Source organism: Bacillus sp. MHSD_36, assembly GCF_030757775.1.
GTDB lineage: Bacteria > Bacillota > Bacilli > Bacillales > Bacillaceae_G > Bacillus_A.
Window position 1 is genome coordinate 115,343 of record NZ_JAVBIS010000004.1, and the last position, 57,671, is coordinate 173,013.

46 protein-coding genes and 1 pseudogene (2 of these 47 running past the window's edge) are annotated in these 57,671 nt (G+C 36.6%); 28 read left to right on the plus strand and 19 right to left on the minus strand.

Going from position 1 to position 57,671, the window contains the following annotated elements; genetic code table 11:
- The 4 genes from gerQ to hemQ form a co-directional block, all read right to left on the minus strand.
- Positions 1-347, minus strand: partial view of a spore coat protein GerQ gene (gene gerQ / locus Q9B79_RS17780; RefSeq protein WP_306186311.1) — the 5' portion only. Its footprint begins 85 nt before the window's first position; the window shows 347 of its 432 coding nt (coding positions 1-347); its start codon is at positions 345-347; the stop codon falls past the left edge of the window.
- Positions 348-374: 27 nt separating this feature from the next.
- Positions 375-797: a cell wall hydrolase CwlJ gene (gene cwlJ / locus Q9B79_RS17785; protein ID WP_306186312.1), complete on the minus strand. Its 423-nt coding sequence runs from the start codon at positions 795-797 to the stop codon at positions 375-377.
- Between the two features lie 175 nt (positions 798-972).
- Entirely contained in the window at positions 973-2,244 is a 1,272-nt protein-coding gene (locus Q9B79_RS17790; RefSeq protein ID WP_306186314.1) for a serine hydrolase, read from the minus strand.
- Between the two features lie 203 nt (positions 2,245-2,447).
- On the minus strand, positions 2,448-3,191 hold the full coding sequence (hemQ, locus tag Q9B79_RS17795; protein ID WP_001287590.1) for a hydrogen peroxide-dependent heme synthase: 744 nt from the start codon (positions 3,189-3,191) through the stop codon (positions 2,448-2,450).
- Positions 3,192-3,471: 280 nt separating this feature from the next.
- On the opposite strand from hemQ, the gene pta reads away from it, so the two are divergent.
- Entirely contained in the window at positions 3,472-4,443 is a 972-nt protein-coding gene (gene pta / locus Q9B79_RS17800) for a phosphate acetyltransferase (protein WP_000067214.1), read from the plus strand.
- 48 nt (positions 4,444-4,491) lie between these two features.
- On the opposite strand, the gene lipL is transcribed toward pta, so the two are convergent.
- A complete protein-coding gene (gene lipL / locus Q9B79_RS17805; RefSeq protein ID WP_306186315.1) occupies positions 4,492-5,337 on the minus strand; it encodes an octanoyl-[GcvH]:protein N-octanoyltransferase in 846 nt (281 codons plus the stop codon).
- A gap of 130 nt (positions 5,338-5,467) precedes the next feature.
- Entirely contained in the window at positions 5,468-6,160 is a 693-nt protein-coding gene (locus tag Q9B79_RS17810) for an RsfA family transcriptional regulator (RefSeq protein WP_306186316.1), read from the minus strand.
- A gap of 284 nt (positions 6,161-6,444) precedes the next feature.
- Between Q9B79_RS17810 and Q9B79_RS17815 the strand changes: the two genes are divergently transcribed.
- The 6 genes from Q9B79_RS17815 to Q9B79_RS17840 all read left to right on the plus strand — a co-directional run bounded on the left by Q9B79_RS17815 (position 6,445) and on the right by Q9B79_RS17840 (position 12,471).
- A complete protein-coding gene (locus Q9B79_RS17815) occupies positions 6,445-6,669 on the plus strand; it encodes a YuzB family protein (protein ID WP_306186317.1) in 225 nt (74 codons plus the stop codon).
- A gap of 318 nt (positions 6,670-6,987) precedes the next feature.
- Positions 6,988-8,043: a FecCD family ABC transporter permease gene (locus Q9B79_RS17820; protein WP_073517725.1), complete on the plus strand. Its 1,056-nt coding sequence runs from the start codon at positions 6,988-6,990 to the stop codon at positions 8,041-8,043.
- Positions 8,040-9,056: a FecCD family ABC transporter permease gene (locus Q9B79_RS17825; protein ID WP_306186319.1), complete on the plus strand. Its 1,017-nt coding sequence runs from the start codon at positions 8,040-8,042 to the stop codon at positions 9,054-9,056. Before Q9B79_RS17820 ends, Q9B79_RS17825 begins: the two co-directional genes overlap by 4 nt.
- Before the next feature lie 15 nt (positions 9,057-9,071).
- A complete protein-coding gene (locus Q9B79_RS17830) occupies positions 9,072-9,884 on the plus strand; it encodes an ABC transporter ATP-binding protein (protein ID WP_000212064.1) in 813 nt (270 codons plus the stop codon).
- Positions 9,885-10,074: 190 nt separating this feature from the next.
- A complete protein-coding gene (locus Q9B79_RS17835; protein WP_306186320.1) occupies positions 10,075-11,019 on the plus strand; it encodes an ABC transporter substrate-binding protein in 945 nt (314 codons plus the stop codon).
- Positions 11,020-11,166: 147 nt separating this feature from the next.
- A complete protein-coding gene (locus Q9B79_RS17840; protein WP_000262739.1) occupies positions 11,167-12,471 on the plus strand; it encodes an HD domain-containing protein in 1,305 nt (434 codons plus the stop codon).
- Positions 12,472-12,510: 39 nt separating this feature from the next.
- On the opposite strand, the gene Q9B79_RS17845 is transcribed toward Q9B79_RS17840, so the two are convergent.
- Positions 12,511-12,696 (minus strand): 2-hydroxymuconate tautomerase, encoded by a 186-nt coding sequence (locus tag Q9B79_RS17845; protein WP_001147171.1) that lies wholly within the window; start codon positions 12,694-12,696, stop codon positions 12,511-12,513.
- A 111-nt stretch (positions 12,697-12,807) separates the two neighbouring features.
- Here Q9B79_RS17845 and Q9B79_RS17850 point away from each other — a divergent pair, with 111 nt between their 5' ends.
- Both Q9B79_RS17850 and Q9B79_RS17855 read left to right on the plus strand, forming a co-directional pair.
- Entirely contained in the window at positions 12,808-13,482 is a 675-nt protein-coding gene (locus tag Q9B79_RS17850) for a site-2 protease family protein (RefSeq protein ID WP_306186321.1), read from the plus strand.
- Between the two features lie 25 nt (positions 13,483-13,507).
- Entirely contained in the window at positions 13,508-14,017 is a 510-nt protein-coding gene (locus tag Q9B79_RS17855) for a YwhD family protein (RefSeq protein ID WP_000136678.1), read from the plus strand.
- A gap of 35 nt (positions 14,018-14,052) precedes the next feature.
- Here the strand turns inward: Q9B79_RS17855 and Q9B79_RS17860 are convergent, their stop codons facing one another.
- Both Q9B79_RS17860 and Q9B79_RS17865 read right to left on the minus strand, forming a co-directional pair.
- On the minus strand, positions 14,053-16,104 hold the full coding sequence (locus Q9B79_RS17860; RefSeq protein ID WP_306186323.1) for a transglycosylase domain-containing protein: 2,052 nt from the start codon (positions 16,102-16,104) through the stop codon (positions 14,053-14,055).
- A 98-nt stretch (positions 16,105-16,202) separates the two neighbouring features.
- Positions 16,203-16,928, minus strand: a complete 726-nt coding sequence (locus Q9B79_RS17865; RefSeq protein WP_306186324.1) for a glycerophosphodiester phosphodiesterase — start codon at positions 16,926-16,928, stop codon at positions 16,203-16,205.
- Positions 16,929-17,080: 152 nt separating this feature from the next.
- Here Q9B79_RS17865 and Q9B79_RS17870 point away from each other — a divergent pair, with 152 nt between their 5' ends.
- The 4 genes from Q9B79_RS17870 (at position 17,081) to speB (ending at position 20,738) form a co-directional block, all read left to right on the plus strand.
- Positions 17,081-17,488: a MerR family transcriptional regulator gene (locus Q9B79_RS17870; protein ID WP_306186325.1), complete on the plus strand. Its 408-nt coding sequence runs from the start codon at positions 17,081-17,083 to the stop codon at positions 17,486-17,488.
- Positions 17,489-17,493: 5 nt separating this feature from the next.
- Positions 17,494-18,657: an MFS transporter gene (locus tag Q9B79_RS17875; RefSeq protein WP_306186326.1), complete on the plus strand. Its 1,164-nt coding sequence runs from the start codon at positions 17,494-17,496 to the stop codon at positions 18,655-18,657.
- Between the two features lie 163 nt (positions 18,658-18,820).
- Entirely contained in the window at positions 18,821-19,648 is an 828-nt protein-coding gene (gene speE / locus Q9B79_RS17880; protein ID WP_060632991.1) for a polyamine aminopropyltransferase, read from the plus strand.
- Positions 19,649-19,865: 217 nt separating this feature from the next.
- Positions 19,866-20,738, plus strand: coding sequence for an agmatinase (speB, locus tag Q9B79_RS17885; RefSeq protein WP_001209831.1), 873 nt, complete (start codon positions 19,866-19,868; stop codon positions 20,736-20,738).
- 266 nt (positions 20,739-21,004) lie between these two features.
- Here speB and Q9B79_RS17890 read toward each other — a convergent pair whose 3' ends face one another.
- Positions 21,005-22,042, minus strand: coding sequence for a PTS sugar transporter subunit IIC (locus Q9B79_RS17890; protein ID WP_000996323.1), 1,038 nt, complete (start codon positions 22,040-22,042; stop codon positions 21,005-21,007).
- Positions 22,043-22,276: 234 nt separating this feature from the next.
- On the opposite strand from Q9B79_RS17890, the gene Q9B79_RS17895 reads away from it, so the two are divergent.
- Positions 22,277-22,639 carry a YxeA family protein gene (locus Q9B79_RS17895; RefSeq protein WP_306186328.1) on the plus strand — a complete coding sequence of 121 codons (363 nt, stop codon included), beginning with the start codon at positions 22,277-22,279 and terminating at the stop codon, positions 22,637-22,639.
- A gap of 25 nt (positions 22,640-22,664) precedes the next feature.
- On the opposite strand, the gene Q9B79_RS17900 is transcribed toward Q9B79_RS17895, so the two are convergent.
- Entirely contained in the window at positions 22,665-23,651 is a 987-nt protein-coding gene (locus Q9B79_RS17900) for a S66 family peptidase (RefSeq protein ID WP_306186329.1), read from the minus strand.
- Positions 23,652-23,853: 202 nt separating this feature from the next.
- On the opposite strand from Q9B79_RS17900, the gene Q9B79_RS17905 reads away from it, so the two are divergent.
- The 3 genes from Q9B79_RS17905 (at position 23,854) to Q9B79_RS17915 (ending at position 26,627) form a co-directional block, all read left to right on the plus strand.
- The gene (locus Q9B79_RS17905; RefSeq protein ID WP_000414867.1) at positions 23,854-24,291 is read left to right on the plus strand and encodes a YwiB family protein; all 438 of its coding nucleotides are present in this window, start codon (positions 23,854-23,856) and stop codon (positions 24,289-24,291) included.
- Positions 24,291-25,961, plus strand: coding sequence for an arginine--tRNA ligase (argS, locus tag Q9B79_RS17910; RefSeq protein ID WP_306186330.1), 1,671 nt, complete (start codon positions 24,291-24,293; stop codon positions 25,959-25,961). The genes Q9B79_RS17905 and argS overlap by 1 nt, the downstream gene beginning before the upstream one ends.
- A gap of 150 nt (positions 25,962-26,111) precedes the next feature.
- Positions 26,112-26,627 carry an anti-sigma factor gene (locus tag Q9B79_RS17915; RefSeq protein WP_306186332.1) on the plus strand — a complete coding sequence of 172 codons (516 nt, stop codon included), beginning with the start codon at positions 26,112-26,114 and terminating at the stop codon, positions 26,625-26,627.
- Positions 26,628-26,654: 27 nt separating this feature from the next.
- Here the strand turns inward: Q9B79_RS17915 and Q9B79_RS17920 are convergent, their stop codons facing one another.
- The 4 genes from Q9B79_RS17920 to map all read right to left on the minus strand — a co-directional run bounded on the left by Q9B79_RS17920 (position 26,655) and on the right by map (position 40,633).
- Positions 26,655-27,029, minus strand: coding sequence for a hypothetical protein (locus Q9B79_RS17920; protein WP_306186333.1), 375 nt, complete (start codon positions 27,027-27,029; stop codon positions 26,655-26,657).
- Between the two features lie 147 nt (positions 27,030-27,176).
- A complete protein-coding gene (locus Q9B79_RS17925; protein ID WP_306186334.1) occupies positions 27,177-28,577 on the minus strand; it encodes a M28 family metallopeptidase in 1,401 nt (466 codons plus the stop codon).
- 490 nt (positions 28,578-29,067) lie between these two features.
- Positions 29,068-39,012 (minus strand): SpaA isopeptide-forming pilin-related protein, encoded by a 9,945-nt coding sequence (locus Q9B79_RS17930; RefSeq protein ID WP_306186335.1) that lies wholly within the window; start codon positions 39,010-39,012, stop codon positions 29,068-29,070.
- A gap of 826 nt (positions 39,013-39,838) precedes the next feature.
- Positions 39,839-40,633 carry a type I methionyl aminopeptidase gene (gene map / locus Q9B79_RS17935; protein WP_002096176.1) on the minus strand — a complete coding sequence of 265 codons (795 nt, stop codon included), beginning with the start codon at positions 40,631-40,633 and terminating at the stop codon, positions 39,839-39,841.
- Positions 40,634-40,790: 157 nt separating this feature from the next.
- On the opposite strand from map, the gene Q9B79_RS17940 reads away from it, so the two are divergent.
- The 4 genes from Q9B79_RS17940 to Q9B79_RS17955 are packed head-to-tail and all read left to right on the plus strand — an operon-like array spanning position 40,791 to position 44,154.
- The gene (locus Q9B79_RS17940; protein ID WP_306186336.1) at positions 40,791-41,693 is read left to right on the plus strand and encodes an ABC transporter ATP-binding protein; all 903 of its coding nucleotides are present in this window, start codon (positions 40,791-40,793) and stop codon (positions 41,691-41,693) included.
- Entirely contained in the window at positions 41,690-42,424 is a 735-nt protein-coding gene (locus tag Q9B79_RS17945; RefSeq protein WP_074608073.1) for an ABC transporter permease, read from the plus strand. Before Q9B79_RS17940 ends, Q9B79_RS17945 begins: the two co-directional genes overlap by 4 nt.
- Positions 42,425-43,555, plus strand: a complete 1,131-nt coding sequence (locus tag Q9B79_RS17950) for a sensor histidine kinase (protein ID WP_306186338.1) — start codon at positions 42,425-42,427, stop codon at positions 43,553-43,555.
- Positions 43,552-44,154, plus strand: a complete 603-nt coding sequence (locus tag Q9B79_RS17955) for a response regulator transcription factor (protein ID WP_306186339.1) — start codon at positions 43,552-43,554, stop codon at positions 44,152-44,154. The genes Q9B79_RS17950 and Q9B79_RS17955 overlap by 4 nt, the downstream gene beginning before the upstream one ends.
- A gap of 15 nt (positions 44,155-44,169) precedes the next feature.
- Here Q9B79_RS17955 and Q9B79_RS17960 read toward each other — a convergent pair.
- Positions 44,170-44,701 (minus strand): annotated as a pseudogene (locus Q9B79_RS17960) (M4 family metallopeptidase); the annotation flags it as partial.
- Positions 44,702-44,897: 196 nt separating this feature from the next.
- Between Q9B79_RS17960 and plcR the strand changes: the two are divergent.
- A complete protein-coding gene (plcR, locus tag Q9B79_RS17965) occupies positions 44,898-45,755 on the plus strand; it encodes a transcriptional regulator PlcR (protein WP_306186340.1) in 858 nt (285 codons plus the stop codon).
- An 88-nt stretch (positions 45,756-45,843) separates the two neighbouring features.
- On the plus strand, positions 45,844-45,990 hold the full coding sequence (gene papR / locus Q9B79_RS17970; RefSeq protein ID WP_000734741.1) for a quorum-sensing peptide PapR: 147 nt from the start codon (positions 45,844-45,846) through the stop codon (positions 45,988-45,990).
- A gap of 16 nt (positions 45,991-46,006) precedes the next feature.
- Here papR and Q9B79_RS17975 read toward each other — a convergent pair whose 3' ends face one another.
- The 3 genes from Q9B79_RS17975 to cls all read right to left on the minus strand — a co-directional run bounded on the left by Q9B79_RS17975 (position 46,007) and on the right by cls (position 50,990).
- Positions 46,007-48,685 carry a DUF4084 domain-containing protein gene (locus tag Q9B79_RS17975; protein WP_306186341.1) on the minus strand — a complete coding sequence of 893 codons (2,679 nt, stop codon included), beginning with the start codon at positions 48,683-48,685 and terminating at the stop codon, positions 46,007-46,009.
- Positions 48,686-48,810: 125 nt separating this feature from the next.
- Complete coding sequence (gene uvsE / locus Q9B79_RS17980; protein WP_306186343.1) at positions 48,811-49,764, minus strand: UV DNA damage repair endonuclease UvsE; 954 nt, start codon at positions 49,762-49,764, stop codon at positions 48,811-48,813.
- Positions 49,765-49,796: 32 nt separating this feature from the next.
- Positions 49,797-50,990: a cardiolipin synthase gene (cls, locus tag Q9B79_RS17985; protein WP_306186344.1), complete on the minus strand. Its 1,194-nt coding sequence runs from the start codon at positions 50,988-50,990 to the stop codon at positions 49,797-49,799.
- A gap of 238 nt (positions 50,991-51,228) precedes the next feature.
- On the opposite strand from cls, the gene Q9B79_RS17990 reads away from it, so the two are divergent.
- From Q9B79_RS17990 to acdA, 5 genes are all read left to right on the plus strand, one after another.
- Positions 51,229-53,340, plus strand: a complete 2,112-nt coding sequence (locus Q9B79_RS17990) for a (Fe-S)-binding protein (protein ID WP_306186345.1) — start codon at positions 51,229-51,231, stop codon at positions 53,338-53,340.
- 110 nt (positions 53,341-53,450) lie between these two features.
- The gene (locus Q9B79_RS17995) at positions 53,451-54,632 is read left to right on the plus strand and encodes an acetyl-CoA C-acetyltransferase (protein ID WP_306186346.1); all 1,182 of its coding nucleotides are present in this window, start codon (positions 53,451-53,453) and stop codon (positions 54,630-54,632) included.
- 56 nt (positions 54,633-54,688) lie between these two features.
- Positions 54,689-55,540, plus strand: coding sequence for a 3-hydroxybutyryl-CoA dehydrogenase (locus Q9B79_RS18000; RefSeq protein ID WP_071757850.1), 852 nt, complete (start codon positions 54,689-54,691; stop codon positions 55,538-55,540).
- A gap of 72 nt (positions 55,541-55,612) precedes the next feature.
- On the plus strand, positions 55,613-56,743 hold the full coding sequence (locus Q9B79_RS18005; RefSeq protein WP_001011186.1) for an acyl-CoA dehydrogenase: 1,131 nt from the start codon (positions 55,613-55,615) through the stop codon (positions 56,741-56,743).
- A 21-nt stretch (positions 56,744-56,764) separates the two neighbouring features.
- A protein-coding gene (gene acdA, locus Q9B79_RS18010) for an acyl-CoA dehydrogenase AcdA (protein ID WP_306186348.1) crosses the window boundary here: on the plus strand, positions 56,765-57,671 show its 5' portion. It continues 233 nt past the right edge of the window; only the first 907 of its 1,140 coding nucleotides appear in the window; it begins with the start codon at positions 56,765-56,767; the stop codon falls past the right edge of the window.

Sequence of the window (57,671 nt, forward strand, 5' to 3'; positions counted from 1 at the left end):
AGTAGTAAATAACGTTTCCCTGATTCTGGTTCACTAATTACAATATGATCTCTCCCTGCAGCTTCAATAATTCCCGTATAAGATTGTGTGCCAAGTGAGCTTCCTCGTTCATAGGTCATAACAATTGTTGCCTGTTTACCTTTGTTTAAGCGTAGAATATTTTCGATATAGGATTGTTCTAATGGGAGCATACCCTGAGAAATTGCATATTGTGCCTGGGCAGCTTGTTGCTGCATTGCCTGTTGTTGCTGTTGCTGTTGTCCAGCAGTCATTTGTTGCGGTTGTACATAAGTCCCAGATGGTTGATAAAAACCTGTTCCATAATACGGGTTTTGTTGCTGTGCCATTCAAAAATCCCTCCTTGTTTTCATCCCTTAATATATGCTAGGGCAATCCCCGGCAGATGGCTGGAAGAAGCAGTGCTTTTTGAAGCGACCAGAGTTTTGCTGGTTATACCAAGTTGGTGGACATGCACCTTCAGGCCTAAAAAACCATAAGGCGAAGTTGGCAGGCCAGAAACGTTGTCCTTGAATCGTTCGCCTTGCTAAGGCGATATCTTGTTCTCTCGCACGCTGATAAAAATAACCTTTTTGCGTTGCTTCAAAACCGCCAGGGTTTTGATAAACCATTTGACGTAAATTACGAATACTTTTAAAATCTAAACAATTTCCGCGGACACGATTTACCCCAACGTTTCCGACCATCAACATCCCCTGTTGTCCTTCTCCTTCAGCTTCAGCACGCATCAGTCTAGCTAATAACTTTACATCTTCTTCGTTATAAGCAATAACGCCCATTATGTGTCACCTCTCTTTTTGGAATACCCTGTGGAAAGAGGTTTATCTCTAGATGAAGTGTGTAACAATTACTAGTTCATACGTATGAGGAAAAGGACTCAGATATGACAACCAAACGAAGTTTTACATTGAGAGTGGAAAATAAAAAAAGCTAGCGTGAGCTAGCTTTTTATCATTAAAATACTTTAGACCATAAATTTGAGAAGAAATCTCCAATAGAGCGCATTGATAACACAAACCAGTTTGCTTTTTCAACTTCTTCTGTCGTTTTTGCGGTAACTTTCATACTTTTACTACCGTCTAAGAAACCATATTTATCAGTTGATTCTAAAGTAATCGATCCTACTTTGGCATCTTTCTTAACAGGGGCGACCAAATGTCCATCTTCAGTGAGGGATTTATCTACTTCAGTCCCGATTTTATAAGGGTTTTTACTACCTTTCTTCGCAATTACTGTTATTTCTTTTTCTGGTGTAACAGTGACTTGGTCTTCCTTCCCTTTTACTACAGAGATTGTATTGTTTTTATCCACTTTTAGTTTTTGTTTTTCGAAATTATTAAATCCATATTCAATTAACTCACGAGATTCGGTGAAACGCTCATCCATTGATTTTGTTTTTATAATTACTGAAATAAGGCGTAAATCACCGCGTTTTGCTGTAATAGTGAATCCGTATCCAGCAGTATCAGAACTACCAGTTTTTAAACCATCTGTTCCTTCATAAGAGAAAGCGGCACCTGGCAACATCCAGTTCCAATTTTCCATACGTATTGGTTTTGGATGATTATCCGGGAAGTTTCTAAATCTTTGTTTTGTATCCTCTAGCATTTCTGGATACTTTGTAATCATTGCTTTTGAAAGCATACCCATATCGCGAGCTGACATGGAATTTTCTCCATTCGGATCAGTTCCTTCAGGATATTTTCCTTTTAAGTCAGCGTTATTTAACCCAGTAGCGTTTACAAATTTATATTTCTTTAACCCTAGTTTTTTTGCATGATCATTTGCAAGATTTAAGAAGTTTTTCTCACTGCCTGCAAGAAGCTCTGCTAAGGCAATACTAGATCCGTTTGCAGAGAAGATAACGATAGAATGATATAGTTCTCTTACAGTATATTGACGTCCCTTTTCGAATGGAACGTTAGAGAATTCATTATTACGTGAAACTTCATAAGCGTAATCGGAAATGTTTACCTTTGTATCCCAAGTTATTTTTCCTTCTTTAATTGCTTCTAACACGGCATAAACAACAATTAATTTTGACATACTAGCGATAGCTAGTAATTCATCTGGATTTTGTTCATGCAGTATTTTTCCTGTATCTGCATCAAATAGAAGTGCAGCAGCAGCCTCAATGTGTATTTTTTCTTCGGCATGGGATGTTGTTACTCCTAAGGAAGAAATTGACAATAGAAGCATTAGTAAAATAGATAAGATTTTCTTCATATAGATTATCACCTTCGCATCGTTATTAGCATGTAGCTCGTACCATTTTAGCATAAATTTGGATATAGAAAGGTTACAATTTTGTAAGGAATTTGAAAGGTATTTGTCGATTTTTGTTCAAATTTGCGGAGAAAAGAAGTTTTTTGGAGAGAAATATAGAAGGTAATAAAAAAAGGAACGAATTTCGTTCCTTTTTTACGATTTTATATGTGTAAAAATTTCTCTACTTTTTCGTCTGGTAAAATGTTTCCAACGAAAAATGTTCCAAATTCACCATAACGAGCACTTACTTCATCGAAGCGCATTTCATATATAAGTTTTTTAAATTGAAGAACATCGTCAGCGAATAATGTTACGCCCCACTCAAAATCGTCAAATCCAACAGATCCTGAAATAACTTGGCGCACCTTACCTGCGTACTGGCGACCAATTTTACTATGACTGTACATCATTTTTTTACGTTCTTCCATAGGAAGCATGTACCAGTTGTCATCACCTTGGCGACGCTTGTCCATTGGATAGAAGCAAATGTGATTTGCTTTTGGTAACTCAGGATATAAGCGAGCTAAGATTTGTGGATTTTGGTATGGATCTTCATCAGCTGGAAGGTAGTTGCTTAGTTCAACAACAGATACGTAAGAGTATGCAGGAACCATATATTCAGCTAATGTTGTTTTATTCAATTCTGTCTCAATTTCATTTAATTCTTCCATTGTTGGACGTAAAATCATAAGCATAATATCAGCTTTTTGGCCAACAACTGTATACATCGCATGACTGCCTTTTTTCGCACTAGCTACTTCATTCCATTTTTCAACGACATTTAAAAATTCAGACACAGCTTGTCCGCGTTCGTCGCTAGATAATGTTTTCCATGCAGCCCAATCAATAGAACGTAAATCATGTAAACAATACCAGCCATCTAACGTTGTTGTTGCTTCACTCATTCTATTCACCTCAGTTAATGATAGTTTTACACGTTAACTATAGCATATATAGTTTTAAAATCATCTATATAAAGCCTTGGCGCATAAATTTGTCACATTTAAATTCACTTGAAAATAGGAAGAGATAAGGGTTAAAGAGGATTTATTTCTATGCTGAATTTTATGAAAATATAATCATTTTCATTTTATCTATTTTTTGGGAGCTATAAGTTTAAAATATAGAAGAAAAGCAGTATTCTTAAAGATAGAGTTTTTTTAACATATGTAGGAGGGTTTATTCGTGAGCAACTTATTTACAACAGTAAAAGAAAAAGTTCAAGGAAAAGGCATTTCTATCGTACTTCCTGAAGGAACTGATGAAAGAATTTTAGGCGCTGCAGAGCGTTTAGCAAAAGAAGAGTTAGTAAAACCAATCTTAGTTGGTAATAAAGAAGAAATTAGCGCAAAAGCTGCTAGCATGAATTTAACATTAGCAGGCGTTGATATTTACGATCCAGCTACATACGAAGAAATGGATGCAATGGTAGCATCTTTCGTTGAACGCCGTAAAGGTAAAGCAACTGAAGAAGACGCTCGCAAAATCCTTAAAGACGAAAACTACTTCGGCACAATGCTTGTATACATGGGCAAAGCACACGGTTTAGTAAGTGGTGCAGCTCACTCTACAGCTGATACAGTTCGTCCAGCACTTCAAATCATCAAGACAAAACCAGGCGTTACAAAAACTTCTGGCGTATTCATCATGGTACGTGAAGAAGAGAAATATGTATTCGCTGATTGCGCAATTAACATTGCACCAAACAGCCAAGATTTAGCTGAAATTGGTATCGAGAGTGCGAAAACTGCTGAACTATTCGGTATTGATCCACGCGTTGCTATGTTAAGCTTCTCTACAAAAGGTTCTGCGAAATCTCCAGAAACAGAAAAAGTTGTAGAAGCAACTCGTATTGCAAAAGAAATGGCTCCTGAATTAGCTTTAGATGGAGAATTCCAATTCGATGCTGCATTCGTACCATCTGTTGCTGAGAAAAAAGCTCCAGGCTCTACAATTAAAGGTGATGCTAACGTATTCGTATTCCCAAGCTTAGAAGCTGGTAATATTGGCTACAAAATCGCTCAACGTTTAGGTAACTTCGAAGCAGTAGGACCAATCTTACAAGGTTTAAACATGCCTGTAAATGACCTATCTCGTGGGTGTAACGAAGAAGAAGTGTACAAGTTAGCTTTAATTACAGCAGCTCAAGCACTTTAATTCTATAATGAATTGAAATAAAGACCGTCGCTATAATAGCGACGGTCTTTATTTTTCTAAGCCAAGTGCTTTATTGTTACGATCAATAATACGTTGTAAATTCGTCTCATATAAAGGTATTTCATCTATTGTTAACTGAGATGGTGTTAACTTTGGAGCGAATTGCTGTAATGTTTTTAAAAGGCGCATCATTAAATCCTGTACTGTAATGGTTTCGCCAAGTAATTCAGAAAGTGAAGCCATCGTATTCGGTACAATTTCAGGATACGTAAAGCGTGTTTCTTCCCCTTGAATAGCTAGGTTGTAGAAATCACGAACGAGTGCGGCGCGTTCAGAACCACTTCCTGTAGCGCATAGATAAATTTGGACAGCGACACCGCCGCGAATACGGCGCTGTGAAATACCAGCAAATTTTTGATCGCGAATACTTAAATCGTAGCTACCAGGGCAGTACGAACCAACGATTTCTTTGGCCTCGATTGTAACATCGTAATCCTTTAACATTTCCTGAATTAAATGCCACATTGTATCGTATCCAAGATCAATATCGATACCCTTTTCTGTTTCTTGGAATAAGAGTGATACGTTTAAAACACCTTCATCAAGTACGACTGCAAGTCCACCAGAATTACGAACGATAACATTGAAGTTGTTTTCTTTTAAAAAGGAAATACCTTCTTCCAAGTACGGTAGGCGTGAATCTTGAATGCCAAGAACAATTGTATTGTGATGAACCCAAGAACGCATTGTTGCAGCTGATTGACCATTTCCAATGCTTGTACATAATGTGTCATCCATTGCGAATGACTGCAATGCATGGAATGTTGGTCCCAAACTAGACTGATCTACAATACGCCACTCTGGCTGAGATAAAATGGAACGGGAATTGCTCATATAACTAACCCCTTATCTTTAAAATGACAATCTCTATTATAGCAAAAAAATGAAGAATGGAGTTTTCTCACATATAAAGGGGAAGTTTAAAGATGAAAGAATAAAAAAGGATGCATGTAATGCATCCTTTTTATTCTGCAATTTTTTCTAAATTACCGTTTCGATCCATTCGGAAAGATGTTTGAGAACGTTCTTCGTCATCCATGACTGCCAATTTACGAGCACGGTTCATAATATTCATAAGTGTTTCGTAATCTTCTTGTACAGTATGAGATTGTTTTTCTAATTTTTCTAGTTTCTTTTCTAGTTCTTCATTTCGAAGGATTTGTGATTTAATTTCTTGTTTCAATCTCGTATTCTCGTTTTCAAGAGCTGTCACTTTTATATTTGAAGATCCGACTGTTTGTAAAAAATAAATAACATCTTGCATTGTCATAGAGCCTTTTGCAGCAGGAACAGTAGTTTCTTTATATGGAATAGCTTCTTTATACTGTACAACTGATTCCTCTTGTACAAATTCCTCATAATCAGCTATCGAATCTGAAGCTGGTGGTGTATAAAGTAAACGTTTTTTCGCTTGTTCACCACTTGCAGCACGCATTTTATCTTTACGATGTTTTTTTGCTAGTTGAAGAGCTTGTTCATAGCTATAGCGAACAACAGCATTCCAACGGAAACCACAGGCAGCCGATGTACGATTCAACCTGTCTCCTACTTCTTCAAATGCATTTAATTGCGTACTTCCTTCTCGAACGTGACGAAGTACAGTTTCAGCAAGTAATAAATCATCCTCATCCGTCCAAGCATCTTGTCTTACTTTCATAGATTCAACTCCCTTTCTTTTTATGAACTTCCTATTTTTATAATGGGCAAAAAAATGAGCTTTTATACAAAGCTTTTAAAAATATGGTAGATTTCGATGAAAGGTATAAATTTTGCCAAGAATGACGGAAGCTTCTGTAGGAGAGCATATAAATATGTAGCATTATATGAGGAAAGAGCGTCGAAAGGAAACTTGCAACGAGCTTCAAAGAGCGGTAAAATACCATTTAGTGTTTATTTTTAAATGTACTTGAGAAAAGTTTAAAATAGAGGAAGTGTTATATAATGGGAAACGAATTTCGTGTGTGTGATGATTGTCAGGCAACGAACATTAAAACGTTGATTCCGAAGTTAAAAAAGGTAGACTCATGTGCAAAAATTGAAGTTGCATGTCAGTCTTACTGTGGTCCTGGTCGTAAAAAATCATTCGCATTTGTAAATAACCGTCCAGTTGCGGCTCCAACAGAAGACGAATTAATTGTAAAAATTGAAGCAAAGTTAAATAAGTAAGAAAAAGAAGAGTGAACAGATTACTCTTCTTTTTTATGCCCATAAGAGGAAGGATTTATTCTGTGAAAGCTTAATTGATGATGATAATAGATAATGACAGATAGGCGTTATCTATTTATTAAGGTCTCAACCTATATGAATTTGTATTTCAAAATAATAGTTGACAGTCTTTGGAAGCGATAGGTAGAATAGAAGGTGTCTGATTCTGAGAATCATTATCAAGAGAAGGACGATTCATTTCATTTTTTTTATTACTATTTGAGAATAAATTTCATTTCAATAAATTAAACATATGTTGTTGGTTAGGATGGTTGAGGGATGGAAGCGAGCGCAAGGAGTATAGAACAGCAAGATGTGAATGTTAAAGAGATTAAGAGCAGGCCGCTCATTGCTTCTATTATTTTAGTAGCAGGTACAATTTTGTTAGCTTTAAGCATGGCATTATCTATTTCGTTTGGTGCTGCAGATATTAGTTTAAAGACTGTATGGCAAGCTGTATTTCAGTTTGACGGTTCTATTACGCATCATAACGTAATTCAAGAACTTCGCATGCCTAGAGCGATAGGGGGCGTAGTAGCAGGTGCCTTTTTAGCAGTATCAGGGGCAATTATGCAAGGTATGACGCGAAATCCACTTGCTTCCCCATCGTTAATGGGGATTACAGATGGGGCTGTATTTGGAATTGCAATTATGTATGCATTCTTCCCTAATTCACCTTATTTAATGTTCGTTATCGCATCGTTTATTGGTGCTGCGTTTGGAGCGAGCATTGTATATGGAATTGGATCTTCTTCACCAGGTGGATTAACGCCTGTGAAATTAGCTTTAGCAGGTGCAGCAATTAGTGCTTTATTAGGGGCCATTTCATCTGGAATTGCGCTATATTTCAACCTTGCCCAAGAGGTGAGTATGTGGAATGCAGGCGGAGTTGCTGGCGTGAAATGGGAGAGTATTAATATGTTAGTACCGATTGGTCTAGTTTGTCTCTTAATTGCAATTATGATGTCGAGGTATATTACAATTTTAAGCTTCGGTGAAGAAATTGCGATTGGACTTGGTCAAAATACGACATTAATTAAATTTATCGGGACAGTACTTGTTCTTGTGTTAACAGGTTCGGCGGTTTCTATGGCAGGGTCGGTTGGATTTGTTGGTCTTGTAATCCCACATATGACTCGTTTCCTTGTAGGCTCAGACTATAGATGGGTTATTCCATGTTCTGCGGTCTTAGGCGGGCTATTAATTGAATGTGCAGATATGTTATCTCGCGTTATTAATCCGCCGTTTGAAACGCCAATTGGGGCAATTACAGCACTAATTGGGGTTCCATTCTTCCTCTACTTAGCACGTAACGAAGGGAGAGGAAAAATGTGAGGACAAGTGTCTTAACAAAAAAGAATATTTCCATTTTAACAATTTTAGTAGGATTAATCGTTACTGTATTTTTAGTGAGTTTAAATACAGGGACATTTAAAATACCGCCAATGGACGTATTAAAGTCATTGGTTGGACTTGGTGCTGAAGATCAGTCTGTTATTTTATTTGAATTCCGTATGCCGCGTATGGTTATTGCCATACTAGTTGGATCTGCTTTAGCGATGTCAGGGGCGATTTTGCAAGGGTTATCGCGAAATCCACTTGCTGATCCAGGTATTATCGGTATTAACGCTGGAGCGGGGTTAACAGTCGTTATCTTCGTTTACTTCTTCTTCGGGAAAGTTGGAACTGGTACATTTTTATCTGTATTTATCCTCCCTTTCTTTGCATTAGTTGGTGCGATATTAGCAGCGGTTATTATTTATTTACTAGCATGGAAAGACGGCGTTTCATCAACGAGATTAATACTTGTCGGTATCGCTGTTGCAGCCGGGTTTGGTGCTGTTAGTTTAATTTTTTCTATGAAAATGACATCTAACGATTTCCGTTTTGCTACGATTTGGTTAGCAGGAAGTCTATGGGGCACAGATTGGAAGTTCGTACTAAGTGTACTTCCATGGATGGTTATTTTCTTGCCACTTGCTATTAGTAAGGCTCACATATTAAACGTAATGAACCTAGGCGACTCCACAGCAGTTGGCCTTGGTGTAAATGTAGAAAAAGAAAGACGTAAATTATTATTTATTGCAGTTTGTTTAGCTGGTGCATCTGTTGCTGTTGCCGGAGGAATTGGTTTTATCGGTTTAATGGCTCCGCATTTAGCGAGGCGCCTTGTTGGTGGTAAACATCAAATTATGCTGCCTACCGCCGCGCTAATAGGAACGTTTTTACTTTTATTCGCAGACGTAATTTCAAGAAGTGTGTTAACAACTTCAGAAATACCGGTCGGTCTTGTTATTTCTGTAATTGGTGCACCATATTTCATATACTTACTTATGAGGACAAAATAAAGGGAGGCTTTTTGTATGGCAACTTTAGCAGTTGATGCGGTATCTGTTGGCTATAATGAAGGGTTAATTATTGATGGATTAACAGTTGAAATTCCGGAAGGGAAAATTACAACAATTATTGGACCAAATGGTTGTGGGAAGTCCACATTATTAAAAACGGCTTCTCGTATTTTGAAGGCGAAAAAGGGTACTGTTTATCTTGACGGAAAAGCAATTGAGAAACAGCCAACGAAAGAAATCGCAAAGAAAATGGCAATTTTACCACAGACTGCAGAAGTGCCAACTGGCCTTACTGTGTTTGAACTCGTTTCATATGGACGCTTTCCTCATCAAAAAGGGTTTGGAACATTGAAAGAAGAGGATTATCGCTACATTCATTGGGCACTTGAAGTGACGGGAATGACAGAATTCGCAAATCGTCCAGCAGAGGCGTTATCAGGCGGACAACGTCAACGCGTATGGATTGCGATGGCTCTTGCACAAGGGACAGAATTACTCGTATTAGATGAACCGACAACGTACTTAGATATGGCTCATCAATTAGAAGTATTAAACTTATTGAAAAAGTTAAACGAAGAAGAAGGTAGAACGATTGTTATGGTTATCCATGACTTAAACCATGCTTCTCGTTTCTCTGATCATATGATTGCATTAAAAGCAGGTAAGTTAATGAAACAAGGAACGCCAGACGAAGTAATGACGAGTGAAACACTTCGCAGTGTATTTGAGATTGAAGCTCAAATTGTTCCGTGTCCAGTAAACTGTAAACCAATTTGTTTAACATATGATTTAGCGATGATTAGTAATCAATTGCGTAAAAAAGCATAAGTAGAATCCCCCTCGTAAAGAGGGGGGCTTCTAATGGACGTTGAGCTTCTTATTAGTAAATAGGAAGTTGAACACCCGTTAGAACGGGGCATAAACAACAATTAATCAATATATATTTATTAATTGTTAATCTTGTTTCTTATAGTTCACTGTAACTTATAAGAGAAATACAGCTAGAAGGAGTGGGAACATGAAGAATTTTAAAATGGCGTTATTAGCAATGGTACTAGTCGTTACTTCTGTACTATTTGTAGCTTGTTCTAACAAAGAAGAGAAGAAAGCAGATGCGAAGGATGCAAAGACTGAAGAGCGCACTGTACAACATGCAAAAGGGGAAATTAAAATCCCTGCAAATCCAAAGAAAATTGCTGACCTTAGTGGTTCAACAGAAGAATTATTAATCTTTGGTATGAAACCAATCATTACTGCTAATACATCTCAAGAAAAAATTGATGCACATATTGAAAAGAAATTAAAAGACGTAAAACCAGTTGGTTCTGCTTGGGGCGATAAAATTAACATCGAAGCAGTAGCTGCTGCAAAACCAGACTTAATTCTTGTAAACAATCGTCAAGAAAAGATTTATGATCAATTATCTAAAATTGCACCAACAGTTATGTTAAAAACTCCATTAGACCAATGGCGTCCGAAATTTGAAGAAGTAGGTCAAATCTTCGGTAAAGAGAAAGAAACAAAAGAATGGTTCAAACAGTATGATGAAAAAGCAAGCAAATTACATGATAAAATCGTAGCGAAAACTGGCGATGCTAAATTTATGAAAATGGCTGCATATCCAAATGCTTTCCGCGTATACGGTGACTATGGTTACGGTAGCGTAATCTTTAACGATTTAAAATTACCAGCAGTTAAAGGTACACCAACTGATAAACCTTTAGTGCAAGTACAAAAAGAAGCTTTAATTGATTACAACCCAGATTACTTATTCGTATTTACAACTGGTGACGGTTCTCAGCGTCTAAAAGAATTCCAAGAAGAATCAATTTGGAAAAATATGAACGCTGTTAAAAATAACCACGTATTTACAATTAAAAACGAAGACTTAAACAAAGGTTACTTCCCTCTAGGTAAAGAAATGATCTTAGATGAAGTTGCTGAATTCGTTTTAGGTAAATAATATATAAAGAAAAAATCACTTTTACCGAAGTAAAAGTGATTTTTTCTTTATATAAGGGCAATTAATATAGTCTTTCATTTCTTTCTGTTTCCTATTTCGTTTATAATATATAGTAAGAATGCAGTAAAGAAAGGGGGATGTCGGAAGGTGGTATATTTAAACGACAAACTCAGCGAAACAAAAGTGTTTAAAGACCCGGTACATAAATATGTGCACGTGCGCGATCGTGTTATTTGGGATTTAATCGGAACGAAAGAATTTCAACGCTTGCGCCGTATTAAGCAACTTGGAACGACATTTTTTACATTTCACGGTGCAGAGCATAGTCGCTTTACTCATTCGTTAGGTGTATATGAAATTATTCGTCGTATGATTGATGATGTGTTTGATGGCAGACCGAACTGGAATGCTGAAGATAGATTGTTATGTTTATGTGCGGCATTACTTCATGATGTCGGTCACGGCCCATTTTCTCATTCGTTTGAAAAAGTGTTTTCATTAGATCATGAGAAATTTACGCAAAAGATTATTGTTGGAGATACGGAAATTAATCGCGTATTAAGTCGTGTGGATAAAGATTTTCCGCAAAAGGTAGCCGATGTAATCGCAAAAACATCTACTAATAAATTAGCGATTAGTATGATTTCTAGTCAAATTGATGCAGATCGTATGGACTATTTGTTAAGGGATGCGTATTTCACTGGCGTAAAGTATGGAAATTTTGATATGGAACGTATACTGCGTGTCATGCGTCCGTATGGGAATCAAGTAGTCATTAAAAATAGTGGTATGCATGCTGTTGAGCATTATATTATGAGTCGTTATCAAATGTATTGGCAAGTATATTTCCATCCAGTCACGCGCAGTGCCGAAGTTATTTTAACGAAGATTTTACACCGTGCAAAGTCATTGCACGAGAAGTATTATACATTTAAAAATCATCCGGTACATTTCTATTCTTTATTTGAAGAAGAAGTGACAGTAGAGGATTATTTAAAGTTAGACGAGAACGTTATGTATTATTACTTCCAAGTATGGCAAGACGAAGAAGATCCGATTTTAAGTGATTTATGTCGCCGTTTTATGAATCGAAACCTATTTAAATACGTAGAGTTTACAGATAAGCATGGTTTAGATAATTGGATGGAATTAAGTAGCTTATTCAAAAAGATTGGACTCGATCCAGAATACTATTTAGTAGTTGATTCAACATCAGACTTACCGTACGACTTTTACCGTGCTGGTGAAGAAGAAGAGCGTCTGCCAATCTTACTTCTCATGCCAAATGGAGAGCTTAGAGAGCTTTCACGTGAATCGGATATTGTTGAGGCGATTACTGGTAAGAAGAGAAGGGATCAAAAACTATTCTACCCGCATGATTTAATCTATGAAGATGGAAGAAAAGGAAAATATAAAGAGAGAATCATCGAGTTACTAGAAGGGAAAAAATAAGAAGCAGCTAAGCGCTGCTTCTTATGAAAAAACTTGAAATTATTTGTCGCTTAAGCGTTTTCCGCCAACTGCATAATGGTTTTTAGACATTTCTTCGATGAAAACAACGATGTTTTCTTCAGGAGCACCAGTTGTTTCGCTTACTGCTGCTGTTACTTTCTCAGCAAGAGCTTTCTTTTGTTCCTCTGTGCGTCCTTCTAGCATTTTCACTGTTACGTATGGCATATATAATCGCTCCTTTTATGTAAGTTACACTCTTATTATAGCGGATTATGTGGAAGAACAATCGAAAAAACAAATAATTTCTTTTTTGATATATGGAAGAGGAGATGAATTATGGACCAGTTATTTAGATACCCGTTGCACCAAATTCCGTTGGTAGCAATGGCCATTATTATCGCATTATCAGTGCATGAATTTGCGCATGCATATGTTGCATATAAATTTGGAGACGATACAGCAAAGAGGCAAGGTCGCTTAACTTTATCACCGATGGCACACTTAGATCCTATTGGGATGATTGCAGTGTTAATTCTTGGTTTTGGTTGGGCAAGACCAGTTCCTGTTAACCCGTACAATTTTAAAAGGCCACGTCTTGCAGGGATATTCGTTTCAATCGCAGGACCAATTAGTAACTTAATTTTAAGTGCAATTGGTTTAATTATTTGGTATAGCCTATTAACATTTGGCGTATTAGACTCAATTCCATTTGCAGTAGCAGATACGTTGGCTCAATTCTTCAGAATTTTTATTATGCTTAATATCGTACTACTTGTATTTAACTTATTACCAATTCCGCCACTTGATGGATATCGAGTTGTGGAAGATTTAGCACCAGCAAATATTCGTGCGAAAATGACACAGTATGAAAAGTATGGAGCAATAGCGTTATTAATTCTTGTTATTACACCGCTTAGCAATTATACAATTCAACCTATTTTCAATATTGTCATTCCATATGTATTTGTATTTTTAGATAGTATCATTGCGCCTATCTTTGGCCTTTTATAATCATTAAGCGAGGAGGAATTTACATATGACAGAGAAAAAGAAAAAAATCGGTTTTAATATCGTGAAAAATGATTCAACAGATGGACATGGTGGTTTTGGCGTTGGGGCATTAAGTCTAGAAAATATTTCACCTGTATTTGTCGATGTACTAGAGAAAACAGCGTTTGTTGATATCGGTGCGATGCATGCACGTAGTACAGTCGAAAAAGGTATTAAGTTTTTAACAAATAAAGATGAAGTTCCAAACGGAAAACCATTTTGGCTTGTGTGGGTAACGATTGAAAGAACGGCTACAGGTGCGTACTACGCAGGTGTAACAGCTTGTGAAATGACAGTCGACCGTGAAATTCGCCGCGGATATAAATCACTTCCAGAGCACGTAAATAAAATGGATAAATCATTGAAGCGTCACATTATGGTTGACCATATGGACGAATCGTCTAAAAAAGTACTTGGTACATTCTTGAAAGAACATAATGAAGCGATTTGGAACGAATCTAGTGAAGAATTGCGTCGTGCATTATTAAGTGAATAAAAAATAGCTGACGGATGCCCGTCAGCTATTTTTTTTTACCAAGGAAGATATCTTTTCCACCAACTTGTTTTTTTCTTTTCTTCAGTTGCCTTTTCAAATTCCTCTTTATCATCGACGTGATCCATACAATATTCAGTTGGTTCTGTACCTTTTGCAAAATACATTTTCACTGAAATTGGACAATTTTTTGTAGCGATTTTTCCGTTTTCAGGGTTAATATCGACTGCAACGACGTCACTTGGCTGTTTAAATTCTTTTTTAGGTTGTCCATCTAAGCCTTTTTCCATCGTATCGGTCCATATTTTTTTCGCATATCCTTGCTCTGCTACGTTTGAAATCGATTTAGGTTGATCATATCCAACCCATACGCCAGTTACGATTTGCGGGGTAAACCCAATCATCCAACTATCTGTTTCAGTAGAACCAGATTTTCCAGCATATGTTCTTGATAGTTTAGATAACATCGACTGACCAGTTACAGCAGCATAACTGCTTAGTTTTTTATTAAACATGCCCGTCATCATTTCTTCCATCACAAACGCTTTGCTCTTATCGAGAATTTGTTTACTCTCCAAATGAGCATCGTATAGCATATTTCCTTCATGATCCATAATGCGGCGAATGAAAATCGGTTTTACTTCTTTTCCACCATTTGCGAACATGCTATAAGCGTTAACCATTTCAATCGGTTTTACAGGAGATGTACCGAGAGCAAGAGAAGGGACGTCTTTTAATGCACTCTTAATTCCGAATTGTTTCGCCGTTTTTGTAAGGATGTCTTCGCCTAAAAATAAATTTGTCTTCACGGCATATACGTTATCAGAGACCGCAAGAGCTTGCGCCATTGTTACAAAATCGTCTGCATAATAGTCTTTGTAGTTTTTCGGTTTATACTTTGAAATACCGTCACCTAAAGTGAAAACAGTGTATTCGCTTTTTAAGCGCGTAGCAGGGGTAAATCCTCGTTCTAATGCTGCATAATATAGAAATGGCTTAAACGTAGATCCAGGCTGGCGAGCGGCCTGTGTAGCCCTGTTAAATTGGCTCGTATTATAATCAGTCCCGCCAACAAGGGCGGCTACTTCCCCTGTTTTTGGATTCATAGAGACGAGCGCAGTTTGTATGTTTGTTGTGTCAGGTATGTGATCTTTTACAGCTTGCTCTGCAACCGATTGTAATTTAGGGTCTAGCGTTGTATAAATACGCAAGCCTCCTTTTTGTAAGGCTTGTTCGTCTAATCCGACATCACGAAGAAGGGAAGCTTGTACAGCATCTTGGAAATAAGGCGCAACCTCTGCCACTTTTTTCGTATCTAATGAGGCAAAAGTTAGTGGCTCTTTCTTCGCTGAAGTTGCTTGTTTCTTCGTAATATAACCTTGCTCTACCATTTCATCTAATATGAGAGATTGTCTTCCTTTCGCACGATCTTCTTTTAAAAAGGGAGAGTAGACACTAGGTCCTTTCGGGATACCTGCGAGCATGCTAGCTTCTGCTAACGTTAATTCTTTTGCAGTTTTATCGAAATATAAACGGGATGCAGCTTCGATTCCGTAAGCACCATGTCCGTAATAAATTGTATTTAAATATCCTTCTAAAATATGATTTTTATTATAATTCACCTCAAGGCGAATTGTGTACATTGCTTCTAATAGTTTACGTTTCCACGTTTTATCATGATCTAAGTATAGGTTACGAGCATACTGTTGTGTAATCGTACTAGCACCTTGGACTTTTGCCATCGCTTTTAAATCGGCAACAATGGCACCAGCAATACGTTTCATATCAAAGCCATGATGTTTGTAGAATCGTTGATCTTCAATAGATAGTGTCGCCTCTTTTACATAAGGAGAAATTTCATTGAGAGATACATTGTAACGTTTTTGCATTTCATTACTTTGCCCTATAACAGTGTCATCATTAGCGTAAAAGACACTTGTTTGCGGGACAGCAACAGGAGGAGGTCCCATAATTTTTGCAACTATAATAATAACAAAAAAGGAAAAAACGAAAAAAAGAACCGAAGAAAACATTACGGTGAAGAAAAGACGTTTATATTTTTTAAGTTTTGGATTCATAGTTTGATTCATCTTTTTCAGCCCCTCATCATACAAACATTATTGTATTAGTATTGAGGGTTTTCGGTTATTTTAAACAATGAAATTTTGAAAACAAAAAGCTCCTTCAATTAAGAAAGGAGCTCAAAGGCACGTGCTGGCCAATCGGTAATAATGACATCTACACCATAATCAATCATAGTTTGTAAATCTTTGTATTCGTTAATTGTATAAGGGCGGAAAACGTACCCTTGTTTTTGCGCTAGTTGAACAAATTCCTTTGTAAGTAGTTGGAAATTTGGATGTAAACCAGTTGCTTCTCTAGTTTTTGCTTCGGCGATAGGATCAGCAAGTGGTGTATCATATAAAATTGCCCTTGGGATTTCAGGAGCTATTTCTGCTAATAATGAAACAGAGGCGTGGTTGAATGAAGAAAATACAATTTGATTAGACAGATGGTATTCTCGAACGAGAGCAACAACTTTTTCTTCAATATTTGGATAGTGGATAACATCTGTTTTTAACTCAATGTTGAGCTGTAACTTTGTTGTAGATAACCAAATGAATACTTCGCGTAACGTCGGAATTTTTGCTTCATGGAAAGAAGGGTCTTTATGACTACCAGCATCTAAAGCTTGTAATTCCGCTACTGTTTTTTCAGAAACGTGGCCTATGCCATTCGTTGTGCGATCTACCGTTTCATCGTGAATCACAACAAGTTCACCATCTTTTGATAGGTGGACATCAAGTTCAATTCCATGGGCGCCAATGCGTTCAGCTTCTTGGAAGGCAATCATCGTATTTTCTGGATGTGTTCCTTTTACCCCGCGGTGGGCGAAAATAAGTGGTTTATTCATACGGAAATCTCCTTATCGTTTCTTTTCTTTCATTATGAAACTGCTTTTGGAAAAATACAATTGAATAGGATAAACATTTACAAAAGTCTAACAGTTGCACAAAAGTTAACGTTAACGTAAAATGTAATAATCGAGTGAAGGGAGGAATAAACATGTATAAAATTGATGAAGTCACAAAGCAAGTTGGTTTAACAAAACGTACACTTCGTTATTATGAGGAAATTGGTTTAATTCATCCCCCTGAACGTAGTGAGGGGAACATTCGCCTGTATACAGACGAGGATATCGCCAGAATTAAAAAAATTGTGGAAGCGAAAGAAGTGTTAGGAATTACGCTTCAAGAGATGCAGTATTTCTTATCGTTAAAAGAAAGAATGGAGCAAAGAAGAAATAGTGAGAATCCTCTTGACCGCGAAGTGATTCAAGAAATTAAAGAGATGCTTAAGCAACAAGTGCAAACGCTAGACGGAAAAATGGAGCAAATGCAGCGTGTAAAGGCAGAACTTGAAGATAGCTTACATCGTGCCGTGACATTTTTAGAGAGCACAAAAGGAGAATGATCAAGATGGAGAGCAAACAAAAATTAGGGAGATTGATTACAGTGGTAGCTACCTTCCTTGCCTTTTCGGGTATAGGGGTAGTCGACCCAATTTTACCAAGCATCGCTGAGCAAATTGGCGCATCCCATTGGCAAGTAGAGATGTTATTTACAGCATATATTTTAACAATGGCGATTATGATGTTACCAGCTGGAGTATTCGCATCGAGATTTGGTGATAAACGAATGATGACAATTGGTCTTGCGATCGTGACTGTATTTGCGTTTATATGTGGTATATCGCAAACGATTGCTCAATTATCTCTTTTCCGCGCAGGATGGGGATTAGGAAATGCGATGTTCTTCGCAACGGCGATGACATTATTGATTGCATTAAGTAAAGAAGTTCATGAAGCAGTAGGATTGTATGAAGCAGCTATCGGTTTAGGGATGGCAGGAGGACCGTTATTAGGCGGGATATTAGGTGGGCATTCTTGGCGTTACCCATTTTTTGCGACGAGTATTTTAATTTTTTTAGCATTTATTTTAGTTTTCTTTTTTGTAAAAGAACCCGAACGAAAAGTGAAGCGTAAAGCAGCAGGTGTAGGGGAATTACTTAACCTGGTGAAGTATAAACCGTTTATGCAAGGTGCGATTTCAGGAATGTTATACTACTACGGATTTTTCGTTGTGTTAGCATATTCACCACTTATTATGCATTTATCTGCTATTCAACTAGGATTTGTATTTTGTGGATGGGGATTAGCGTTAGCTTACGGTTCTGCAATTTTAGCCCATAAGCTAGAAGGTAAATATGAGCCAAAAGCATTGTTGAAAGGTAGTTTACTCGTATTTGCGCTTTTCTTAATCGCACTATTCTTTGTGAAAGTTATGTGGTTACAAATTGTATTAATTGTTCTATCAGGGTTAGCATCTGGATTAAATAATGCATTATTTACAAGTTATGTAATGGATATTTCACCTTATGAAAGATCTGTTACATCAGGCGTTTATAACTTCGTTCGTTGGTTAGGTGGCGCAATTGCTCCAATCTTATCGGGGATCATTGGTCATACTGTTTCACCGCAAAGTCCGTTTTTAGTCGGTGGAATTGTTGTGTTAGTTGGTTGCTTAATGCTTTTAATTCCGATTCGAAAACCGGTAGAAGTAGAGAGAAAGGCCCTTTCTTAGGAAAGGGTTTCTTTATACGTATATATTGGAACCCTCTGACTAAAATATATTTTCGGTATTTTTGTACTTTTAACTATACTTTTTGGATGTTTTGTTTTATTTTTGTTAGGGGACATTAATGATGTCCCTATTATAAATTTGCATTGAAAGGCGTGATTGTACGATGGAACTATGGTTCACTGAAAAACAAACAAAACATTTTGGGATTACGGCGCGTATTAACCGCACATTACATACGGAGCAAACAGAATTCCAAAAACTAGATATGGTTGAAACGGAAGAGTTCGGAAACATGCTTATTTTAGATGGCATGGTTATGACAACAGAAAAAGATGAGTTCGTTTATCATGAAATGGTAGCGCACGTACCTTTATTTACACATCCAAACCCTGAAAACGTATTAGTTGTTGGTGGCGGTGATGGCGGTGTTATTCGTGAAGTATTAAAACACCCAAGTGTAAAGAAAGCAACTCTTGTTGAAATCGATGGAAAGGTAATTGAGTACTCTAAACAATACTTACCATCAATTGCAGGTGCATTAGATAATGAGCGTGTAGAAGTAAAGGTAGGAGATGGCTTCCTACACATCGCAGAGAGCGAAAATGAATATGACGTAATTATGGTAGATTCTACTGAGCCAGTAGGACCAGCGGTAAACTTATTTACGAAAGGTTTCTACGCTGGAATTTCTAAAGCGTTAAAAGAAGACGGTATTTTCGTTGCACAAACGGACAACCCTTGGTTTACACCAGAATTAATTACAACTGTGTTTAAAGACGTAAAAGAGATCTTCCCTATCACTCGTTTATACACAGCGAACATTCCAACTTACCCAAGTGGCCTTTGGACGTTCACAATTGGATCTAAAAAACACGATCCATTAGAAGTAAGTGAAGATCGTTTCCACGAAATCGAAACGAAATACTACACAAAAGAATTGCACAATGCAGCATTCGCATTACCGAAATTTGTTGGCGATCTAATTAAGTAAGAAAATCGTATCGAACAAATAAAGTGTAAGTAGCTCATTTAAGGTGTTTGTCCAGAAGACTTGAACATGCTAGCTACTTACACTGCTGTAAAGAAAATCGTCTTCTTGTTATGAAACAGAAGACCTGGTAAATCGAGAAAGAGGAGCAATGCGCTCCAAATTTGAGAAATAATGAAAGGTTGGGATACCTTAAGTTCCACATAAGGAGGAAAAGAATATGCGTTTTGATGAAGCTTATTCAGGTAAAGTATTTATTAAAAGTCATCCAAGTTTTGAAGAGTCAAAGGTAGTTATTTACGGGATGCCTATGGATTGGACAGTAAGTTACCGTCCAGGTTCTCGCTTTGGCCCTGCACGTATTCGTGAAGTATCAATCGGTCTTGAAGAATATAGCCCATATTTAGATCGTGAACTAGAAGAGGTAAAATATTTTGATGCGGGTGATATCCCATTACCATTCGGAAACGCACAACGCAGTTTAGACATGATTGAAGAGTATGTATCAAAACTTTTAGATGCCGATAAGTTTCCACTAGGTCTCGGTGGTGAGCACTTAGTGTCTTGGCCAATTTTTAAGGCAATGGCAAAAAAATATCCAGATTTAGCAATCATCCATATGGATGCTCATACTGATTTACGTGAGTCGTATGAAGGGGAACCTTTATCCCACTCTACGCCTATTCGTAAGGTGTGCGATTTAATTGGTCCGGAAAACGTATATTCTTTCGGTATTCGTTCTGGAATGAAGGAAGAATTCGAATGGGCAAAAGAAGTAGGTATGAACTTATATAAATTTGACGTATTAGAACCGTTAAAAGAAGTATTACCGAAACTGGCAGGACGCCCAGTCTATGTCACAATTGACATTGACGTATTAGACCCAGCTCACGCTCCTGGAACAGGAACGTTAGAAGCTGGAGGTATCACATCTAAAGAATTATTAGATTCCATCGTGGCAATTGCAAATTCAAATATAAATGTAGTTGGAGCCGACTTAGTAGAAGTAGCTCCTGTCTACGACCATAGTGATCAAACACCAGTCGCAGCAAGCAAATTCGTGCGGGAGATGCTGCTCGGTTGGGTGAAGTAAAAGCGGAGGCAGCTCGCTCAGAATCGCAGGTCATTGGAACGCTCGACCGAGAAGCGCTTTTGGCTTCGACCGAGAGTGTGAAATGGCCGGAGATTCTAGCTGCTGTAGCTGGATAAAACAAGGGCCTCCTATATGAATAGGGGGCCCTTGTTTTGGCGATATGTGTCGGTAAGTCAATATATTTAAAAAATCGCCGATATAATTTTATTTATCTTCACGCGACATAAAAAAGAGCTATTCTCAAGCGATGAGAATAGCTCTTTTTCTTATGCAACCTTCTCTTCCGAAGTAATGCCGCGAATTTCATCAGCAGAGCGAATTGGATATTTACGGAACACGATTGATCCGATATATCCAACAATCGTGGTAACGATTCCACATAATACAGCAGCAATTGTTACCTTTACAACGTCATTAAATCCGAATAAGACAAGAAGTCCTGGGATTGGTGATGCTGTTCCTGGCGCATTATTAACGAGCTGGAACAGAGATGTAATAATACCAGCAAGTGCACCGCCAACGAAGTTCGTTGCATAAATTGGAATTGGATTTGCTGAAACAACATCGGCTTGTGTTAAAGGCTCGATTGCTACAGCAATTGTATCTTTCTTTGAACAAATCTTTAGTCGTTTAAAGAAAATAAAGTTCATTGGGGCTGAGGCTGCTACGGCAAGACTACCAATTGCCATTGGTAAACCTGTTAATCCAAGCATTGCAGTGAGTGCCATAGAACTTAATGGAGAGGTAGAAATAACTGTTATTAATCCACCAAGCATAATACCCATAATGATAGGACTTTCTGTAGTTGCAACTGAAATCATAGAACCGATTTTACCGAGCGTTGCGTTCACGAGCGGGTCCATAAGCATTGCCATTCCGCGTGAGATTGGTGCAGCAATAAATAAAATTGCTAAAAACTCTACACCAGCCGGTAATTTCTTTTCGAGAAATTTCACGACGAAAGCACAAACGTATCCAGCGAAAAATCCTGGTAAAATACCGAATCCGCTAGTAGCGATACCGATTAAAACAGCATATACGGGTGAAACACCTATTGCTAGTGCGACTAAAATCGCGGCTGCGACACCGCTCATACTACCAGAAGCTTCTCCTACTGATTGTAAAAAGTCATTATGAAACATTTCTCCACCAATATAACGGTGAAATGCTTCAATAAGAAAACTTGCGATTGCTGCATTAGCTAAAGCACCCATTGCTTTCATGCCGTAAGGAGCACGGTAACTAAAAAGTGTAAATAGACAAAGTACAACAAGTAATAGTGCTAAACCTTGCAAGATAGCCATTTGAAAACTGTCTCCTTTGATTTTTGTAATAAAAATTTGTATCATTCAATAATAATATAAAAGTTCATGAAACGGAAAAATTTTTTATTGGGAAATTACTATAAGGTGAAAATGCCTTACAATAATGTAAGGAAAGTGTAAGGCATTTAGATAGAGTATAGTATGTCATTTTTCGTATAATACAAGTATAGATATATGACTAGAGAGAAAGAAGTGCAAACAGGAGGATCATGTATGAAATTGGTAATTAAAGTTTTAGCTGTATTCGCCATCATTTTAGGTGGAACAGCGTATTATTTGAACACAAAAACAGAAGGTGTACATGCTTTTGTAGACAACTTCTTTTCAAATAAAGAAATACAAGATTATTATGCGGTTATAGATAAAGGTGAGAAAAAAGACGGTGAATACTTGTATACATTTAAAGGGTATACAGAGGATGGAAAGTTACAAGTTGTGAAAAGAATGATGAACCGTGAATTGCATACAGGGGCGTTTATAAAAATTTATGCAAAAGGTATGCAAGGAAAAGGATGGGCTGAAATCCCCAAAGAATCAATTCCGCAAAAAGCGTTGGAAAAAATAGAAAAACGATAAAAGGAGCGACTCATTCGCTCCTTTTTTAGTGCGTTAAAATAGTGATAGATGTTTTTTCTTTGTTAGAAATGATTTTTACACGCCCGCCAATTGGGAAAGTGAAAATCGGGGTTGTATGCCCGAAACTTGCGTTTGCAATGATAGGGATATGTGCAAGTTCAAGCTTTGAAGCAATCATTTCTTGTATGTCTTCTATCGTACATTCTGCACCTTTTTGCATCTTTCCTATAACGATACCTTTTATGTACTCAAAATCTTGCTGCTGCATAAGGGAATGTAAATAACGATCAAAAGTTTTAAGGGTAGCTGTACCAGTTAAACTATCCTCTTCAAGAAATAAAATTTTGCCTTTTAAATTTGGCATATATGGTGTACCTTGCAGTAAACTCAATGTGCTCATATTACCACCGATAATCTCCCCAGTTGCTTCGCCTTCATGAATTGAAACATATCCTTCATTTTTAATAAATTCTCGATTTTCCTGATCGATGTACCAAGAATCATCGCTCCATGTTTCAGATGACAGGACTTCAATAGGCTCATTAGAAGTTAAGCATTTTAAAAAGTAATCGTTCGTATACTCGAGCCCTCTCTCCATTCCAAATGAAGAGAAATGGGGCCCTGAATATGTAATGAGACCTGTTTTTGCGTAGATGGCATTATTTAAAGCGGTAATATCAGAATAGCCACAGAAAAATTTTGGGTTTTCTCGAATTAAATCATAATCGAGATGTTTTAATAAACCATTAGAGTTATATCCACCAAGTGTCGTCAAAATAGCTTTTACATTCGGGTCTTTAAATGCTTCGTGAAGGTCGTGAACACGTGAAGAAATAGAAGAGGAAGCAAATCGATCTATCTCATCAGCGTATGTTGAGAATGTGACTTGAAAGCCCATGTCGGTTAATCTTTTTATAGCAAGCTCTTGATTCGGATTTGAGACGATACTTAAACTACAAGATGGTGAAATGACTCTAATTTCATCACCTTTTTTCAATTTTGTTGCTAGCACTTAATTCACCTCTCGAAATGAAAGAATATTTAGATTTAAAAAATATTTTATCATATGAAATAAAGTGAAAGTGAATTATTTTTTGAAATGGAGTTTTCCTGATTTTTCAGCAGACAGACAGAGGTTTTTTTTGATATGATAGGAAAAGTGATTTATTATAAGTAGTATTTAATATCTATAACATTTGAAAGGTGTGCAAGACGTGGAGAAACAACTTGCAGGCTTGCCGGTACACGTTCATTTCGTAACAGAAATCCGTGAAGGGGCGAGGAAGGAAACCGTTGCTTTTGAAGCAAATGGTCAATACTATGTAAAAGGTCAAGGTACATACGTAACATTCCAAGAGCCGAACGAACAGGGCGAAGTGAAAACAATTATTAAAATTCAAGATGAACAAGTTCTCATTATGCGTTCAGGTGCTGTTTCTATGCGTCAAACGCATGTGAAAGGTGAATGGACAACTGGTACGTACACGAGTGAACTTGGTACGTTTGCATTGCAAACGAAAACTGATAACGTTCTTTTTAAATGGTCGGATGAAAAGAAAAAAGGACAACTCTTCTTAACGTACGCATTGCTTCTAAGTGAACAAGAAGCTGGCAGATATACAATTACAATTAATTTGAAGGAGGCAAAATAATGAATTCCTTAGAACAAGTAAAAGGATTAATTAAAGAAGAAATTCAAGCTGCTGTATTAAAGGCAGAATTAGCAACAGAAGAACAGATTCCAAACGTTGTATTAGAATCTCCAAAAGATAAGACAAATGGTGATTTCTCTACAAACATGGCAATGCAACTTGCGCGCGTTGCGAAAAAAGCACCTCGTATGATTGCAGAAGAATTAGTTGCAAACTTCGATAAAGCAAAAGCTTCTATTGAAAAAATTGAAATCGCAGGTCCTGGTTTCATTAACTTCTACATGGATAATAGCTACTTAACAGACTTAATCCCAACAATCGTTAATGCTGGTGAAGCTTACGGTGAAACGAATACTGGTAAAGGTGAAAAAGTACAAGTTGAGTTCGTATCTGCGAATCCAACAGGTGATCTTCACTTAGGGCATGCACGTGGGGCAGCAGTAGGTGACACTTTATGTAACCTATTAGCAAAAGCAGGATACGATGTATCTCGTGAGTACTACATTAATGACGCTGGTAACCAAATTCATAACTTGGCTCTTTCTGTTGAAGCTCGTTACATGCAAGCTTTAGGCTTAGAGAAAGAAATGCCAGAAGACGGATACCACGGTGCAGACATCATTGCAATCGGTAAACGTTTAGCAGAAGAATTTGGTGATCGTTATGCGAAAGCTGATGAAAAAGAAAGCTATGAATTCTACCGTGAGTACGGTTTAAAATATGAATTAGCAAAACTTCAAAAAGACTTAGAAAGCTTCCGCGTTAAATTTGATGTATGGTTCTCAGAAACATCATTATACAAAAACGGAAAAATCGATCAAGCGCTTGCTGTATTAAAAGAGCGCGAAGAGATCTTTGAAGAAGATGGAGCAACTTGGTTCCGTTCAATGACTTACGGTGACGATAAAAACCGTGTATTAATTAAAAATGATGGTTCTTACACGTACTTAACGCCAGATATCGCGTATCACCGTGATAAATTAGAGCGTGGTTTCGATAAGTTAATCAACATTTGGGGTGCTGACCACCACGGTTACATTCCTCGTATGAAAGCTGCTATTCAAGCGCTAGGTTACGATAAAGAAACACTTGAAGTAGAAATCATCCAAATGGTACAACTGTATCAAAATGGTGAAAAAATGAAGATGAGTAAGCGTACAGGTAAAGCAGTTACACTTCGTGAGCTTATGGAAGAAGTAGGCGTGGACGCAATGCGTTACTTCTTCGCAATGCGTAGCGGTGATTCTCATTTAGATTTCGATATGGACTTAGCTGTATCAAAATCTAATGAAAACCCAGTATACTATGCACAATATGCACATGCTCGTGTATGCAGTATCCTTCGTCAAGGTGAAGAGTTAGGATTAGCTACAGGCGGAGATGTGAACTACAAACTTGTTACTTCTGAGAAAGAAGTAGAGTTACTGAAAAAACTTGGTGAATTCCCAGCAGTCGTTGCGGATGCAGCACAAAAACGTCTACCACACCGCATTACAAACTATGCATTTGAATTAGCAGCAGCATTACACAGCTTCTACAATGCAGAAAAAGTATTAAACCAAGATAACGTAGAATTAAGTAAAGCTCGTTACGAATTAATGAAAGCAGTACGCACTACACTTCAAAACGCACTAGCAATCGTAGGAGTATCTGCACCAGAAAAAATGTAATTAAGGAAAGGCGGAAGCGGCTCGTTCAGAATAGGAGGGGGATGGAGCTCCTGACAGAGAGGCATACTTTGCCTCGGAGGAAGGCGCGAAGCCACCGAGTATTCTAGCCGATTTTCGCTTTTAGTAAAAGGCAATCACACGATGTTGTGATTGCCTTTTTTTATTGGAGTTTTGTTATATATGATACGAAGAAGTAATAAGAAAATAGAAGGAGAACATACGATGAAGGCTATGAAAAAGCAAAAGATAACAGTAGTTGTCATATTTGCAAGTGCAATGCTTGTATTACTGAGCGGTTTTGCTTTCGTTCAAACGTTAGATGATATGTGGAAAGCTGGTGATATATATTTAGAAAGTGAGAAGCAAGGAGAGACAAGTTATGAAGCAAAATTCTCATCATGGGATATTGCTGGTAAAGATATTGAAATTCAGTACGAGAAAGATACAGAAGTGACATTTTCTTATGAGACAGATGCAAAACGCGGTAATTTATGCTTTAGTTTGTATGAAAGACAAGGGGAAGGGATAAAAGAGCTAAAGGAAATTTGTGAATCGAAAAAAGGTACTTTCAAAGCTACATTGAATGCAAATGAAAAATATGTATTAAATATAAGTGGCTTAATGGTGAAAGATGGATTTGTGAAAGTAAAATGGAAAGAGGAATAAAAGGGGCCCTGTAAAAGGACCTCTTTTCTATTGGATAGTATACGTAACAGAAAAGCTAATAGGACTATAGTAAACGTAAGGCGCATGGAATTGAACGTACATATTTCCATCTGTTTTTGCAGTGAAAATTCTGCCGTACCCATCAGAATAACGTCCGATAAGGTTATGGTTTGAGTCATAAACACTGTAACTAGGAGTTTTACTGTTAGGTTGAATTGTTAACTCTTGTCCCTTTTGAAGGAAAACAGGTTCTTGTTCAGAACTACTTCCAGTTTGCAAAGAATAAAATTTTGTAAAGCTTTGTTCTTGAGTGGCAGCAGCAACCTTTGTTTCAGGAATAAACGCAGTAGCTCCAGTAATTCCCGCTAAAGTTAACACACCTGCTAAAATCATTTTTTTCATAGTAGAAAAAGCCTCCTTATTAGTTGTAATCATTTTTGTTACAGTTAATATTGTATATGATAATGAGTAGGAGGAAATATGCTTTTATGCATATATATATTTTCTCAATAAAAGACCACTGATACCAATCAGTGATCTTTTAAATGATTAAGCAGCTTTTTGATTTGTTTGAGTAACAGGTTTTTGAAGGGTATTATAAACACCAGTTCCAATAACCTCTAATGCCATTTTCATACGTTCAGGTGAAATGTTTTCTAGCACATTATCTTGAGGTGTATGGTATACCCTCTCAATATGATAGATTAATGGATTCCAACTATCGACACCCATCCAGATGAATAGGGCGGCCGGAATACCAACTTCAGCAAATGGCACGTGATCACTAGAGCCAAATTTCCCTTGCAGTACGAGGTCATTATTTAATTGTTTACCTGCTTGTAAGGCTGCGTCTGTTACCAGGTTTGGAGAACCGTTAGGCGTCATAGCATATAAATTCTTTGCTTTATCGTAATTTGTTGCAACCATGTCTGCATTAAAGACACCTAAAATTCGATCGCGTTCTTTTGGGGGCAGACTATTAACGTAATAATCGGAGCCAAGTAAGCCAGTCTCTTCAGAACCAAAAGTAATAAAACGGATTTCTTTATCAGTTTCTACATTTTGAAAAGCGCGTGCTAACTCTAATACTAACCCTGTACCAGAAGCATTATCATTCGCTCCAGGTGCTCCAACTACGCTATCATAGTGTGAACTTACAACGACAGCTTTTTCATTACCTGTACTATTTTTAGGTTTCTTTTTAGCGATGACGTTTAATGATGTTAAATTAGATTCATGTCTTGCTTTTAGGGAAAGAATTGTTGTCCCTTTTTTAGCAATTTCCTCTTTAAATGCATTTCCTTGCGCATAAGCAAGACCAAAGACAGGGATAGATTGCTTTTTCGTTAGGCGGGGATTGAAGGTTTGTCCATAATTTCCGCGTCCCCCAATTAAACTGTATAAAAGAACCCCTTTTGCTCCTTTACTAACAGCATTTTCAACTTGTTTATTGTAGTCTGCAAATGTTGTTCCTCTTTCAAATAGAACAATTTTCCCGTTTACTTCATTTGGGATATCCTCTAATTTTGTTCCACCTTGAACAAAGATAAGAGGAGCTGTAACAGCTTCTGTAGAAATTAGTGCGTTAGGAGCAGCACCAGCTTGCCAATTACGCTTTGTGGATAATGATGATTCCATAAATCCAACGTATTGATCAGGTACTTGAAATGGTTGATATTCTACTTCATAGCCCATTGATTTAAGCTGCATACCAACGTAGCGAGAAGCCCATTCTTCTGATTTTGTCCCACCAGGGCGAGGACCAATTGTTTCGGATAAGAAACGGATGTGTTCGATGGCGCGGCTTGCATCAACTTGTTTTGTGATAGGTAAAGTTTGTGTGAGTTCTGACGTGGAACCAGCTTTGGCTTGTCCGACTGGGGCTAAGCTAACAGCAAGTGATACAGCAAGCAAAGAGCTTACTATTTTTTGTTTCAAAGATTTTTTCATTTTTCCCTCTCCTATTCTTCTATTCTCTCTGACTGACAAAAGAAGACGGATAACGACTTCATTTTAACTTTACTCACATATATTTTCAATATTCTGACATTGAGAAATAAAAAACGATGTATGCATATTTGCATATTTTTGATGGAGACATGTATGCTATCATTTTAAATGAAGGTTCGCTTTCTGCTTGGAAAGCTCCTACATTGCATGAATCTAGTGTACCCAAACTTTAGATTATGTAGAGAAAAGAATCCACTGTAGGGTTTCTTTTCTCATGTTTGAATCATGTGATGATAAATATGTTTCCGCATTTCATACTTATTATCAGTGATATATGTAAGGCATCCATATGAAAATACGAGGCTGTTCAAAGGTTTTCCGTACTTTTGGACAGCCTCACCCCGTTAAAAGGACGATACTCTATGTATCGTCCTTTTTTGCATAAAAAAACACCCAATCAAATGTTCACTTGATTGGGTGTGAAAAACTATTAATAAGGTTTTTTTCGTTTTGTAGCTAAAATACTTAACAATCCAGCTAGTAGAAGTACGATACCTACTGTTTGAGTAGAATCCTTTTTGTGACCTGTATTTGGAAGTTCTTTACCCGTATTTCGGTCATCTTGCTGTTTGTTTATTTGTGTTTCGGGATTTCCTTTTTCTAGTTCTTCGGAAGTTCCTTTACCAGGCGTTTCGGGATTTCCTTTTTCTGGTTTTTCAGAAGTTTCTTTTCCTGTTTCCTCTTCTTTATTAGGAGGAGTAATTGGTTTATCATCTCCACCTGATGAAGAATCGATTTTTTTATTTGAAACTGTAATTTGTAGTGGTGTAGCTTGAGCTTTTTCAATTGTAAAGTTTATTGGTGATGCATCTAATTGATAGCCTGTAGGAGCTTTTGTTTCCACTAATTGATAATTACCAGGTTTCAAATCATTTACGATTAATTTACCATGTCCGTCTGTTTTTAAACCTTCTCGTACTACTTTTCCGTCTTGATCTAAAATATTGAAAATGGCACCTTCAAGTGTTCCATTGTGATCCATATCAACTTTAGTTAACTCCATTGCACCTGTTGTTAAACTATTTAAAGCTGTAACAGAAGTAACTTGAGATTGTCCTTTCGTAATTGTGAAAGGAATTGGCTTAGCGCTTAAATCGTATCCAATAGGAGCTTTCGTTTCGATAAACTGATAGTCTCCCGGACGTAAATCAGAAACAGAAATTTTTCCATCTTTATCAGTAGTTAAATTAGAACGCAAAACATTGCCGTTCATATCAACGATTTTAAAGATAGCCCCTTCAAGAGTAGAGCCGTCAACATCGTCGACTTTAGTTAGTTCAACAGCGCCTTTTGTTAAGCTATTTGTAGCAGTAACAGAAGCTTTAGCTGTTTGACTCTTTTCAACAGTAAAGTTGATAGGATTTTGATTTAAGTCGTAATGAGTAGGAGCCTTTGTTTCAACGAATTGATAGTCTCCCGGACGTAAATCAGAAACAGAAATTTTTCCATCTTTATCAGTAGTTAAATCCGAACGCAAAACATTGCCGTTCATATCAACGATTTTAAAGATAGCTCCTTCAAGAGTAGAGCCGTCAACATCGTCGACTTTAGTTAATTCAACAGCGCCCTTCGTTAAGCTATTTGTAGCAGTAACAGAAGCTTTAGCTGTTTGACTCTTTTCAACAGTAAAGTTGATAGGATTTTGATTTAAGTCGTAATGAGTAGGAGCCTTTGTTTCAACGAATTGATAGTCTCCCGGACGTAAATCAGAAACAGAAATTTTTCCATCTTTATCAGTAGTTAAATCCGAACGCAAAACATTGCCGTTCATATCAACGATTTTAAAGATAGCCCCTTCAAGAGTAGAGCCGTCAACATCGTCGACTTTAGTTAGTTCAACATCGCCTTTCGTTAAGCTATTCGTAGCAGTAACGGAAGCGATTTTTTCTTGTCCTTTATTAACTGTGAACTTAATAGGTGTTTCGTTTAAGTCATAGTGATTAGGAGCTTTTGTTTCAATAAAATGATAGTCTCCTGGTGGTAATTCATCCACAACTAAACGGCCGTTTTTATCAGTAGTTAAATCAGTACGGACGTCGTGTCCATCCTTATTAACAATTTTAAATACCGCACCTTCAAGTGTTGTGTTTTCTTCAATATCATCCACTTTAATTAACTCCACACTACCTTTCGTTAAGCTGTTCGTAGCTGTAACGAAGACATGTTTTGTTTGACTTCTTTCAATTGTGAACTTAATAGGATCTTCATTTAAGTCATAATGTTTCGGAGCTTTCGTTTCAATAAATTGATAATCTCCAGGTTGTAAGTCTTTAGCGATGATTTTTCCATCTTTATTGGTAACTAAATTCGTGCGAATGTCGTTACCGTTCATATCAGTAATTTTAAATACCGCGCCTTCCAGCGTTTCTTTCGTATCTAAAGAGTCAACTTTCGTTAATTCTACGCCACCTTTAGTTAAGCCATTTTTAGCAGTAACAGAAATGTGAGTTGGCTGGCTTTTCTCGATAGTGAAAGGAATCGGTTTTTTAATTAAATCATAATCTTTCGGAGCTTTCGTTTCCACGAATTGATAATCTCCTGGACGTAAATTAGAAGCAGAAACTTTCCCGTCTTTATCAGTAGTTAAATTCGTGCGAACAACTTTCCCTTTCGCATCAATGATGTTAAATACTGCATCAGAAAGTTTTGTATCTGGATTTATATCATCCACTTTAATTAATTCAACAGCACCTTCAATTAAGCTGTTAGTAGCAGTGACTTGTAGCTTCTCTGCTTGGCTTTTCTTAATTGTAAATTTAATCGGTGTAGCATCTAGTTTATAGTGCTTAGGAGCCGTTGTTTCAATAAATTGATAGTCTCCAGGGTGTAAATCAGGAATAGTAACTTTTCCGTGCGCATCTGTCGTAATGTCAGTGCGAACGTCATTACCGTTCATATCAACAATTTTAAATACTGCACCTTCAAGAGCTGTACCGTCGATATCATCCACTTTAGAAAGCTCTACCGCACCTTTAGTTAAACTATTTTTAGCAGTAACAGAAATCGGTTCGGCTTGTCCTTTTTCAATAGTGAAAGGAATCGGTTCTTTATTTAAATCGTAGTGTTTCGGAGCTTTCGTCTCGACGAATTGATAATCACCTGGACGTAAGTTAGAAACGCTAATTTTACCTTGTGAATTTGTAGTAAGCTTCTCGCGAATTACAGTACCCTTCATATCAACAATGTTAAATACTGCACCTTCAAGTGTAGTGCCATCGACGTCGTCTACTTTAGTAAGTTCCACGCCGCCTTTTGTTAAACTATTTGTCATAGTAACAGTAGCAACATCTTTCTGGCTTTTTTCAACTGTAACTACAATTGGTTTTTTGTCTAAATCATAATGTTTCGGAGCTGTTGTTTCGACAAATTGATACGTACCAGGACGTAAGTTTTCAACAGTGATTTTTCCTTCACCGTTCGTTTTTAAATCTGTTTTAATTACAGTTCCGTTTTGATCTAGTAAATTGAACACAGCATCGGCAAGTTTTGTTTGATCGTTTAAATCATCTACTTTAATTAATTCGATACTACCTTGTTTTAAACTATTTTTAGCAATTAAAGAAAGAGTTTTCTTCTGTCCTTTTTCAATAGTGAAATGGATTGGTGTTTCATCTAAAACGTAATGCTTCGGAGCTTCTGTTTCGATGAATTGGTAATCACCAGGACGTAGGTCGTTAACTTCAATTTTTCCTTTACTATTTGTAACTAGACCTTTATGAATTACAGTACCCTTCATGTCAACAATGTTAAATACTGCGCCTTCAAGTTTAGTGCCATCGATGTCATCTACTTTAGTAAGTTCCACTGCACCTTTTGTTAGAGCGTTTTTAGCCGTAACATGAAGCGTTTCAGTTTGGCTTTTCTTAATTGTAAATTCAATCGGTTTTTTATTTAAATCGTAATGTTCGGGAGCAGCTGTTTCAATAAACTTATACGTACCAGGACGTAGATTTTCAACAACAATTTTTCCTTCAGCATTTGTTTGCAAGCCTTCTTCAACTACTTCTCCGTCTGCATCTAATAAATTAAATACAGCATGAGCGAGCTTCGTATCAGTATCAATATCGTCAATTTTTGTTAATTCAACGCTACCTTTTTTCAACGTGTTTTTCCCTGTAACAGGAATTTTTTTCGTTTGGTTTCGTTCAATTTTAAATGGAATTGGTGTTTCATTTAATACATAATGTTCAGGAGCAGCTGTTTCAATAAATTGATAGTCTCCAGGACGTAAGTCAGAAACAGAAATTTCACCATTGTCATCTGTAACAAGATTTGTGCGAACTTCTTTACCATCCATATCAACAATTTTAAATACTGCATTTTTCAGCATTGTACGATCGATGTCATCTATTTTTGTTAAAATGACACCACCTTTCGTTAAGCTGTTCGTAGCGGTAACATTAATATTTTCTTTTTGACTTTTTCCGATAGTGAACGGAATAGGATCTTTCCTTAAGTCATAGTCTTTCGGAGCTTTTACTTCAATAAATTGATAGTCACCAGGACGTAAATCAGAAGCAGACACTTGACCATGTTCATCAGTAGTTAATCCTTTACGAACAACCTTTGTCGTATCATGAGCATCAACAATGATAAATTCTGCGCCTTCAAGAGTAACGCCATCAACGTCATCAACTTTTGTTAAAGTAACGCCACCTGTAAGTAAACTATTTGTTACAGTGACAGGGACTGGAAGATCATCCTTGCTACCTTTTTTAATTGTGAACTTAATAGGTGTTTGATCCAATTTATAATGTTCAGGAGCAGCTGTTTCAATAAATTGATAATCTCCTGGTGCTAAATCAGGAATGACTATTACTCCGTAATCATCTGTTTTTAAATCTTTCGCAATTTCTTTGCCAGTTGCGTCTTGTAATGTGAACACCGCGCCGGCAAGAGCGATACTACTCTCCACATCATCTTCTTTAATAAGTTTAACCTTTCCTTTCGTTAAACTATTTTTAAATGTAAGTGGAAGAAGTTTTTGTTGTCCTTTTTCGATTGTAAATTCAATTGGTTCTACATTTACATCGTAATAAGTTGGAGCCTTTGTTTCGATAAGCGTGTAGTTACCAGGACGTAAGTCATCTACAACTAACATTCCTTTACTATTCGTAACAAGTTCCGTACGAACAACTTCATTTGTATCTCTATTAACGATTTTAAATACAGCACCTTCAAGAGTTTCCTTTTCATCTGCAGCATTCACTTTTGTTAATTCAATACCGCCTTTTGTTAAGCTATTTTTAGCAGTAACAGTAATTGGTGAAGTTCCTTGACTTTCTTTAATCGTGAACTCGATAGGCTTTGTATTTTTATCGTAATACTTCGGTGCTGTTACTTCGATAAATTTATAATCGCCAGGGCGTAAGTCGGTAGCGATAGCTTTACCATCCGCACCAGTTTTTACATTTTCGCGAATGACTTTCTTTTCATCATTAGCATCAACAATTTTAAATACAGCACCTTCAAGAACTGTACCATCGATATCATCAACTTTCGTTAATTCAACATCTCCTGGTTTTAAAGCATTTTCAGCTTTCACAAGTAGAGTTTCTTTTTGACTTCTATCGATTGTAAATTCAATCGGTTCGGCTCGTAAAACGTAATGTTCAGGAGCAGCTGTTTCAATAAATTTATACGTACCAGGACGTAGCTTATCAGCTTTTGTTTTTCCATCAGCATCTGTAGTTAAGTCAGTACGAACTTCCTTGTTATTTACATCGACAATTTTAAATACGGCACCTTTTAGAGGTTTTTTATCACCGAATTCATCAACTTTTAATAATTCAACTTCGCCTGTTTTTAAACTGTTTTTAGCAGTAACAGTAGCAAAAGACTGTTGGCTTTTGTCGATTGTAAACGGAATAGGATCTTTGTTTAATATATAATCCTTAGGAGCTTCCGTTTCAATAAATTTATACATGCCAGGCTCTAAGTCTTTAACAGTTACTTTACCATCTTCGCCAGTTTTTATATTTTCGCGAATGATTTTCTTTTCATCATTAGCGTCAACAATTTTAAATACAGCACCTGCAAGAGCTGTACCATCGATATCATCAGTTTTTGTTAAAGTGATACCACCTTTAATGAGGTGATTCGTCGCAGTAACAGTAACTGCGTCCTTTTGACTCTTTACAATTGTAAACTCAATTGGTTTTTTATCTATGTCGTAATCTTTAGGCGCTTTTTCTTCGACAAATTGATAGTCTCCAGGTCGTAAATCTTTTGCTTCGATTTGTCCTTGATCATTTGTCGTTAATTTTTCATATCCGCGAATTACATTGTTATGTCGATCGCGTACACTGAACTCCGCCCCTGCTAAAGTTTTTCCATCTTTATCGACTTTTGTTAAAATGGCCGATCCTGGAATCAAACTGTTTGTTGCAGTTCGGTATACTACAGTCGTTTGATCTTCTTTGATTGTAAATTTAATAGGTGTACTGTCTAATTTATAATGCTCAGGAGCTGTTGTTTCTTGTAAGTAGTAAGTTCCTGGTTTTAAATTATCTACAGTAATTTGCCCTTTATCATTTGTTGTTAATTTTGCGTGTTCTGAAATTATATTTTTATCTTTATCTAATAGTGTGAAAATGGCACCTTGCAATGTTACGTTTTTGTTCAGGTCATCAGACTTTGTTAAAACTACTTTCCCGACAAACTTCTTATTTGCAAGTTTATATGTTGTAGTTTCTTGTGTACCAAGTTCAACAATTTTTCCTTGTTTTAAATCCCAGCTAATTACATAGCCTTCAGGAGCTTTTGTTTCTTTTAATAAATATTTATCGCGTTTTAAGTTATTAAACTTAGCGATACCGTCTTTGTCTGTTATTATTTTACGAATAACGGTTTTCCCTGTACGATCGTATAAAGTAAACTCTGCCCCGGCCAATGGTGCGTTCTTATCATCGTTATCTACCTTTATAATTTCAAGGTTTCCACGACCTGTAGTAGCAGATCCTCCGCCTGAACCGGAAGACATTCGTACTTCAATCGTTTCGGTAGTTTCTGTATTTGTTACTGTTAACTTATTGCCTGTGATTTTTGCTTTATTACTTACTTTTTCTTTATCGTCTGCATTAATAAATGAACGATATTCTAAAATATAAGCTCGATTAATTTTCTTCAAGAAAGCAATTTCAAAATGTTGCTTTCCGGTATTATTGTCTGTTGTTATTTTGAGTTTATAGTCTGTTCCTTGTTTTAGTTCATTTGCTGTATCTTTTGTTACATTTCCATAGTAATCGACAGTTGTAGGATATAAGTGGAACGAATCTTCCACAAGTACTTGATTGTCTGTTGGATCGTCTGTTACAACTGCGTCTGCAATGGTCGATTGGCTTTCATTGATTGCAATACTCCAATTAATATAGTTGTCGTCTTGCACAGCTTTTTTTGTAACGAAGCTACCACCTTTATTAACGTGAGTGTCACCTTTAAGAGTGTTTACAATTTTAGAGCCATCTTTCAACTCTGCCTCATTTTTGTAGGTACCTTGGATGAGTTCACCATCAAGGCTCGTTTTAAAGATAATATAGTAAGGTGAATTAATTGATTGTTTGAAATGAACCTTTAGGGTATTTTTATTTTTCTCTGTAGGTTCTTCAAGTTCATATTGCTCAGTCGGTACAGCATTACCAGGTCTTGCATTATCTGGACTTCCATTTAAAATCATATCGCGCACTTCAATGGATCCTGGTACTAACTTTTGTTTATCTTGTATTACGTCTATAACATAAGGATCTTTAATCTCAACATTATTATAATTAAAGCCTATTATCCAAGTGATTTCTTTCGTTTGGGCGTTATAAGAACCATATTTATATCCATTTGCCTTTGTGAAAGTATCAGGATCAAAATTCGCTTCAACTTTATTTGATTGTTTGTTGGAATCTGCATCTACCCAAGATAGGTCACCTGTATTTTTAAATGAAGTTTTACCACTTTCTAATTGGGTATAGTCAAAGTCTGTTGTATATTTTACGATTAATGTTTTTGTCATATTAGACTGATATGTACCTATAAGGGTAACTTTGAAACCTTTATCTGTTACATCTAAAACATAGTCAGTCCCATCTTGAAGGATATAATCTCCGTCTTTAATTTCTAGTTTCTTATCTTTTAATTGTAAGCCACCATGATCAAAGGTATCTGTAATGATCGCATTGTTTAATGGATAGTTGTTATTATTTACTGTAATTGTCCAGGTTGTTGTTTTGTCTTTATAGTTTGTTTCAGCTTTATTATTAGATTTAATAATATTTTGCTGCTTGAAGCCAACTTCATTTTCTTTACTTGAACCATTATCAGCTGTAACTGTATTTTTTACTTTTCCATCTTTTATGACATTACCAGTTGGCTTTGTTTTATAGGAAATTACATAAGCACTATTAATATCCTCATTAAACTGTAAGTCGAATCCATTCTTCTTGTTACTTACAGTGTAATTATTAACAGTATCTCCTGTTACAAGCCTTCCATTATCATCGTAGGAAGCGTTTTTCACAACGATAGAATTTGCATCAAGTTCATGTGTATCGTCAAAAATATCTTGTAAAAGTGCATCAGTTTTTTTGATATTTTTTTGATCACCGTTGTAAGTAATTGTCCATTCAATCGTTTGCGTCTTTGGATCATATTTACTTGTTTTGTTTAAATGTGTACCACGAGAAACCGTTACAGTAGAGCTTGCGTTTTGTTGTTTTTGATTATCACTCGTTATCGTAACGTTATTTCGAAAGTCTTTTACATTTTCATCAGTAATTTTTGTGGCATATTCGATTTGGTATGCTTTACTGATATTCTCCTTAAAAGCAATCTCCAATTTTGAACCATCTGATGAAATAATTTTGTAATCTTCTGGATCGGCTTCTTTACCACGTGTTGCGTTCCCGTTAACATCAACTTCTAAATAATAAACTTTAATAGAATCCTTATTTAAAGTTGTACCTTGTGGGATGTTATCTTTAAAAACAGCGTTTTTAAGATTTTCTTTCGTTTTGTTCATCTCTACTGTCCAATTAATTTCATTTGTATTAATTGGCCTATCAGGTAACCCTTTTTTATTTGTAGTTGTTTGTACATTGGGCTTAAAGTCAACTGTAATAGAAACATCTTTATCTTTAATTGGGAAAGGAATTTCTTGTGTTGTTGTACCTTTTATTTCAGCCTTATTAAATTCTGTCTTTAATTGTAAGTTACCAACAATATCTGGATGTTCTTCAACATAATCGTTGAATGTCATTGTGACTTTTCCATCCTTTGTAACAGTAAAGTTACCAATAGGGTGGTTTTCATTATCATATAACGGACTGTTAATTGTATTGTAAATCTTAAAGTGTTTAGGAAGATCAAAAATATAGTAATCTCCACTTTTCACATTCATTGATTTTAAAAGTTCCCATGTAAACTCAATATTGGCAGGGGAATCTGTGCTTGGACGGTTATCCTCTGTAAATGGTTTTCCGTCTTTGTCCGTCAACTTTACACCCGTTAAAATGTTTGTTGTTATTTGCTTTGGACCTGAGTTTATATTCTCAGTAGGGTCGCTTGCTAGCTTTTGTTCTGAGTTGTCAGTAGCAATTTTAGCTGCTGGATTTTGTTCCGGATTGTCAGTAGCAATTTTAGCTGCTGGATTTTGTTCCGGATTGTCAGTAGCAATTTTAGCTGCTGGATTTTGTTCCGGATTGTCAGTAGCAGGTTTAGTTGCTGGATTTTGTTCCGGATTATCAGTAGCAGGTTTAGTTGCTGGATTTTGTTCCGGATTATCAGTAGCAGGTTTAGTTGCTGAATCTTGCACTGGTTTATTAGTATCCTGTTCGGTGCTATCTTCTTTAGAATCTTCTACTTGAACAGGAACTGTTATAGGTTGTACCATTGTTCCTAAAGGAAAAGCGATTTGAACTGATTTTTCTCCAGTTTTTAAAGTTGGGTTAAAAACAGTATCAATTTTAATTTTTCCTTTAGCATCTTTCGAATTTTCTACTTGATCATTAAATATTAGTTTTAATTTATTATCTTTAGCTGTTAAAAAATATTGACCAATATTTTTTGGACCTGTTACTAAATCTCCTTGCAAATCTTTAGATATTTTTAATGCAAGTGGTATTTGAATTACTGCTGTATCGTTTGCATGTACAACTCGTTGATCCTTTATTGACCAAGCATATTCTACTTGAATGGTTGATCCTATCTTTATTAAGTTGTTAGGATTTTTTGCTTCGTCAATAATGTGATCCGTTACATCTTTCATCTCAACAGTGTCAAATAATGAAGTTTCCTGTAAAGTCTCAGCTTTTGCCTGATTGTACGGGAAACTAATAAACTGTGAAAATAGTACAAATACAATTAAACATATATTGAAAAGTTTTTTCATTTTGCCTCCTTTGAACATTCATTTGTTCACTGAGGAATATATTCCACATGAACAAATGGAATATAAAAAAAGTTAATTGTTATAAAGTCTTTGTTGCTACTATCCCTCCGTTTCTATGTACGTTCTCTGACAGAATAAATGTTTAACCAAAGGCATATATAAAGTAACGTAAAAATCTGGAATATACATAATTCGACAAAAAATGTCGAAAGTATGCTGATAAAAGGAACGATATCAGACCTTTATATACAAGAGCATTTTCTTGTGAATGTGTTATGAACTGGATAGTCATAAAGGTAAGTTTTACGATACATGCTAACCAAAGTAATGTATCCCAAGTTAAAAGTTTGTTTTTTGCTTTAAAATTGTGTGGAAAAAATCTGAATAGGGTTGATTTTGGTTAGGTTGAAGACAATATGCACTTTGAAAATATTCATTCATGTAATATGAAATTGGGGTAATTGTATCTTAAGAATGTCACTTATTACATTTATGAAAATTAACTTTTTGCCTAGAGAGAGTTGTACAATTTGTGGACCGAAGTTAACATGGTACAGTTCCTTTTCGGATTTAGTGGAATATAAGTTATTTATAATATTCGACTAAATCATTGCTGCGGTCATTTTTGAAGCTGTTTTACATAATAAAAAAGAAGGTATCCCTTTTGATAATAGTGTTATCTTCTCTAGAAGATGATTATGAATAACCTTCGCTAAAGATTATATACTTAAATGATAAAGAGTTCAACAGCGGTTTAACAAACATTTTCCGAAAATTAAAAATGACCGTTTTAGTAGAAAAATTCTACAAACGGTCATTTTTAATTTTATATTTCTGTTAAAATTATCGGTTCACCGCGTGTTACGACAACGGTATGTTCACATTGTGCAACAAGGCTTTTATCAGGTGTAACGAATGTCCAACCATCATCGCCACGTTCGATAATGTGATCAGCTTTCATAGAAATGAATGGCTCTACAGCGATAACTAAACCATCTTTTAAAAGCGCATTATCCATTGGGTCAAAATAGCTTAAAATGTGGTTTGGTGCTTCATGTAAACTAAGACCGATACCGTGACCAGTTAAGTTTTGAATCACATTGTATCCATTTTTATGTGCGAAGTTTGAAACAGCACGACCAATTTGATTTTGCTTTGAACCAGCTTTCACCTTTTTCATTGCTGCCCAAAATGCATCAACAGCTGCTTGGCAAAGCTTTTCTTTTGCTTCATCTTCTCCAAGTACAAATGAAATACCTGTATCTGCATAATAGCCATCAAGTGCAGCAGATACGTCGACATTTACTAAGTCGCCTTCTTTTAATACGCGATCTCCTGGAATACCGTGAGCAACTTCTTCGTTTACACTGATGCAGGTTACACCAGGGAAATCATATTCTTTTTCAGGTGCAGAAATAGCACCGTGCTCATCTAATACTTTTTTACCGATCAAATCAAGCTCTTTCGTTGTCATACCTGGCTTCGCTTCTTTTTTCATTTCTTCACGTGCAAGCGCAACGATGCGGCCGATTTTTCGTAAGCCTTCTAAATCTTGTTCATTACGAATAATCATGAAAACCACTGTCCTTCCTCGAATATATATCTTACCCGATTGTATCATGTTTATTTTCGTCCTGCTACTCGCTTGCAGTATGCGGATTGATTCCTCTCATAAAGAATACATGACAATTGTCATATCGATGTCATGACGCATCATACTGTTTCCTAAGTTTTCCAAGTAATACAATGTAAATATAAGAAACAGCGGGGGTGGAGAGATGGAAAAGATTATTGAAGTAAATGGTGTTTCTAAAACATTTAAACATAAAAACGCAGTAAGTAACGTTTCATTTCATGTGAATAAAGGAGAAATCGTAGCACTACTTGGACCGAATGGGGCAGGGAAAACGACGACGATGTCGATGATGCTTGGATTAAAGGATCCGACGGAAGGAACTGTTTCTATATTTGGAAAGAGTCCAAAGCATAGAGATGTTCGTAATAGCCTCGGTGCGATGTTACAAGAAGTAAGTGTCATTGATAGCATTACGGTGGACGAGGCAATTGAGTTATTCCGTAGTTATTATACGAATCCTGTAGCGAAAGAAGTGTTACTACAGTTATCAAATTTAGAATCAGAGCGAAAGCAAAGATGTGAGAAGTTATCAGGTGGTCAAAAGAGAAGGTTAAATTTTGCGCTCGCACTTGCAGGGAATCCAGATTTGCTATTTTTAGATGAGCCGACAGTAGGAATGGATATTATGTCTCGAAGAACGTTTTGGGAAACGATTCGAAAGTTAGCGGGTGAAGGGAAAACGATTATTTTAACGACGCACTATTTAGAAGAAGCAGATGCATTAGCAAATCGTATTTTATTATTCGCAAATGGAAAGATTATCGCAAACGGTACGCCAGATGAGATGAAAGCGACGATTTCACAAAAAACAATTACATTTTACTCGAAGGAAAGTATTCCTGCAAAATTATTAAAAGAGTTACCAAGCGTAACAGAAGTACAATTAAACGAAGGTAACTTCACTTTAATAACTGAAGATACGGATGCAACTTTAAAAGCAATTTATGAAAAGAACTTACCTGTAACAAATATTTCAGTTGAACGTGGAAGTCTTGATGAAGCATTTGAACAGTTTATCGCAAATCAGAAGGGGGAAATCGCATGAAGGCTTTATGGATGCAATGCAAAATAGAGATTTTACGTACGTTCCGCAATAAATTATTTATCTTTTTCTCATTATTAATGCCAGTTATGTTTTACTATATTTTCACTAATGTTATTCAAGTGCCACAAAATGGAGATGCGTGGAAAGCGCATTATTTAATCTCAATGGCGACGTTTAGTATTGTAGGGACTGCACTTTTTAGTTTCGGTGTAAGGATTTCTCAGGAAAAGGGGCAAGGGTGGACACATTTGTTGAAAATTACACCACTTCCGGAGGGAGCTTATATAACAGCAAAGATCATCGCTCAAACAGTAGTGAATGCTTTTTCAATTTTAGTTATCTTTATCGCAGGGATATTAATTAATCATGTTGAGTTAACAGTAGGGCAATGGATTGGTGCTGGATTATGGTTGTTGTTAGGTGTAACACCATTTTTAGCATTAGGAACAGTAATAGGTTCTATTAAGAAGGCGGATGCAGCAGCGGGTTTAGCGAATATTTTAAATATGAGTTTAGCTGTAATTGGCGGTCTATGGATGCCAATCGAAGTATTCCCGAAAATATTAAGATCTATCGGTGAATGGACACCAACATATCACTTCGGAAGTGGTGCATGGGATATTGTAGCTGGAAAATCGATTGGTTGGGAAAATATCGCGGTATTAGGAGGTTATTTCCTTATATTTGTTGTAATATCAATATATATAAGAAAAAGACAGGAAGCGGTATAAATGATAGAGAAGAAGAGGATTGAGATTTTTCCGAAACATATGGGTTTCTTTCCGTATATGTTTCTCGTGTATTTATTATTTCCGATTTACCATTTATCGCAGGCGTCAGGGTGGAAGCTTGTAATTGGAAGCGGTATGTTGATAGTTTTCATTATCACATACCGTCAGCTTTATTTTGTACAGAGAACGTTTGTTTTTTGGGCATGTATTCAAATGGTACTCATTTTTTTATTTGCTTTATTTTACAACCCCTTCATGATATTCTTTGGTTTTTTCACAGCAAGTGCGATAGGGTTTGCACCAAATAAGAAAGTGTTTCGAGTGTTGTTAAGTTTGTTAGCTGTAATGCTTGGAAGTTTTATATTTGTAAATATGAATCAAATAACAACTACGAGTTTAGTAAATATTGTTCCGATGTTTATTTTAATGCTACTTACACCATTTGGAATGCGTAATTTTAATCAAAAAAAGATGTTAAGAAATCAATTAAACGAAGCCAATGAGCAAATTAAAGATTTAGTGAAACGTGAAGAGCGGCAACGAATTGCAAGAGATCTTCATGATACGTTGGGGCATACGTTATCACTTATTACTTTAAAGAGTCAGCTCGTGGAGAAATTAATTGTAAAAAATCCGGAGCGTGCAAGTGAGGAAGCAAAGGAAATTACACAAACATCTCGTACGGCTTTAAAACAGCTAAGGGAATTAATTTCTGATATGCGTATGATTACAGTAGAAGAAGAGCTTGAGCAAATAAGGGCAATCTTACAAGCGGCTAATATCGAATTAGAAGTGAAGCAGGAAGCAAGTTCGAGTTCGTTATCACCTATTGAACAAAATATTTTAGGAATGTGTTTACGTGAGGCTGTGACGAATGTTGTAAAACATAGTAAGGCGACAAATTGTACAGTCTCTGTATTAGAATCACAAGGTGAGCTAATTTTGAAAGTAGAAGATAACGGAATCGGTTTAGCAGATCAAAACCATGATGGAAATGGCATTCGTGGTATGAAGGAGCGCATTGCTCTTATTGATGGATTTGTTGAACTGTGTACGATCAATCCAGGGACACTATTAATAGTAAAAGTTCCGGTTGTTATTAGAACTGGAAAAGATGAGGTGAGGGCATGATTCGAATTATTATTGCAGAAGATCAGCGAATGCTTCGTGGTGCATTAGGGGCCTTACTTGATCTAGAAGACGATATCGAAGTAATTGGGCAAGCTGCGAACGGGGAAGAAGCGCTAAAACTAATTGAATCGCTAAAACCCGATGTAAGCATTATGGATATTGAAATGCCAATTCAAAGCGGATTAGATGTTGCGGAAACATTAAAGAAAGAAAAATCAGCATGTAAGGTGATGATTTTAACAACATTTGCGCGCCCTGGTTATTTTGAACGAGCAATGAAAGCTGGCGTACAAGGATATTTATTAAAGGATAGCCCGAGTGAAGATTTAGCTGCATCGATTCGTAACGTAATGAAAGGAAAGCGAGAAGTCTCTCAAGATTTAATGTTCGGCTTATGGCAGGAGCAAAATCCGTTATCAGATCGTGAAAAAGAAGTATTGCTACTTGCAAAAGAAGGAAAGACGGCAAATGAAATTGCGAAGGTACTTTATCTTTCACCTGGAACAGTGCGTAATTATATTTCTGAAGTATTAACGAAGCTCGATGCGAAAAATAGAATTGAGGCCATTACAATTGCAGAAGAAAAGGGATGGATATGAAAAGAAGTTTACCTATGAGTGGTAAGCTTCTTTTTTCTTATAAACAAGTATTTCAATAGAGAGTTTCGTCACAGTCACATCGCTCAGGATTTGAAGTATATCGCGTAATATAGATTTTACTTCATTTTTCGACAAAAAATTTGTTATAGTAAGATTAGGTTGTTGATCTGAATTTTGGACAACTTTACCACTAATAGTTGTGATTACTCCATTTTTATCTACTTTTACAATAAGATCTTGTCCATATACTTTATAGTTTTTATATGTTTGTGCAAGGCGAGCTTCGGTTTGATTTTCTTTTGTTTCTTTATTTGTAGGTTGGAAATCTACATTTTCTTAGTAGTGACTTGTTCTTGTTGAGCTTTAGCCACGTTTACCTCACCCTTTAAATGTTTTTTGCAATATTCTCTTTCGTATCATTTTGAGGTTTTGTTAATTTCCCAATTGTTAAACCAGGCTGAGCATTTTCAACTTTTACTTCACTTTTATCTAATTCTTGGGCATGAATAGCTTTTGTTGATAAGGAGCAAAGGAGACCGAACGGAATGAATGCACTGGCAAGTTTTCTCTAATTCATCTATAAAACTCCTAATTATTGTATGTGGGATGAATTGTATTAAGAATTTGCCGAATTTTATATATATATTATGCATTATTTCATATCAAAAATTGTCGAATTCACATTATTGTAGTGGTATGACAACTTAAAAAATTAGATTGTTATAATGGGATGGTGAGTAAGTATGCACGCAGAAAAACTAGGAAGTGAAATTAAGAAAATTAGGGTGATGAGAGGGTTAACACAAAAGCAGTTATCCGAGAACATATGTCATCAATCGGAAGTGAGCCGAATTGAATCAGGCGCAGTATACCCAAGTATGGATATATTGCAAGGTATTGCAGCAAAGTTACAAGTTCCCATTATTCATTTTTATGAGGTACTCATTTATTCAGATATCGAGAGAAAAAAACAGTTTAAAGATCAAGTCATTATGCTGTGTAAGCAAAAAAAATATAAAGAGATTTATAATAGAGTATGGAATGAGCTGAAAAAGGAAGAATATCATCCTGAATTCCAGCAGTTTCTTCAATGGCAATATCATGTAGCAGCTTACATATTGAAGAAAATTGATTATGAATATTGTATTTTAGAATTAAAAAAATTATTAAACCAACAATTAGCTGGAATAGACGTATACCAAAATCTTTATATAGAGAATGCAATTGCAAATATTTATGCTGAAAATAATTATTTTAAGAAAAGTATTGAGTTATTTGAAGATATATTAAAACAATTAGAGACATTGCATGATAATGAAGAATTCGACGTGAAGGTAAGATATAATCATGCAAAAGCATTATACTTAGATAATCAATATGAACAAGCCTTGTATCAAGTGAATAAGGCGATTGAAATATCTTGCCGAATTAATAGTATGGCATTAATTGGACAGCTGTACTATCAAAGAGGTGAATGTCTAGAAAAGTTGGAGTATGATGAGGCAGAGATTGAAGATGCATATAAGAAAGCAAGTTTCTTTTTTGATATATTAGAAATGCATGCATATAAAGAGGCGATCGTAAATAAAATCAATCAATGAATAACCCAAAAAATGGATATGCATAATTGCATGCGGTATGGATAAATTTTCATGATATATTAAAAGAAAAAAATGTGGGTGATGGAATATGAAAAAATTACTTATTGGTAGTTTATTAACGTTAGCAATGGCATGGGGTATTTCATTAACAGATACAGCTTTAGAGAAAAGCCAAGTAATTTCTCATAATGATCAAGAGGTACAATTAGCTTCGGACCTACCTTTTGAATATTAAAAAACAACCGTCTTATCTAGACGGTTGTTTTTTTGTGGAGTAACATCCAAACATCTTTACTAGAAACAGGCTTGCTAATAAAGAATCCTTGAATGTTGTCACAGTTTTGTTCATATAAAAACTTCCATTGTTCTTCTGTCTCTACTCCTTCGGCAATAACTTCTAAATTTAATTCTTTTGATAGTGTAATAATGGAAGAGATAATCGCTTCTTCTAAAGGACTAGTTGTAATGCCGCAAATAAATTCCCGAGCAATTTTTAATGTATTAATTGGATATTTTGTTAAATAAGCTAAAGAACTATAACCCGTTCCAAAGTCATCGATTGAAATTTGAATACCGAGATTTTGAAGCTGTTCTAGTTTTGCAACTACAGATTGATTTTGATTAATTGCAATGCTTTCCGTAATTTCAATATCTAGTGCTTCTGGTTTTAGTTCTGTTTCTTCTAACACTTTTGAAATGGTTGGGATTAAATTTGTATGGTTAAATTGAACAACAGATAAATTCACACCAACTTTTAAGTGAGAAAAACCTTGATTATGCCACCTTTTTGCCTCTAAGCAAGCGGTACGTAAAATCCAATTTCCAAGCTCAATAATAAATCCGGTTTCCTCAGCTAGAGGAATGAATTGAGCGGGCGATACGATGCCGAGTTTTGGATGCTTCCAACGAATTAATGCTTCAAAACCGATAATTTGTTTTGTTTTTGTGCTTACTTGTGGCTGATATTCCAGGAAAAATTCATTTTGTTGTAATGCTTTTGTAAGTTCACCTTCTAAGAATTGGATTTCATTTTGGGCGATACTTATTTCTTTTGAGAAGAAAACAAATCTGTTTTTTCCATTTGCCTTCGCGCGATACATAGCCATATCAGCATTTTTCATTAATTCAGTAACATCGGTCCCGTAATCAGGATACATGGCAATTCCGATACTAGGTGTAATAGACAGTTCTTCGTCTTTAATGAAGAATGGTTTGTTTAAAACAGTTAAAATCTGTTCCGCTATAAAAGCCGCACTTTTTTCTGAGTACATATCTGGTAATAGAATTGTAAACTCATCTCCACCTTGACGAGCAACGATATCTTTTGAACGCAAGCAACCACGTAATCTTTTTGCTACTTCAATTAATAATAGATCTCCGACATCGTGACCAAGTCTATCGTTAATTTTTTTGAATCTATCTAAATCAAGGAACATGACGGCAACATCATTCGCGCTAGTTTGAGCTGTATTTAAAATGTTTTTTAAATCTTTTTCAAACTTTCGGCGATTTGGTAATCCAGTAAGTGCATCATGAAATGCTAAATGTTCTACTTGTTTTTGCTTTTCATATAAAGTTGTAATATCACGTGCTATGCCGAACATCCCAACAACTTCTTTGTTTATGAAAGTAGGGATGAGTGTAATGTGAAGGTAATAGTAATAGCCTTCGTTTTCTTTTGTACGAACTTCTAAAGTTTGTGGCCTACCTTCTTTTGTTATTTGTAAAGCTTTCTTTAGTAGATCATGGTCTTTTGAATCAATGAAGTGTAGAAGAGAATAGCTTGCTACTTCACAATAGTAGGCGGTAAACAAGCTTTCACATGCCTTATTAGAATGTTGAAAAATACCATTCATATTTAAAGAGAAAACAGCATCGGGATGATCTTCAAATAAAGATTTATAGCGTTGTTCACTTTTTGATAATGCGAATGCACCTTCTTCAACTTCATCTTCTAGTTGTGTAGTCAGCTGTTCATATGTATCGATTAATACTTTATTATCTTTCCACATGTAAAGTTGTCGTAAGAATAAAAAAATAAGTGATAATACGAGACCGATTAACATGAACTTATCATCCCAAGGTTGAATGATAATAAAGGAAAAAGTAATGATTATACTAAAATACGGTAATATAAAGCGCACATAGTCAAATCGATAATATTTTGTTTTCGTTTCATGTTGCATTGGTTTATCCAAAATGTATAGTATGGACGATAAACAGATTAATAAAATGGAAGCAGTATGTATTAAATAAGAGAATTCAGCGGAAGTTTGCATTCCTTTGTTTAACTGGAATAGCTGTATATATCCGTAAACGAGAATGATAGTAAAACCAATAATTAATGAAATTCTACTAGAAGAATATTGTTCTCTTCTATACAGGCTAATAACGGCGTAAATGACTAATGATTGTGCGACAAAGTATCCAATTAAAATCCACGTGCCCTTTGTTAGCATACTGAAGCTTGAAAGATCCAAAATAAAAGTTAGGGTAAAATAAATATTCATAATAACGATAAAGATGCTATCGAATGAAAATTGAGCAAGGCCCCTAATAGAGTAATGTTTTATGAATTTTATAGTAAAGCCAGAAAAGAGTAAAATATACTGGATGATGAAAAAAGGTAGTGCTTCATATGAGAATATGACTTGAGTGCATATAGAAAGTGAATCAAGAAATAAAGTTATCTCCATAGCCAATCCACAGAGGCAAGTGCATAATAATAACACCCAAAATAATTTATCGCCGCGCTTCATCTTCTTAATTGCTTTATATGAGCAATAACAAGAAAAGACTGCAGCAAAACAAAATAAGAAAAGGATTCCAATTTCTTTTATATTCCATTTATCTGGAATAAAGAATATCCAAAGAGAAAATATAAAAATATAAATTATGACAAATTGTACATACTTTTTTTGATTAATCATATTATGACTCCATTTCAATAAAGTTGAATCTTAGGGGGAAAATGCTAATTTAAATAATAGCATATAAAATAGGAACATTTTTACTATAAGAATTACTTTTTGAAAAAAAGGCGCAACATTACAATTTACCATTGTAACGTTGCGCCAGTTGTTCTTTTCATTCCTCTTATAGAAGAAAGTTCAGCTATTAATTGGAATAGTGCTAAATCTTTCTGTTTACTTTCAATCATAATATCGAAATCATGATTGATTTTTTTTGCAATGTGTAAGAAAGGTTTAATAAACTCTACATTAATATATTCAGCGTGAGCCCTAAACTCTTTTTCTGATTTAGGGGAGGAAATGTGAACTTTAGGAATGATATTTGTATGTGACCAAGTTTCAAAAATTGCAGGAAGTAAATCTTCTAGCGGTTCCTCGCAAAGGTTAGCCATGTGATGATGATAATCAAATACGAAAGGTATCTTTTCTTTTTGGCAAATAGATAAAGTTTCAGCAGTTGTATATGTTTTATCATCGTTTTCAAGCGTCATTTGCTTTTTTATATGTGCAGGAAGTTTTTTTATGTTTTCATGAAAACGTCCAACCGCTTTTTCTTTATTTCCATAGGCACCACCTACATGGATGTTAATATAAGAAGAATCTGCAATTCCTATTGCATCTAATACTTTATGATGATAGGTCATATCTGTAATAGCGTTAGTTGTAATATGTGGCTTATCGCTTGTAAATAGCGTAAATTGATTTGGATGAAAACTTACTCGCAGATTGTGTTCTTTAATTAATGCCCCAATTTTACGCCAAAGCGGTGTGAACAACCCGATGTAATCGAACTCGACTTCGGGATGTGTTGCAAGTGGGACGATGGAAGAAGATAAGCGATATAATGGAATTTCATGCGCTATATTGTAATGAAGAATACGTATTGTATGCTCAAGATTCTGCCGTGTAACATCGTATAATTTATCTTCTCGTTCTTGCTTACTAAGCTTTTGAAAGCTTGTAAATGTCATCGTTTTAGCCGGAGAACAGTCCCAGAGTGCCATTGCATGTGAGACATATCCGAAACGCATAATCATAATGAATACATCTCCTTTATCCATTATCTTTCCTATAGAAAGAAAGCAAGTATCGTGCCTACCCATTCTTTTCCTCTATCAATAAGAGAATGCGGGCTAACATCCTTAAAGGAAAGTAATGACGCATTTTCTAGATCTTCATGGAATTTATTTTTTACTGTTTGTATAAAATGTTTATCATATAAAAGGCAGTTGATTTCATGGTTACTGTATAAACTTCGCATATCAAAGTTTGCAGTTCCAATATCACAAATATAATCATCGGCTATAATAACTTTAGCGTGAAAAAACCCTTGTTGAAATGCGTAAATATTGCACCCAGCTTGTATTAACTTGCGGCAATATGGGAATTTTGCTTCGCGAACAAGGGCGTGATCCGCTTTTTCTGGAACAAGAACCGTGATTTGAACCCCACGTTGTCGCGCTTTTAATAATGCATTCATAATTTTCTTCCCAGGAATGAAATATGGTGTACCGATAAAGAGTTCTTTTTTCGCACTTTTGATTAAATATAAAAATGTACTTTGCAAGTAGGCACCATCAGTAGGGATAAAACGATGCAGAATGATTCCTGGTTGTTGCTTAGGAAAATAAAGAGGTGAATTTAATAAATTTTGGTTCGTATCGTCGAGCCAATCATGTAAAAATTGCTTTTGTAAATCTTGTATTCCTTCCCCTGTAAGGCGTAAATGATAATCGCGCCATAATCCTAATTTTTGATTATGTCCTAAATATTCTTCTCCAATATTAAACCCACCAATATAACCAATTTTTCCGTCAATAACTGTAATTTTTCTATGGTTTCTTTGATTTGCAGAAAAGAAGAGAAAAGGAAACCTTACTTTATGACAAAATGAAAAAGAGACCCCATGTTTTTGCAAGGAATGAATTGCCTCGTTTGATAAATGGTGGCTTCCTAATCGATCGAGTAAAAGTCTTACTTCAATCCCTTCCTTTGCTTTATCGATAAGTAACTTTAAAAATTCACGGCTGATTTTATCGTTTTTGACAATGAAGAACAAAACGTGCACATGGTGCTTCGCCTGTTTTATATCAGTAAATAGGGCGTCATACAAATCTTTTCCGTATGTATAAAGGTGAAAATCACTTTGACGTAAAGGGAAAGAACGAGAACGTACACGCTTTAAATGAACAATTCTCCCATAAGAAAAGTCGATTACAATCCAGAGAGCGATGCCTATTAATAAGAGAGATAAGAAGAACATGAGTAAATTCCCTCCTTCACGGTCTTTTCACCAGCAGTTTTTATAAATTAAAGTTTCACTTTATAGTTTCACCGAAAAAAACAGCTTTATTAAAAAATATGTTGTTGTATAACAAAAAACTGTTGACTGAATGCTCACTCATTATATAATGAAGGTAGGAGATAAAATTCAGAAAATTATATGTTTTCGAAGATTCTAAAAAATAAAGAGGGCTTACAAAGAGAGGGGTAGCATAAAAATGAATAGCTTACTGATCATTAATTGGCTGGCTGCCATTGCTGTTATTGCTTATGCGGGATATCTGTTTGTGTATCTTATACGAACGAGGATGGCCTACATACAGTTAGGAAAAAAGATTGAATTTGACCGTCGTTTTAAAGAGCGTTGGGATCTCCTTAAGGTCAATGTCTTCGGTCAGAAAAAGCTGCTGAAAGATAAAAAGAGCGGCATTATTCACGTTATGTTCTTTTACGGATTTATTCTTGTCCAATTTGGAGCAATTGACTTCGTTTGGAAAGGACTCGCACCAGGATCACATCTTCCACTTGGACCACTATACCCTGCATTTACATTCTTCCAGGAAATTGTCACACTTGTTATTTTAATTGCAGTCTTTTGGGCTTTTCATCGACGTTATGTTGAGAAGCTAGTTCGTTTAAAACGTAATTTCAAATCAGGCCTTGTTCTTATCTTTATTGGTGGCTTAATGGTATCTGTGCTACTCGGTAATGGAATGGGAATTATATGGCACGGCGAGGAGCTTTCATGGAGTGAACCAATCGCTTCTGCAATCGCTTACGTTTTCTCGGGAATAAATGAAACCGTAGCCATTTCTGTGTTCTATTTCTCTTGGTGGGTGCATTTACTAATTCTGTTAACGTTTTTAGTTTATGTTCCACAATCAAAACACGCGCATTTAATTGCAGGACCAGCCAACGTATTCTTTGGCCGTCTTTCAAATCCAGGGAAGCTTGAAAAGATTGACTTTGAAGATGAAACACAAGAAACATTTGGTGTTGGTAAAATAGAAGACTTTAGACAAAATCAGCTTATCGATTTATACGCTTGCGTAGAGTGTGGTCGTTGTACAAATATGTGTCCGGCAACAGGAACAGGGAAAATGTTATCGCCGATGGATTTAATTTTAAAACTTCGCGATCATTTAACTGATAAAGGAGCAGCAGTGACATCGAAAGCACCGTGGGTTCCCGTAGTTGCCTTTAATAATAAACAAGGAAACCAGTTAGCGATGATGGCATCTGGGAAAGGGCAACAGGAATCAGCAGCTACAGCACTCGCTTACGATCCGAGTTTAATTGGAGATGTTATTACAGAAGAAGAGATTTGGGCTTGTACAACGTGTCGTAACTGTGAAGATCAGTGTCCGGTTATGAATGAGCATGTTGACAAAATTATTGATTTACGCCGCTATCTCGTTTTAACAGAAGGAAAGATGGACGCGGAAGCGCAGCGTGCGATGACAAACATCGAGCGTCAAGGGAATCCGTGGGGTCTGAACCGTAAAGAGCGCGAAACATGGCGCCAAGGTGATGATGAAGTAACAGTTCCAACTGTGAAAGAAAAATCGAAAGCTGGCGAGGAGTTCGAATATTTATTCTGGGTTGGTTCAATGGGATCATATGATAATCGTAGTCAGAAGATTGCGATCTCGTTTGCGAAGTTGATGAACGAAGCAGGCATTTCATTTGCGATACTTGGTAATAAAGAGAAGAACTCTGGAGATACACCGCGCCGACTTGGAAATGAATTTGTTTTCCAAGAGATGGCGACAAAGAATATCGAAGAATTTGAAAAAGCAGGAGTGAAGAAAATCGTTACGATTGACCCTCATGCTTATAACACATTTAAAAATGAGTATCCGGACTTTGGCTTGCAAGCAGAAGTCTATCATCATACAGAACTGTTAGCTCAGTGGGTGAAAGAAGGACGCTTAAAACCTGTTCATGCTATTGAGGAAACAGTTACGTACCATGATTCCTGTTATTTAGGAAGATACAACGAAGTATACGAAGCGCCACGTGATATTTTGAAAGCGATTCCTGGCGTGAACCTTGTAGAAATGGCACGTAACCGTGAAACGGGAATGTGCTGTGGAGCAGGTGGTGGCTTAATGTGGATGGAAGAGACAGCCGGTTCACGTATTAACGTTGCTCGTACAGAACAAGCATTAGCTGTGCAACCATCCATTATCGGTACAGGTTGTCCATATTGCTTAACGATGATTAGTGATGGGACGAAAGCGAAAGAGGTAGAAGAGAATGTTCAAACGCTTGATGTAACAGAGATTTTAGAACGCTCTGTTATCGGACAGAAGAAAGAAGCTATGTAATTTGCAAGCATGAATACAACTTTAGAGAGAGGTGCAATCATTGCACCTCTTCTCAACGTAACAATGCCGAGCGAGCGCTCGGTTCTAAAAAAAGAAATGGGGGAAGAAACATGAGTAAAACAGTTATTTTAAGTGCTGCAAGAACACCGGTTGGGAAATTCGGAGGATCTTTAAAAGATGTAAAAGCAACAGAACTTGGAGGAATTGCAATTAAAGCAGCGCTTGAAAGAGCGAACGTTTCTGCTAGTGATGTTGAGGAAGTTATATTTGGCACAGTTATTCAAGGCGGGCAGGGACAAATTCCATCGCGCCAAGCTGCGAGAGCTGCTGGAATCCCTTGGGAAGTGCAGACGGAAACAGTGAATAAAGTTTGTGCATCAGGGCTTCGTGCGGTTACGTTAGCGGATCAAATTATTCGTACTGGCGATCAATCATTGATTGTAGCTGGCGGTATGGAGTCGATGAGTAACAGCCCTTACATTTTACGCGGAGCAAGATGGGGATACAGAATGGGCAACAACGAGGTTATTGATTTAAATGTTGCTGACGGTTTAACATGCGCATTTTCAGGTATACACATGGGTGTTTATGGCGGAGAAGTTGCGAAAGAAGACGGAATCTCTCGCGAAGCGCAAGATGAATGGGCATATCGTAGCCATCAACGTGCAGTTTCAGCACATAAAGAAGGACGTTTCGAAGAGGAAATCGTGCCAGTAACGATTCCACAAAGAAAAGGTGATCCGATTGTCGTTGCAAAGGATGAAGCACCACGCGCGGATACAACGGTTGAAAAGTTAGCAAAATTAAAACCTGTATTTGATAAAACAGCGACGGTGACAGCAGGTAATGCGCCAGGCCTAAACGATGGTGGTGCTGCACTTGTATTAATGAGTGAAGACAGAGCGAAACAAGAAGGAAGAAGGCCATTAGCAACAATTTTGGCGCATACAGCAATTGCAGTGGAATCTAAAGATTTCCCGAGAACGCCAGGGTATGCAATTAACGCATTGTTAGAAAAAACAGGAAAGACAATTGAAGACATTGATTTATTTGAGATTAATGAAGCATTTGCAGCGGTAGCAATTGCAAGTACAGAGATCGCGGGAATTGACCCAGAAAAATTGAATGTAAACGGCGGCGCAGTAGCGATGGGACACCCAATTGGAGCAAGTGGAGCGCGCATTATCGTTACATTAATCCATGCACTTAAGCAACGCGGTGGCGGAATTGGAATTGCTTCGATTTGTAGTGGTGGCGGTCAAGGCGATGCGGTGATGATTGAGGTTCATTAATTTACGGCGAGAAAACGATTCATTTATTACAGAATTATATTAAGGGGGAAGAAGAAATGAGTGTACAAAAAATTGTTGTAATTGGTGCAGGACAAATGGGATCAGGAATTGCACAAGTATGTGCAATGGCAGGATACGATGTGAAGGTACAAGATTTAAAACAGGAGCAATTAGATAGAGGGTTGGCTATCATTACGAAAAACTTAGCGCGCCAAGTAGAAAAGGGGCGCATGAAGGAAGAAGAAAAGGAAGCGACATTAAACCGTCTTACAGTAACGCTTGATTTAGATTGTGTGAAGGAAGCAGACCTTATTATTGAAGCAGCTGTTGAGAAAATGGATATTAAAAAGAAAATCTTTGCGAATCTAGATGAAATCGCTCCAGAACACGCAATTTTAGCGACGAATACGTCATCTCTGCCAATTACTGAAATTGCAGCGGTAACGAAGCGTCCGGAAAAGGTAATCGGTATGCATTTTATGAACCCCGTTCCGGTTATGAAGCTTGTTGAAATTATTCGTGGATTGGCTACAGATGATGCAGTATATGAAACGATTGAAGATATTACGAAGAAAATTGGGAAAGTACCAGTTGAAGTAAATGATTTCCCAGGGTTTGTATCGAACCGCATTTTATTACCGATGATTAACGAAGCAATTTATACATTATATGAAGGTGTAGCGACGAAAGAAGCGATTGATGAAGTAATGAAACTCGGTATGAATCACCCGATGGGTCCTTTAACGCTCGCTGATTTTATCGGTTTAGATACATGTTTATACATTATGGAAGTGTTGCATGAAGGTTTAGGTGATAGTAAATATCGTCCATGTCCATTGCTACGCAAGTACGTAAATGCAGGATGGTTAGGACGTAAAACAGGTCGTGGTTTCTACGTTTACGAATAAATTCCCCTTTGTTACAAAATAGTGGTCTTACCAAATTGTTAAAAGGATATATAGCAAATGGAGGCGGCGTATATGAACTTTCGTTTTAATGAAGAGCAACAGATGATGAGGAAAATGGTTCGAGATTTTGCGCAGAAGGAAATAGCACCCTTTGTTCCTAGTATGGAACAAGGGGTGTTCCCAAAAGAGATTTTGCAGAAGATGGGTGAGCTTGGATTAATGGGAATTCCAGCGCCTGCAAAATACGGCGGTTCAGAAATGGATTTTATCTCTTACATTTTAGCGATTGAAGAAATTTCAAAGGTAAGTGCAACAGTTGGTGTAATCTTAGCTGTACATACGTCAGTTGGGATGAACCCAATTTTATATTTTGGAACAGAAGAACAGAAAGAGAAATATGTTTCTAAACTTGCGACTGGTGAATATTTAGGCGCATTTGCATTAACAGAACCGAATGCAGGATCAGATGCAGGAAGTTTGAAATCAAGAGCTGTAAAGAAAGGCGATCACTACATTATTAATGGATCGAAAGTATTTATTACAAATGGCGGTGAAGCAAGTACATACATCGTATTCGCTTCTACAAATCCAGAGGCAGGAAAAAGTGGGATTTCTGCATTCATAGTAGAAAAAGATACACCAGGCTTAATTATTGGCAAAGATGAGCATAAAATGGGACTTCTCGGTTCTCGCACGGTACAGCTTACGTTCGAGGACATGAAAGTGCCGGCTGAGAATTTACTTGGTGAAGAAGGACAAGGATTTAAGGTAGCGATGGCGAATTTAGATGTTGGACGAATTGGAATTGGAGCGCAAGCATTAGGAATTGCAGAAGCGGCGCTTGCATGTGCAATTGATTATGCGAAAGAACGTGAGCAATTCGGAAAGCCAATTGCGGCGCAGCAAGGGATTGGCTTCAAACTTGCAGATATGGCTACTAGTGTAGAAGCGGCGCGATTACTCGTATATAGAGCGGCATCGTTAAGAGCACAAGGACTACCATGCGGTAAAGAAGCATCTATTGCGAAATTATTCGCTTCTAAAACAGCTGTTGAAGTTGCGATTGAAGCGGTGCAAGTATTTGGTGGATACGGTTATACGAAAGACTATCCAGTGGAAAGATTTTTCCGTGATGCGAAAATCACGCAAATATATGAAGGAACGAGCGAGATACAGAAACTGGTTATTAGCCGAGCTTTATAAAAGCACAAGGGGGAGACGGGCATGCATTTTAAACTATCAGAAGAACATGAAATGATAAGAAAAATGGTTCGAGACTTTGCTAAGAACGAAGTAGCACCGACGGCAGCTGAGCGGGATGAAGAAGAGAGATTTGATCGTGCAATATTTGATCAAATGGCCGAGCTTGGTTTAACCGGTATTCCGTGGCCTGAAGAATACGGTGGAATTGGAAGCGATTACTTGGCGTATGTAATTGCTATTGAAGAATTATCGCGTGTATGTGCTTCTACAGGTGTAACATTGTCTGCACATACTTCGCTTGCTGGTTGGCCAATTTTTAAATTTGGAACAGAAGAGCAAAAGCAAATATTTTTACGACCGATGGCTGAAGGGAAGAAAATTGGCGCGTACGGCTTAACGGAGCCGGGATCTGGATCGGACGCCGGTGGAATGAAGACGATTGCTAAAAGAGATGGAGACCATTATGTATTAAATGGATCAAAGATCTTTATTACAAATGGCGGTATTGCTGACATTTATGTTGTCTTTGCGTTAACTGATCCTGAATCGAAGCAGCGTGGAACGAGTGCATTTATTGTAGAAAGTGATACACCGGGATTTTCAGTTGGGAAGAAGGAAAGTAAGTTGGGGATTCGCTCTTCGCCAACAACTGAAATTATGTTCGAAGATTGCCGTATTCCTGTAGAGAATTTACTAGGGGAAGAAGGACAAGGGTTTAAGATAGCGATGCAAACATTAGACGGTGGTCGTAATGGTATTGCGGCGCAAGCGGTTGGTATTGCACAAGGGGCTTTAGATGCTTCCGTAGAATATGCGAGAGAGCGTCATCAGTTTGGGAAGCCGATTGCGGCGCAGCAAGGAATTGGCTTTAAACTTGCAGATATGGCAACGGATGTGGAGGCGGCGCGTCTTCTAACATATCAAGCAG

Excerpts from the sequence above, each read along its gene's own strand:
- cwlJ (WP_306186312.1), bottom strand. The coding sequence starts at position 797 with ATGGGCGTTATTGCTTATAACGAAGAAGATGTAAAGTTATTAGCTAGA.
- Q9B79_RS17790 (WP_306186314.1), bottom strand. The coding sequence starts at position 2,244 with ATGAAGAAAATCTTATCTATTTTACTAATGCTTCTATTGTCAATTTCT.
- hemQ (WP_001287590.1), bottom strand. The coding sequence starts at position 3,191 with ATGAGTGAAGCAACAACAACGTTAGATGGCTGGTATTGTTTACATGAT.
- lipL (WP_306186315.1), bottom strand. The coding sequence starts at position 5,337 with ATGAGCAATTCCCGTTCCATTTTATCTCAGCCAGAGTGGCGTATTGTA.
- Q9B79_RS17810 (WP_306186316.1), bottom strand. The coding sequence starts at position 6,160 with ATGAAAGTAAGACAAGATGCTTGGACGGATGAGGATGATTTATTACTT.
- Q9B79_RS17815 (WP_306186317.1), top strand. The coding sequence starts at position 6,445 with ATGGGAAACGAATTTCGTGTGTGTGATGATTGTCAGGCAACGAACATT.
- Q9B79_RS17820 (WP_073517725.1), top strand. The coding sequence starts at position 6,988 with ATGGAAGCGAGCGCAAGGAGTATAGAACAGCAAGATGTGAATGTTAAA.
- Q9B79_RS17830 (WP_000212064.1), top strand. The coding sequence starts at position 9,072 with ATGGCAACTTTAGCAGTTGATGCGGTATCTGTTGGCTATAATGAAGGG.
- Q9B79_RS17835 (WP_306186320.1), top strand. The coding sequence starts at position 10,075 with ATGAAGAATTTTAAAATGGCGTTATTAGCAATGGTACTAGTCGTTACT.
- Q9B79_RS17845 (WP_001147171.1), bottom strand. The coding sequence starts at position 12,696 with ATGCCATACGTAACAGTGAAAATGCTAGAAGGACGCACAGAGGAACAA.
- Q9B79_RS17850 (WP_306186321.1), top strand. The coding sequence starts at position 12,808 with ATGGACCAGTTATTTAGATACCCGTTGCACCAAATTCCGTTGGTAGCA.
- Q9B79_RS17855 (WP_000136678.1), top strand. The coding sequence starts at position 13,508 with ATGACAGAGAAAAAGAAAAAAATCGGTTTTAATATCGTGAAAAATGAT.
- Q9B79_RS17860 (WP_306186323.1), bottom strand. The coding sequence starts at position 16,104 with ATGAATCAAACTATGAATCCAAAACTTAAAAAATATAAACGTCTTTTC.
- Q9B79_RS17865 (WP_306186324.1), bottom strand. The coding sequence starts at position 16,928 with ATGAATAAACCACTTATTTTCGCCCACCGCGGGGTAAAAGGAACACAT.
- Q9B79_RS17870 (WP_306186325.1), top strand. The coding sequence starts at position 17,081 with ATGTATAAAATTGATGAAGTCACAAAGCAAGTTGGTTTAACAAAACGT.
- Q9B79_RS17875 (WP_306186326.1), top strand. The coding sequence starts at position 17,494 with ATGGAGAGCAAACAAAAATTAGGGAGATTGATTACAGTGGTAGCTACC.
- speE (WP_060632991.1), top strand. The coding sequence starts at position 18,821 with ATGGAACTATGGTTCACTGAAAAACAAACAAAACATTTTGGGATTACG.
- speB (WP_001209831.1), top strand. The coding sequence starts at position 19,866 with ATGCGTTTTGATGAAGCTTATTCAGGTAAAGTATTTATTAAAAGTCAT.
- Q9B79_RS17890 (WP_000996323.1), bottom strand. The coding sequence starts at position 22,042 with ATGGCTATCTTGCAAGGTTTAGCACTATTACTTGTTGTACTTTGTCTA.
- Q9B79_RS17895 (WP_306186328.1), top strand. The coding sequence starts at position 22,277 with ATGAAATTGGTAATTAAAGTTTTAGCTGTATTCGCCATCATTTTAGGT.
- argS (WP_306186330.1), top strand. The coding sequence starts at position 24,291 with ATGAATTCCTTAGAACAAGTAAAAGGATTAATTAAAGAAGAAATTCAA.
- Q9B79_RS17920 (WP_306186333.1), bottom strand. The coding sequence starts at position 27,029 with ATGAAAAAAATGATTTTAGCAGGTGTGTTAACTTTAGCGGGAATTACT.
- Q9B79_RS17925 (WP_306186334.1), bottom strand. The coding sequence starts at position 28,577 with ATGAAAAAATCTTTGAAACAAAAAATAGTAAGCTCTTTGCTTGCTGTA.
- Q9B79_RS17930 (WP_306186335.1), bottom strand. The coding sequence starts at position 39,012 with ATGAAAAAACTTTTCAATATATGTTTAATTGTATTTGTACTATTTTCA.
- map (WP_002096176.1), bottom strand. The coding sequence starts at position 40,633 with ATGATACAATCGGGTAAGATATATATTCGAGGAAGGACAGTGGTTTTC.
- Q9B79_RS17940 (WP_306186336.1), top strand. The coding sequence starts at position 40,791 with ATGGAAAAGATTATTGAAGTAAATGGTGTTTCTAAAACATTTAAACAT.
- Q9B79_RS17945 (WP_074608073.1), top strand. The coding sequence starts at position 41,690 with ATGAAGGCTTTATGGATGCAATGCAAAATAGAGATTTTACGTACGTTC.
- Q9B79_RS17950 (WP_306186338.1), top strand. The coding sequence starts at position 42,425 with ATGATAGAGAAGAAGAGGATTGAGATTTTTCCGAAACATATGGGTTTC.
- Q9B79_RS17955 (WP_306186339.1), top strand. The coding sequence starts at position 43,552 with ATGATTCGAATTATTATTGCAGAAGATCAGCGAATGCTTCGTGGTGCA.
- plcR (WP_306186340.1), top strand. The coding sequence starts at position 44,898 with ATGCACGCAGAAAAACTAGGAAGTGAAATTAAGAAAATTAGGGTGATG.
- papR (WP_000734741.1), top strand. The coding sequence starts at position 45,844 with ATGAAAAAATTACTTATTGGTAGTTTATTAACGTTAGCAATGGCATGG.
- Q9B79_RS17975 (WP_306186341.1), bottom strand. The coding sequence starts at position 48,685 with ATGATTAATCAAAAAAAGTATGTACAATTTGTCATAATTTATATTTTT.
- uvsE (WP_306186343.1), bottom strand. The coding sequence starts at position 49,764 with ATGATTATGCGTTTCGGATATGTCTCACATGCAATGGCACTCTGGGAC.
- cls (WP_306186344.1), bottom strand. The coding sequence starts at position 50,990 with ATGTTCTTCTTATCTCTCTTATTAATAGGCATCGCTCTCTGGATTGTA.
- Q9B79_RS17990 (WP_306186345.1), top strand. The coding sequence starts at position 51,229 with ATGAATAGCTTACTGATCATTAATTGGCTGGCTGCCATTGCTGTTATT.
- Q9B79_RS17995 (WP_306186346.1), top strand. The coding sequence starts at position 53,451 with ATGAGTAAAACAGTTATTTTAAGTGCTGCAAGAACACCGGTTGGGAAA.
- Q9B79_RS18000 (WP_071757850.1), top strand. The coding sequence starts at position 54,689 with ATGAGTGTACAAAAAATTGTTGTAATTGGTGCAGGACAAATGGGATCA.
- Q9B79_RS18005 (WP_001011186.1), top strand. The coding sequence starts at position 55,613 with ATGAACTTTCGTTTTAATGAAGAGCAACAGATGATGAGGAAAATGGTT.